Below are 57,212 nucleotides of genomic sequence, written 5' to 3' on the forward strand. Positions count from 1 at the left end.
CACCGCCATGCCGTGGGTGCTGTGTGCCCATGAGCAGGCTGCTCCCTCGGCGGTCAAAACCGCCGAGGCACTGGCCATCGACCTAGGGGCCACGGTGCACCGGATGAGCCCGCGCGAGCATGACGAATCGGTGGCGCTGATCAGCCACTTTCCACAGGCGGCCAGCTCGATGATCGCCTCCCGCCTGCTCAACGCCCCGGCGCATCAGCTGGCGCTGGCTGGCAACGGGTTGCGGGATACCACGCGCATCGCGGCCAGCGACGAAAAATTGTGGATTCAGATTTTCGCGCATAATGCCGAGGCACTGATTCCGATTCTCAGCGGGATGAAGCAGGATCTCGACCGGCTCATTGCCACGCTGAAGGATCCGCAGGGCCCCGGAGCCCTGCTGGATCTCTCCGAGCTAATGACCGAAGGCAACGCCGGTCACGCCCGTATCCCGGGCAAACACGGTGCGCCGCCGCAGGCCTTCGCACAGGTCACCGTCCTGGTCGACGACAAGCCGGGACAGATCGCGCGGCTGCTTGCCGAAATCGGTGAGGCCGGGATCAACCTCGAGGATCTGCGCATGGAACACTCGGCCGGTTATCAGGTCGGCCTAGTGGACATTTCGGTGCTTCCGGGCCGCCGGGAGGAACTGATCAGCGTGCTCAGCAGCAACGGATGGAAGGTAGCGCAATGAGCGAAAACACATTGGTAGTGGCCATCGACGGTCCCAGCGGGTCGGGGAAGTCGTCGGTCTCCAAGGCCGTCGCCCGACGCCTAGGCGCCGCCTACCTGGATACCGGGGCGATGTACCGCGCGGTGACCTTCGCGGTGCTTGCCGAGGGGACCGACCTGAATGACGCGCAGGCCGTTGCCGAGGCCGTCCAGCAGGCGGACCTGAAGATTTCGACCGACCCGGATCACGAGCAGGTGCTGATCGCCGGGCAGAACGTGACCGAGCAGATTCGCGAACCGCGCATCTCCGAGCAGGTTTCTGCGGTGGCCACCAACCTGCAGGCACGCGCCGAACTGGTGCGCCGCCAGCAGCAGATCATTGCCGAACACGAGCGGATCGTTGCCGAAGGCCGCGACATCACCACGGTGGTCGCCCCCGACGCTCAGGCCCGCATCCTGCTCACCGCCTCGGAAGAGGCCCGGCTGCGCCGCCGTGGCCTGCAGCTGGGTGGACAGCAGAGCCAGGAACAACTGGCCACGCAGGTGATCGAACGAGACAAGAAAGACTCGACCGTGGTGAACTTTACCGCCGCGGCCGACGGGGTCATCACGGTGGACTCCTCGGAGCTGGACTTCGAGCAGACCGTGCAGGCTGTGCTTGACGCCATCGGCGCGGCACAACAAAGCTAGAACTAAACCACCTAGGTGCCCATCCTCGGCGAGAGCCGACGAAGATCAACGCCGCTGGCCGAAACCGGCCACGGTCCGAAAGGGAAAATATGAGCGAGAACAATCCCGCCTACGACGAGGACTACATCCCCGCCGCCAGCGACGATATCGCCGAGCGCCTGGCCGAGCTGAGCGACGACGACGCGGCGATCCGTGCCCAGGCGCTGCTAAGCGGACTGGAAGACTACGAGCTGGACGAGGAGGACGCGGCCCTGCTGGCCGGGCTGGATGACACCTCCGCCGATGACGCAGACGTCGTCATCCCGCCGGTACTGGCCGTTATCGGCCGCCCCAACGTCGGTAAGTCCACGCTGGTCAACCGCATCCTCGGCCGCCGCGAAGCCGTGGTGGAGGACGTGCCGGGCGTGACCCGTGACCGCGTTTCCTATCAGGCCGAGTGGATGGGCCGTCCCTTTACCATCGTGGACACCGGTGGCTGGGAGCACGACGCCAAGGGCATCCACGCCTCGGTCGCCGAGCAGGCAGAAATTGCCGCCGATGTGGCCGACGCGATCGTGTTCGTGGTCGACTCCCATGTGGGGGCCACGGCCACCGATGAAGCCGTGGTGAAGATGCTGCGCCGCAAGAAGAAGCCGGTGTTCCTGGTGGCCAACAAGGTCGACGACTTCAACCAGGAAGCCGAGGCCGCGGTGCTGTGGGGCCTAGGCTTTGGTCAACCGTGGCCGGTTTCGGCCCTGCACGGCCGTGGTACCGCCGACTTGCTCGACGCGGTCATGGAGAAGCTACCCGAGCACTCGGCCTACGGGGGAGTGATCCCGCGCGGTGGCCCGCGCCGTATCGCCTTGATCGGCCGCCCGAATGTGGGCAAGTCCTCGTTGCTGAATAAGCTCGCCGGTGCCGAGCGTGTGGTCGTTGATAACTACGCCGGTACCACCCGTGACCCGGTGGATGAGCTCGTTGAGCTCGGCGGCCAGGTCTGGCGATTCGTGGACACTGCCGGTATCCGCCGTCGCCAGCACATGGCGGTAGGTTCGGATTACTACGCCTCGCTGCGTACCCAGGCGGCCCTGGAGAAGGCCGAGGTGGCCGTGGTGCTGCTGGCCGCCGATGAGGTCGTCTCCGAACAGGACGTGCGCATCATCCAGATGACCATCGAAGCCGGGCGCGCCCTAGTGTTGGCCATCAATAAGTGGGACACGATGGACGAGGATCGTCGCGTCTACCTGGAGCAGGAAATCGATCGTGACCTTTCACACATCGAGTGGGCGCCGCGCGTAAACATTTCGGCGCGTACCGGTTGGCACAAGGACAAGCTTGTCCCGGCGTTGGAGACGGCGCTGGAGTCCTGGGATAAGCGCATTCCGACCTCGAAGCTCAACGCCTTCCTTGGCGAGCTTGTTGCCGCCCATCCGCACCCAGTGCGCGGTGGTAAGCAGCCACGTATTCTCTTCGGCACCCAGGCTTCGGCGCGCCCGCCGCGCTTCGTCCTGTTCACCACCGGTTTCCTTGATCCGGGCTACCGTCGCTACATCACGCGCCGCCTGCGCGAGACTTTTGGCTTCGAAGGAACCCCGATTGAGGTCTCCATGCGCATCCGCGAGAAGCGTGGGCGTACAAGGTAGTCCGAATTATGGTGTAGGCTTGTCTAGGAGCTTTTCGCAGGCGGTACCCTTGATCTCACGTTAGGGGAGAACGGTTGCGAAGGCATCGGGCTATGGCGCAGCTTGGTAGCGCGCCTGACTGGGGGTCAGGAGGTCGCAGGTTCAAATCCTGTTAGCCCGACCACGAGGATCGTGTGAAAGCATGACCGGAAGAAGTAAATATTGGACCGTAAGGTCATCGAAAATCCCGTCAGCAATGGCGGGATTTTCTGTATGCAGTGGACTCGTGAGACGTTGGCTACCGGTTGGCCTTGCTGAGCGTTCTACGCATACGCGGTAGGTCGAAGAGTGCCGTGCGGGCGCTGCACGCATTTCAACAAAAGCCATAGTCCTGAGCTCCGCGAAGCAATGGCGACCGGGAACGTATGCCCAACTTTGATGCGGTTACGTGCCTCCTGGCAATGAATCCTTGGGCTCATCATGAGAAATGCCCACCGTACAACGTACGGTGGGCATCGAGTGCTAGTGGACTACTCTTCCTCGTCGTTCTCAGACTCGTCATCGTCGTGAGCGAAAGGAATCGGTGCGGACTGATCCTGCTCCCGATCCGGAACGCTGGGTTTGTTCTCGCTGGATTCGGGCGTCTTATCTGGTCCTACGCCTTGGTGTGCGTTCTTCTCTGCGTCACTCATGTCTTTTCCTTTCTAGGAAGAGCTGTGTACTGGGTGGCGATCCTCACGCTAACCGACGCGTCTCGCCGGTGCACCCATCTTCACCGACTACACAGAATCCATTCAGGGGACTTTCGTACAGCTAGCTCGACTTGATGACGCCAAACCGTAGCGACCTGCTCTCCGGCGCCACCGACTCGCCGCTGCTCAACTTCCCGAGACTGGAGCGAATAGGCCTTTCGTTTCTCACGGTGCGCCAGCGTCCGACAGATCGGGGCAGTGCGCCCACCGACCGTTAGCGGCCCACATCAGACGCTGCTCCGAGAGATGGGGGTAGACGGACCGTCCCGGCTGACCTAGCCTAGGTTCATGGGAACGTTGTACTACAGCTAGTGATGTGCGTTGCGTTGAGCCAAGGCTCCGCTGTTACCGCCGCCGCGTGTGCGGCGCACTAGCTATTGTTCCCAGCGCTACGGCGCCCTACTTTCTTCCGGTACTCGACGACTGGTGTCCTCGTTTGCCGGACGAGGAGATCCTCGTGACTACTTCCTCCCTTACAGCCCCAAACCAACCCGCGGTGAGTCTGGCAGGCGTCCACAAATCCTTCGCCGAGCATGATGTGTTGCGTGGCGTCGAGCTGACTGTGCAGCAACACAGCCGGATTGCTCTCGTGGGCGATAACGGCAGCGGAAAATCCACCCTGCTCGGCATCATCGCCGGGGTGCTGAGCGCCGAGGCCGGTACGCGTCAGATCGTCGCGCCCGGCGGCATTGCTTACGCCGCGCAGGACCCCGACTTTGCGACGCTCGACACCGTGAGCGCCGTCATCACATCCTTCCATCGAGAGGCACTCGAACTTGAAGAGCTCCGTCGCCAGATCGAACAGCGGCTGAGTCAGGCTACCGGGGCCCAGGCTCAGGGGCTCCTTGCCCAGTGGAACACCGTGAACGAGCTCTATCACAGTCATGGTGCCGATGGCTGGCGCCGCCGCACCCAGCGAGCCTTGGCTCAGCTGGGATTGGGGGAGTTCCGTTGGGAGTACTCCACCGCCGCCCTCTCGGGCGGTCAGCGCGCCCGGCTGGCGTTGGGCTGTGCGCTGAGTGCCGAGGCGGATCTCCTGCTGCTCGACGAGCCGACCAACGATCTCGACGAATCGGCCTTGCGGTGGCTCGTTGCTCGCATGCAGCAGTTTCGCGGAACCTTGCTGGTGGCCAGCCACGACCGCCACTTTCTGCGTGCGTTCACCGATGAAGTGCTCGAACTCGATGACGGTACGTTGCTTCATTACGGTGCTGGCTACGATGCCTACCTGAAGAGCAAACGCCGGGAACGACAAGTCGCAGCGGAGCGCTTTGAGCGATGGCAAGCTGAAGTTCAGGATGCACGCCGTCTGGTGGAGAAGAATGCGGCCAGGACGGCCGCCATCCCGCGTAAAGCGCCCAAGGCCGGATTCGGGCATGGGGAGTTCCGGCAACGAAACCGTGCCCATGGTTCGGGCAGCAAAGTGCGCCAGGCCAAGGCCCGAATCGCCATGTTGCAGGGTGACCCGGTGCAAGCACCGGCCCCAGTGCTCGCCTTTGCGCTCCCTAAGCACGCACCAGAATCATCCGTCACCGATGGCGGGGCTCTGGTTGAATTGCGTGATGCCGTGGTCGCGGCGCCGGCTCTAATCATCGGAGACCTGCGTATTGAGTACGGGCAGCGATGGCTGGTGTCGGGAGCAAATGGGGCCGGAAAAACCACGCTCCTTCGTGCGCTCGCCGGCGAAGCGCCGCTGAGCTCGGGAGGCTATACCCGTCGAACGTTGGTGGATCCCGCGTGGCTACGGCAAAGCAGCGAAGGCTACGAGGGGCGTACGGTGCTCAGCGCCTTCGCCCGGGCGCTGCAGCTTTATGCCGAAGATGCCGCGCGGGAACTCCTTCGCGTGGGGTTATTGGCTGGAGAACTGCTGCTGGAACCCGTGGCCAGTCTGTCGGTGGGGCAGCGGCGGCGCCTCGAGCTATCGATTGCGCTCTGTGCCCGGTCGCCGTTGTTATTACTCGATGAGCCAACCAATCATCTGGCGCCGGACGTGGTTGAACAACTTGAGCAGGCGTTGGTGCACTATCCGGGTGCCATCTGTAGTGTTTCGCATGATCCGCGGTGGCGTCAGCGATTCCTTGAGCATCCGGGAGGAGCAGGGGAGTTGCTTGTCGCCGACGGGATTGTGCGACGCGTGAGGTGATGAGTTTTCGCGGCATCTTGTGCGCCGGTTCACACCTGACCTATAGTAATTGTGCGATAAACGAATTAGTTGTTCGATTATAGAACTCGATGGTCGCCGACGTCGTCGGCCCGCTCATAGACTAAGGACATCACCGTGCAGTTTCACCACAATGGGTACGTCTCCGGAGACCCGCGCATTCAGCCGGCCGCCGGCGTGGGCATTGATCGCCCCGCCGACCTGCCCGACACGATGGACGTGCTGATCGTTGGTTCCGGGCCCGCGGGCATGATCACCGCCGCCCAGCTGGCACAGTTCCCCAGCGTGAATACCCGCATCATTGAGCGCCGACCGGGTCGGTTGGCCATCGGCCAGGCCGACGGTATTCAGGCGCGCAGCGTCGAAACGTTCCAGGCCTTCGGGTTCGCCGAGCGTATTACGGCCGAGGCCTACCGGATCACGGAAATGATCTTCTGGAAGCCCGACCCACAGGACCCCTCGAAGATCGTGCGCACCGCACGAGCCATGGACGACGAGCACGGTATTAGCGAGTTTCCGCACCTGATCGTCAATCAGGCCCGCGTGCTGGACTACTTTGCCGAATTCGCGCAGCACTCGCCGGCGCGCATCACCCCCGACTATGGTTGGGAGTTCAAGACCTTGAGCGTTGTTGAAGGCGATGAATATCCGGTCAAGGCCACCTTGGTACGCACCGACGGCCCCGACACCGGTACCGAACGCACGGTAGCGGCCAAGTATGTCGTAGGCTCCGACGGAGCACGCAGTGGTGTGCGCCAGTCCATTGGGTGCACCCTGTCTGGCGATCAGGCTAACCACGCGTGGGGCGTGATGGACACCCTGGCCGTGACCGATTTCCCCGATATTCGCACCAAGTGCGCAATTCAGTCCGAGGCAGGCAGTATCCTCCTCATTCCTCGCGAGGGCGGCAACCTCTTCCGCCTCTACGTCGACCTCGGCGAAGTACCCGACGGAGATCACGGCAAGGTGCGCCAGACCTCGTTGGAGGAAATCATCGACCACGCGCAAAAGATCCTGCATCCCTACACCCTCGATGTGCGCGACGTGCCGTGGCACAGTGTCTACGAGGTCGGGCACCGACTGACCGATCGATTCGACGATGTACTCACCGAGGAAGCCGGCCAGCGTCACCCACGCGTCTTTATCACCGGCGATGCCTGCCACACCCACTCCGCCAAGGCCGGGCAGGGGATGAACGTCTCCATGCAGGATGGTTTCAACCTCGCCTGGAAGCTCGGCTACGTCCTCTCGGGCCGCGCCCAACCGGAGCTGCTTGGCACCTACTCGGCCGAACGCCAGGTGATCGCGCAAAACCTGATCGACTTCGACAAGCAATGGTCCTCGCTGATGGCCGCTAAGCCCGAAGACTTCGAGGATCCAAGCTACCTGGAAGATTTCTACGTCCGCACCGCCGAATTCCCGGCGGGGTTCATGACCGAGTACCAGCCCTCGATCCTGACCGGCGACCGCAACTACCAAGAGCTGGCTGGCGGTTACCCGGTCGGCAAGCGCTTCAAATCCGCGCCGGTAACCCGGCTGGGGGATAACAACCCGGTCGAGTTGGGCCATCACCACCGCGCCGACGGACGCTACCGTATCTATGTCTTCGCCGACGCACCGGCCCCGGGCCACGATTCGAAGGTTGAGGCACTGGCGCAGTGGTTGGCCGAATCCGAGCAATCCCCGGTCAAACGCTTCACTCCGCGGGACTCCGACATTGACTCGGTCTTCGACATCAAGGTCATCTACCAACAGCCGTACACCGAATTTAACTTCACCGATGCGCCCAAGATCTTCCGGCCCAGCACCGGAAAATTTGGCCTCACGGACTATGAGAAGGTTTACGCGGCGCTCGAAGGCAACGACATCTTTGAGGCCCGCCAGGTAAGCCGTGATGGTGCGGTGGTTATCGTCCGTCCGGATCAGTATGTCGCGCATATTCTGCCGCTCGAGGCGACCGAGCAGTTGGCCACGGTCTTCGACGGGCTGCTGGTCGAACAGACCGCATAGGCGGCGCGGTGCAAAAACACCCGGCCTGACCAGAGCCATTGAGCGCTGATCGGGCCGGGTGTTGTACTTCGCGGCCGTCGCCGGGAATTTTTCGTCCGTCATCTCGTGTTGACCTAGATGCAGAACCGCGTGCTTACGAGAGGACCGCCATGAGCGATGGCTTTACCTTTAACCTACTGAGCGTCAGTGACTCGGCCGAGGGGTGCACGGCCGAGGGATGCGTCATTCCGGGTGGGAGCATGTCTGCCCCAGAGATTACTGAGCCAGCTGCTCACGCAGAAAGTCTCGAAGCACCATCGCGTGATTAGCTTGCTCATTGCGCGCCGCATAGAGCAACGTTACGCGCTCTTGCGTCTCCAATAGCTCAAGAAAGTCATCCAACGCGGCATTCTCGGCAAGCTCGTGGCGATACATTTGCGCGAACTCTTCAAAATGCGCCGCGTCGTGATTCCAGGATTTACGCAAGGCCGTGGAGGGGGCAATGCCCTTGGCCCACCGGTCGATGGCGACTTCGGCACGCGTCTTGCCGCGCGGCCACAGGCGGTCCACGAGGATTCGGTACCCATCGTCGGGGTCAACCGGAGCGTAGACGCGCTTAATCTTCAGCTCTGGTTTCATGGGAGCGTTGCTCTGCCTTCAGTTCCTTGATCTTCGTGCCGCGACGATGCCAAAGTGCCCAACCGGCTATACCGATGAGGAAGAGCACTGCGCCCAGTGCGGCCCCGAAGAGCGAGGCACCACCAAACCAGGTCGCTCCCATGGTCAGAATCTGCTGGGCCTTATCTGCCGAACCGGTTGGATTCACGAAGATTCCGAGCGTGAGCCAGTTGGGTGTTGCCGCAATGAGGGCAAGGATCAATATGACAATGCGCCACTTCCACGTCAATCGTTTGTAGTGCGCTTGGAAGGCAATGATCAGCGGCACCAACGTGAAGATAAGGCCAAGACTGAAACCGGCCATCCAGCCGCCGGTGGCCGAACCCGCATTTTGCGAAGCAATACGCTGTGCCCACCACACGGGGAGGAATACCGCGGCCACGAAGTAGAGCAGGGCGGCCACGAGGATGAGGGTAATCGTAAGGATTACCGTGCGCTTGCCCGAGCGGCGCGGCTGGTCATTATTCGGTTGGTCGATAGGACGGGAGTCATCGGTACGATCGCTCATAGCCGCATCATGCCATGAATCAGCCCAAGAGACAGCAAAAAATGTATTGAATTGTTATCAACTTCTGTTGAGTAGGATAATCTGGAGATAGCTTGGTGGTTTGCACCAAGTCCAGTTGAACCACCGGTTGCCAAGCGACTGCTTGTACGTACTTATTGGAGGACCCACATGTCTGCGCATGAACCCGCAAACGGACCCTTTGAATCGGCCTCCGAAACGACGAATATTGCTTTGCCCAGCCAGCAAGCGGTATCCGAGCCGTCGGTGACCTACAACCTCTCTGACGACGAACGCAAGGCCGTTGCCGCGTTGCCGGAGGGCTCCGCTCTGCTGATTGCCCACACTGGCCCGAATAAGGGAGCTCGCTTCCTGCTGGACACGGAGGAAAGCCTCGCCGGCCGTCACCCAGACGCGGATATCTTCCTTGACGACGTCACCGTCTCACGACGCCACGCCCGCTTCGAGCGTCAGGGAACGACCTACACCCTGCGCGACATTGGCTCGCTGAACGGCACCTACATCAACGGTGACCGCATCGATTCGGTGACCCTGTCTAACGGCATGCAGGTACAAATTGGCAAGTTCCGCCTGAATTTCTACCAGCGTGTACCTAACGCTTAAACTAGTGAAGTCCTAAAACTTCCGCTACCGGGCCTAGCCCGGTGCAAGACCTAAGCAGACCGAGGTGTTTGACCGTTGCCGATCTTTGATGCCGCACGCAGCCCACGATTCGAGGAGATTCGCCCTCAATCTGCTAGGGCTGCGGCACTCAATATCGGTGAGGTGCTCAGTGAGCTCAAAACCGAATTTCCACGGGTTACCGCCTCGAAGATTCGCTTCCTAGAGGACAAGGGGCTCATCAGCCCGCAGCGGACCTCGGCGGGTTATCGGAAGTACTCGCCGGCCGATGTCACGCGCCTGCGGTTTATCCTGGCCGTGCAGCGGGACCAGTACCTACCACTGAAGGTCATCAAGGACCATCTGGACTCGGTGGATCGCGGCGAAACGCCGGCGGCCCTTCCAGGTGGGACGCCCAAGGCCGTCACGCAGGACATGCTTGAGGAGCTGGACGGTCATGCCCGTCCGCTGACCCGGGCCCAGTTGCAGGGGATCACCGGCGCCAGTGAGTCCCTGATTCAAGATTTGATCGACTATGGGCTTATCTCCGCCGATAACGGACTCTTTGATGCGCACTGTGTCAAGGTGACCAAGGCGGCGGTCGAGCTGGCCCAGCATGGCGTCGAAGCCCGGCATCTGCGCCAGTTCAAAACCGCCGCAGATCGCGAGTATGCACTGCTCGAAACCATCGTCGGTGCCGAATTACGTCGGGAGGACGTAGCCGCGCGTGCACGGGCCGCCGAAGAGGCGCAGGAGATCTCCCGTCGCTGCCTCGAAATCCACGAGGCCCTTTTGCAGCGTGCTATTTCGCATATCGATCGCTAGGGTGGAAGCATAAACGTCCATCGGAGCAGGAGGGCATGATGCTGGAACTAGAGTTTGCCGGTATTCGCATCCAATTGCCATCCAACCAGCCGCTGCTATTGCTAAAGCGTTCCGGGACCGATATCTACCTTCCGGTGTGGATCGGTGCCCCCGAAGCGTCGGCAATCGCAATGACCGAGCAAGGCTTAACCCCGCCACGACCGATGACCCATGACTTGATCATGAGCATTCTCGAAACTCTCTCTGCCCGCTTGGAGCGTATTGAGATCGTTTCGGTCAACAACGCGGTCTTCACGGCCGACTTGGTGCTTAGTAACGGCTCCCGAGTTGACGCGCGCTCTTCCGACGCCGTGGCGCTGGCCTTACGGGCCGAGTGCCCGATTCTATGCACCGAAGAAGTACTCCAGAGCGCCGGGGTGGAGATCGACACGGAAGCTCAGAATGCCGAGAACCCAGAGGATGAGCTCAAGGAATTTCGTGACTTCCTCGAGCATATTGACCCCGAAGATTTCTCCTCCTAATTCTTGCTGACCTCGCCACGGGCGACACGGCTTAAACTAATACTTGAAGGTCTTTGACCCGGGGCCCTGTTGGCCGTACCGTCAACATATAGGGATTCCAGTCCGCATGCGGACCGTGGGTCATCATCACTCGCACTTTGTGCAACCCGCTGTCATCCCTGGACGAATGTTAGAGCACTCTATGCAAGGAGCAGTCGGATGGAGACGAACCAGAACGGTCCCCAGCCAGGGGCTATGGCTGGCGAGCGTAGTTCCGTCGGCCAAGGATTGCTTTTCACGGACGACCTTCCGCAGCTAGATGAGCATGCCGGGTACCGTGGGCCGATCGTATGTCGTGCCGCCGGCATCACCTACCGTCAATTGGATTACTGGGCCCGCACCGGCCTGGTAGAGCCGGCGGTCCGGGGTGCTCAAGGGTCCGGCAGCCAACGGCTCTATTCTTTCCGAGATATTTTGGTGCTCAAGGTCGTCAAGCGTTTGCTCGACACCGGCGTATCTTTACAGCAAATCCGCTCGGCCGTAATGCACCTGCGCGAACGTGGTGTGGATGATCTGGCCCAGATTACCCTCATGAGCGACGGGGCCTCGGTCTATGAGTGCACAAGCGCCGATGAGGTGATCGACCTGGTGCAGGGTGGACAGGGCGTCTTTGGCATCGCTGTGGGGCGCGTATGGCGTGAAGTCGAAGGCTCCTTGGCACAACTGCCGAGCGAATCATCGGAACAGCCAGCGGTCGACGAACTCGCCGCGCGGCGAGCTGCTAAGGCCGCCAAGCGTAACGTCGGCTAGCACCTGAACTTATCAATAGCTAAAACCGTGGCCCTCGAATCATCAGATTCGAGGGCCACGGTTTTACTCTTGCTCGGCGGGCGAAGAGTTATGAGTTTTTCGGCTTCTCCGCCGACGCCATAATTTCCTTGAGGAGCTCGTCGAACTGGCTGAGCATCTGTCCGGTGCTCTTCGAGGGCCACTGGTGGACGGAGTAGGCAGCACCCTGGATCTGCTGCCACTCGGGGTGTTCGGGAATTTCCGGCTTCACCATAGAGGTGCCGAACATCTGGCGCATTTCATTCAGTCGGAAGGTGTGCTCGGCCGAATCCTTGCGTACTCGGTTAGCCACCACGGTGACCGGTCCAAGGCTTGGGGCGAATTCGCGGCGGAACAGCTCGAGGGCTCGCTGCGTGCGTTCGGTGCCGGCCACCGAAAACAGGCTTGGCTCGGCAACGAGCAGCAGCTGATCCGAAGCGCTCCATGCCATACGAGTCAGGCCGTTCAGTGACGGCGGGCAATCGATGAGCACCAGCTGGTAGCCGCTAGTCCGCGAGAGCAATTGGCTCAGGCGGCGCAGATCACGGGTGCGCAGATCTGGGCGGTCGTAAATGCCGGTGAAGGCGTCGCCCACGGCAACGTCGAGCACGGGGATACGCGTGCGAGACTTCTTCTCGGCCGCCTTGGTCTGCCATGAGCTGGCCGCGACATTGTCTTGGATCCGGGCGCGCCGCGCATTTTTGAGCATCTGACCGATCGTCTGCACGCCGTTAGCGCGAACACCCAAGCCGGTGCTGGCATCTGCATGAGGATCGAGGTCGATAACAAGTGTTGGGATGCCGGCGGCCAGTGCTGCTGAGGCCAAGCCGAGTGTTACGGAGGTTTTACCCACGCCACCCTTGAGGCTGCTGATGCTCACTACGTGCACGGGCCAGACCACGCCTTTCGAAAATTGCCGGGAAACGGTATTACCGCTAACTAGTCTCTCCTTATCATAGTGCGCCGAAGCAATTAATCCCGACTCCGCAACATGGGATTTCCCGCACGAATCATCCTTGGCTCGCACCCACCGGGAATACCCTACATTTCTATGTGGTCAGACCATACGCGTAAATATTTGTACATGGTGGCAGGGGTCACTGTAGGGTATGGAAATAACGCGGTGCCGCGCACCGCAACCAGGGACCGAGCACCACTGGTTCAGCCCACTATGGCCATCGCCGGCCCGCCCGGTAGATGCACCGACTCGATCTAGGAACACAATGTTTGAAAAAATCTTGGTCGCCAATCGCGGTGAAATTGCGATTCGCGCATTCCGTGCAGGTTATGAACTCGGCGCGAAAACCGTCGCGGTCTATCCTCATGAGGATCGTAATTCTATTCACCGTCAGAAGGCCGCAGAGGCGTATCAGATTGGCGAAGAAGGCCATCCGGTACGCGCCTACCTCGATATCGATGAAATTATCCGAGTGGCCAAAGAGGCCGGGGCCGACGCTATTTACCCCGGTTATGGTTTCCTTTCCGAGAACCCGGAGCTGGCACGTGCCGCGGCGCGCGAAGGGATCAAGTTTATTGGCCCGAAGGCCGAAGTGCTTGAGCTGGCCGGTAATAAGGTCGCTGCGCTCAAGGCGGCCAAGGCAGCTGGTATTCCGGTACTAGCCTCCTCGGAGCCGAGTGACGATGTCGATACCCTGCTTGCCGAGGCAGACAAGATTGGTTTCCCGATCTTCGTCAAGGCCGTCGCTGGCGGTGGCGGTCGCGGTATGCGCCGTGTAGATAAGCGCGAAGATCTTCCCGAGGCCCTGGGTGCGGCGATGCGCGAAGCGGGCACCGCCTTCGGTGATCCGACCGTCTTCCTGGAGCAGGCCGTTCTGCGTCCGCGCCACATTGAAGTACAGATCCTGGCCGACGAGCACGGCAATATCGTTCACCTCTTTGAGCGCGATTGCTCCCTGCAGCGTCGTCACCAGAAGGTCGTCGAAATTGCCCCGGCGCCGAACTTGGACGACGAGATCCGTCAGGCGCTGTTCCGCGACGCGGTGAAGTTCGCTAAGGAGCTGGGCTACCAGAACGCCGGAACCGTGGAGTTCCTCGTCGACACCGTCGGCGAACGCGCCGGCCAGCACGTGTTCATCGAGATGAACCCGCGTATCCAGGTCGAGCACACCGTGACCGAAGAGATCACCGACGTGGACCTGGTGCAGGCGCAGATGCGCATTGCGGCCGGCGAGTCCCTCGAGGATCTGGGCATTAAGCAGGAGAACCTCGCGGTACGCGGTTGGGCCCTGCAGTCACGTATCACCACCGAGGATCCGGCCAACGGCTTCCGTCCGGATGTCGGAACCATCACCGTCTATCGTTCCGCCGGTGGCTCCGGTGTCCGCCTGGACGGCGGCACGATCTACACCGGTGCCGAGGTTTCGCCGCACTTCGACTCGATGCTGGTGAAGTTGACCTGTCGTGGTCGCGACTACGCCACGGCCGTGGCGCGAGCCCGCCGTGCGCTGGCCGAATTCCGTGTCCGCGGTGTGGCAACGAACATCCCGTTCATCCAGAACGTGCTTTCCGACCCGCAGTTCTTGGCCGGAGATGTCGCCACCGACTTCATCGATTCGCGTCCAGACCTGCTGACCGGAAACGAATCCCAGGACCGTGGTACCAAGGCGCTGACCTACCTGGCGCACGTCACCGTCAACCAGCCCCACGGCGAACGTGTGGAAGGGATTGACCCGCGCGCCAAGTTGCCACAGTTCCCGGGCGACAAGCACGACGAGCCGGAGCGTTCGCCGTTCGATGGCCCCTCGCCTCGCCGCGTCGTAGCCGATGGCTGGCGACAGAAGCTGCTTGAGCTGGGGCCCGAAGGTTTCGCACGTGCCCTGCGCGAGCAGCAGGCAGTGGGTATTACCGATACCACCTTCCGCGACGCGCACCAGTCGTTGCTGGCTACCCGCGTTCGTACCCGTGACCTGTTGGCCGCGGCGCCGGCCTACGCACACAACGTGCCGCAGCTGTTCTCTATGGAAGTTTGGGGCGGTGCAACCTACGACGTGTCCCTGCGCTTCCTGGGCGAGGACCCGTGGCGTCGCCTCGAACTGCTCCGCGCCGAGTTGCCGAACATTCCGCTGCAAATGCTGCTGCGTGGCCGCAACACCGTGGGGTACACCCCGTACCCGACGGAGGTAACCGACGCCTTCGTGCAGGAAGCCGCGGACGCGGGCATCGACATCTTCCGTATTTTCGATGCGCTGAACGATGTCTCGCAGATGGCCCCGGCCATCAAGGCAGTACGAGCCACCGGCACCGCCGTGGCCGAGGTGGCCCTGTGCTACACCGGTAACCTGCTCGACAGCAACGAGAAGCTGTACACGCTGGACTACTACCTGGATCTTGCCCAGCAGATCGTCGACGCCGGGGCGCACATCCTAGCCATTAAGGACATGGCAGGTCTGCTCCGTCCCGAGGCGGCTCGCCGTCTGGTGACCGCGCTGCGTGAACGCTTCGATTTGCCGGTTCACTTGCATACGCACGACACCTCGGGCGGTCAGCTGGCCACCTTGATGGCCGCGATCGATGCCGGTGTCGACGCCGTGGACGTGGCAAGTGCCGCCATGGCCGGTACCACCTCGCAGCCTTCGGCCTCGGCTCTGGTCGCGGCACTGGAGAACACCGAGCGCGATTCGGGGCTGTCGCTGGATGCGGTGGCGTCGCTGGAACCGTACTGGGAAGCGGTCCGCGCCATGTACAAGCCGTTCGAGTCCGGTCTGCCGGCTCCTACCGGCCGCGTCTACCAGCACGAGATCCCGGGCGGTCAGCTATCCAACCTGCGTCAGCAGGCCATTGCCCTGGGGCTGGGGGACCGCTTCGAGGACATCGAAGGCATGTATGCGTCGGTGAACGCGATGCTCGGCAACGTCGTGAAGGTAACCCCCTCGTCGAAGGTCGTGGGTGACTTGGCCCTGCAGCTGGTCGGTTCGGGCGTATCCGCTGCCGACTTCGAAGCCAATCCGCAGAACTACGATATTCCGGATTCGGTGATCCAGTTCCTCTCCGGCGAACTGGGCAACCCTCCAGGCGGTTGGCCCGAGCCGTTCCGCAGCAAGGCACTGCAAGGGCGTAACGTCCGTCCGCGTGTCGAAGACCTTGAGCCCGAGGATACTGCGGCCCTGCAGGCCGATTCGCAGACTCGCCGCTCTACGTTGAACCGACTGCTGTTCGCCGGTCCGACCCGTGACTTCGAAAAGTCCGTGGAGACCTACGGTGACCTGTCGGTGCTGCATACCCGCGACTACCTCTTCGGATTGTCCGCAGGCAACGAGCATGTCATCTCGCTGGGTACCGGTGTGCGTCTGCTGGTGAAGCTGATTTCGATCTCGGAGCCCGACGAAAAGGGTCAGCGCACCGTCGTGGTCAGCCTCAACGGCCAGCAGCGCCAGGTGCAGGTACGCGATGAGTCGGTCGAATCCACGGTGAAGACCGCGCCGAAGGCCGACCCGAACAACGCCGGCCATGTGGCCGCACCGTTCGCCGGGGCCGTGACCGTCAACGTTCAGGTCGGCGACCTTGTCGAAGCCGGCCAGTCGGTGGCAACCATCGAGGCGATGAAGATGGAAGCTGGAATTACCGCTGGAGTTTCCGGTGTGGTCACCCAGGTGACCTTGGATGACACCAGCCAGGTTCAGGGCGGTGACTTGCTCGTGGTGATTGCTCCACAGTAAGTGACGCGATAGTTTAGGCCGCGGGCCCATTGCCAAGGCGATGGGCCCGCGGTTTTCGCATGTATTTCGACAATTGGCCGCCAGGCCGATGACGCCCGGCCATACTCCAGGAGGACCCACGTGACCCGCAGCGCGAAATTTCGGTTCGTGCCCCAGGCCCTAGCCCGTCGCTTCCGCCGCGGGCCCGTGGCCGAGCCAGACCTGCCGGCGGCACAGGTTGAGATCGCCGAGGGCCTTCGGGCGCGCGGTCAGCGGGTGTCCGTGGTGTTCTTCGCGCTGGATGCCGAGGCCGACTACAGCGCATTGGGCGAGGCACTCGAGCACCGCGCCGAGCGGCTTGCCGTGCCGGTGGCCATCACCTTTGCCGGGCCGGCACGCGCCGAAGCGGTGCTGGCCGGGGCGCTGCCAAGCGATGGAATTCTCGTGGTGCTCGCCGGAGCGGTTGAGGATCCCGAAGATCGGCTGATGGACCTGGTGACGTGGCTGTTGGCCAACGGCCGCGAGTCGCTGGCCACGCATCTTATCTACGTGTCCTCACATGCCGGCGACGATTCGCAATCACTGACCGCCTTCCGCCGGGTGCGCCTCGACGCCGATTTCGGCGTGCCGGTTAACGCTGAAGGCTCCGCTGCCGCCGGGAGTAACCGGTCGGCAACGGAGCCCTTACTTGAAGCGATCTTTGATCAGGCGACGGGCTTGCCCGAGGCGTAGATCTCGTCAATTACCTCTGCGAAGTCCTTGACGACGACGGCTCGTTTGATCTTCATCGATGGCGTGAGGTGCCCGGATTCTTCGGTGAAGTCATTGGCGACCACACGGAACTGCTTGATGGCTTCGGCGCGGCTAACACTCTCATTGGCCTTGTTGATCACTCGCTGAATCTCCTGCTTCACCTCATCCAGTTCGATGACCTGCTCCATGCTCAGCGAGGTGTCCAAGTTATGCCGGGAGAGCCAACCTGGCACAGCCTCGGCATCGAGCGTCACTAGCGCGGAGATGAAGGGCCGTCCATCGCCGATCACCACACACTGGGAGACCAGTGCATCGGCACGGATCTGATCTTCGAGCTGTGCCGGGATCACATTCTTGCCCCCGGCGGTCACGATGATCTCCTTCTTGCGTCCCGTAATCGTCAGGAAGCCATCCTCATCCAATTCGCCGATATCCCCGGTGTGGAACCAGCCGTCGGTGAAGGCCTGTTCGGTGAGGTCTTCGCGGTTGTGATATCCCCGCATCACACAAACGCCCTTGCCCAGCACCTCGCCATCCTCGGCGATGCGGACGGAGTTACCGGGCAGTGGGCGTCCCACGGTACCGATCTTGATCCGTTCAAGAGTGTTCACGGTCAGCGGCGCGGTGGTCTCGGTCAACCCGTAGCCTTCGAGAATGGTCACCGAAATGCCGTTGAAGAAGTGCCCCAGCCGTTCGCCCAGCGGGGCGCCGCCGGAGACCGCATAGCGGATGTTGCCGCCCATGGCTTCGCGTAACTTCGAGTACAACACCGCGTCGAACAGCTTGTGCTTGAGTTTGAGCCCCAGCGGGATCTTGCCCTGCTGCTGTGCCTTGGAGTAGGCCACCGCAACATCGACGCCCGCATGGAAAATCTTGCCCTTGCCGCCGTCCTCGGCCTTGAGCATGGCCGAGTTGTACACCTTCTCAAAAACGCGGGGCACGGCCAAGATGAAGGTGGGCTTGAAGGATTGCAAGTCACCGAGGAGGTTCTTCACATCCGGGGTGTGCGCCACACGGCATGCGGCCGCCACCGCGAGGACGGAGATGAACCGAGCGAAAACGTGAGCCAGTGGCAAGAACATGATCGTCGAGGCACCGGGGTAGACCGCCTGCGGTAGAGCCAGCGCCGCGTTTTCGGAGAGCTCGACGAAATTTCCGTGGGTCAGTTCGCAACCCTTGGGACGCCCGGTGGTGCCGGAGGTGTAGATAACCGTGGCGACATCGCTCAATGAGGCGCTTCGGCGCCGCTGTTCAAGAACCTCGTCCGAGATATCGCGTCCTGCGGCCCGCAATTCATCGAGCCCACCTTCAAACTGCCAGACGTGTGACAGACCATCGAGACGTTCCTGATGGGCCGCCTGCCGCACAACATTCTCATGCTGTCCGCTTTCCACGATGACCGCACCGGCGGCCGAATCGCTGATAATCCACGCCACCTGGCTGGGAGAGGAGGTCTCGTAGATCGGTACCGTGACACACCCGGCGAACCAGATGGAGAAATCCACGAGCGACCATTCGTAGCGTGTGCGGGCCATCAGGCCCACCCGGTCGCCGACCTCTAGTCCTTTGGCGATGAGCCCCTTGGCGATCGCCGACACGTCGGCGGCAAACTGGCTGGCCGTGACGTCTTTCCACCCGTTGTCCGACGGAGTTGAGAAGAGCGCCGGGTTGGCTGCCGATCGGGCGTGACGCACCAGCAAGTCGGTGACATTCGATTCCTGCGGGACCTGGATGCGAGGGGGCGAAGTGAATTCGCGCATCGGTGGCTCAACTCCTGACGTAATTCTCTAAACCGTGGAAGCTGTGGCGTTAGGCGCGTCACAGTTTGTTACTCAAGAGTAACCCTCTGGTTGTGATCCAGCCAACTCGACTAGACCCTAGCTCCATCATCGCCCGGATCTCGATGTTTCGGAAGCCTATAGAGCAGATATCCGATCCCAAGCACGGTGATCAGCGCCAAAAGAATGAAGATGAGCCCCGGGGCCGAACGGAAAAACAGAACGCACAACAACAGCCCCAGTGGACCGCCGGTGGCGCCGGTCCACGCGAGGTTGATCTTCGGGTCGCCCGAACCAAGGGCGCTGGGTTCCTGAGGCACGAAGTCCTCGGCCTCTTCATCCTCGGCCGGCGAATAGTCGCGCGGGCCCGCTCCGGGACCGGTGCTAAAGAGCTCACGGAGCCGGCGGTCGTTCGCCTCCTTGGCGGCGGCCGCATCCCGCGGGCCTTCGGTGTGGTGCTCCGTTTCGGCGGCAGCCGAGTCACCGGTGGTGGTGCGGAAATTGCGCACCAGTTCATCCCACTGCGGGTCCGGGGTGCTCGACGGTTGGTTCTCGCCTGGGTTCATCGAGGACTACTCCTAGTCTTGCTGCTGGTCGCTGACGAGCCCCTCGCCGTCTGCAACCAGCTCCGTGAAAAACAGCGCCGAACGCTCAAAGATCAGCGAGGCATCATAATCAAGCGTGGCCACATGCCGTGAATCAGGCAACGACACTTGCTCACGCAAAATTCCCGGTCTTAATCCGGCCGTCAGCGCTCGCACCGACTCGTCGGAAACCACATGGTCCACACTGGAACGGAAGAGCTGTACCGGAGCGTCCACCAGCGGCAGCCGCGCGCGAACCTGAGCAAAGAGCGCATATAACTGCGCTACGGCGGCCACGGGCGTGCGCGGATAAGCTCGTTCATCGGCCCCCGGGCGAGCAATATCATTGGCAATGGGTTTGACGCTGCGCACGGCCAAACGCAGCCACTTGGTATACGGCGCCACTCGATTGTCGACGACGAGCCCAGGGTTGACCAGGCTTACCCCGGCGACATTTCGACGCGTCGCCAAATGCAGCGCAAGCGCCCCACCCATCGACAAACCCGCGACAAACACCCGCGCATGGCGAGCCTGTAAGTCATCGAAAGCCTGCTCGGTGGCAGCGATCCACTCACCGAAGGGTACCGAGAGCATGTCCTGCCAACGGGTCTCGTGTCCAGGCAGCACCGGGGTCGCGGTGGCGAAACCCTGCTGTTCAAAATGCTCAGCCCACGGCTTCATGGCCGCGGTGGAACCGGTAAATCCATGAATCAGCAACACCGCATCACTCCCCGCGGGGGCTGCCTGTTCAAAACTGTTCATCTTGTTCCCGTCGTTTCGTTCGTCACCTGATTCGAGCGTAGTGCACAATGTAAGGGCGCGCAGGCCCTCAGTTAGCGCGTCGTTGAGACCACCGGTCGACCCCAAGGAGTAGTGGTGCTGTACGACTTCCTCAAGCGCTTCGCGGTGCGACCGTTACTGCGGATCTTCTTCCGCGTGAAAATCAGCGGGGTTGAAAATATCCCGGTCGATTCCGCCGCGATTCTGGCCTCAAACCATCTCTCGGTCTGCGACTCGGTATTCCTACCCGCCAAACTCGACCGTACCGTGATCTTTCTGGCCAAGGAAGAGTACTTCACCGGCGCCGGACTCAAGGGGCGAATCACCGCATGGTTCTTTCGCAGCATTAACCAGATCCCGATGGACCGTTCCGGCGGGGAGGGCTCGGCCAAGTCACTGAAGAGCGCGCTGGATGCGTTGGCCAATGGACAGCTACTGGGCATCTATCCCGAAGGTACCCGCTCGCCCGACGGCAGGCTCTACCGTGCCAAACTCGGGGTTGCCAAGCTGGCGCTCGAAGCGGGCGTCCCGGTGATCCCCGTGGGCATGATCGGGACGAACAAGGTGCAACCCATCGGTCAACGACTGCCGCATCCGGGGAAAGTTGAAATCCGTATCGGTCAGCCCCTGCGTTTCGACCCGGAGCGCTACCCCCACCCATCGGACGACCCGAAGGTCCTGCGTGAGGTAGCCGACAGTATTCGTCGGGCGATCAACGAGCTCTCCGGACAGAGCTACGTCGATGTCTACGCCCCACGTAAAGCACCAGCCGGTTCAAAGCCGTAGCCCCAACGCCAGCGCGGGCTGTGTTACGCCACCGCGTTACATTCGGGGCAGACCTTTTCACCCGGTGGTCGTAGAATTTTCAGGGTGAGCGAAGCAAAACGAACCCCACTGGCCGGCTCCTCGGTAGCCGGACCCGCCACCGACCCGGAACTGGACGCGTGGCGCTCCCTGCCCATTGCCCAGCAGCCGACTTGGCGTGAACACCCCGACTATGCCGGGGCCATCCAGGAGCTAGGCTCGCGCCCGCCGCTGGTCTTTGCCGGCGAAGTCGACATCCTGCGCGAGCGCCTAGCCGCCGCGGCGCAGGGCAAGGCCTTCCTACTTCAGGGCGGCGACTGCGCCGAAACCTTCGACGGCGCCACCGCCGACAAGATCTCGGCCCGCGTGCGCACCATCTTGCAGATGGCCGTCGTGCTGACCTATGGCGCGTCCATGCCCGTCATCAAGATGGGCCGCATGGCCGGGCAGTTCGCTAAGCCACGCTCATCGAACGACGAAACCCGCGACGGCGTCACCCTGCCGGCCTTCCGCGGCGATATCGTCAACGGCTACGAATTCACCGAGGAATCGCGGGCCCACGATCCAAAGCGCATGGTGACCGCCTACAACACCTCCTCGGCCACCTTGAACTTGATCCGCGCCTTCACCCAGGGCGGCTTTGCCGATCTGCGTAGCGTGCACTCCTGGAATCAGGGCTTCATGGCGAACCCGGCCCACTCGGCCTACGAGCAGCTTGCCAGCGAAATTGACTCCGCCATCCGCTTCATGGATGCCTGCGGCGCAGATTTCGAGGCCCTGAAGCGCACCGAGTTCTTCGCCTCCCACGAAGCACTGTTGCTGGACTACGAGCGTGCGCTGACCCGTACCGACTCGCGCACCGGCGACCCATACGACACCTCGGGCCACTTCCTGTGGATCGGTGAACGCACCCGCCAGCTGGACCACGCCCACGTGGACTTCCTCTCCAAGGTCCGCAACCCGATCGGTGTGAAGCTTGGCCCGAACACCAGCCCCGAAGATGCGCTGGCCCTGGTCGAGAAGCTCGACCCGAACCGCGAACCGGGACGCCTGACCTTCATCACCCGCATGGGTGCAAAGAACATTCGGGAGAAACTGCCGAACCTGGTCGAAAAGGTCACCGCTTCCGGTGCTCAGGTGCTGTGGGTTACCGACCCGATGCACGGCAACACCGTCACCAGTGCCAATGGCTACAAGACCCGCAACTTCGACGACGTCATGGACGAAGTACGCGGCTTCTTCGAGGTGCACGACTCGCTGGGCACCTTCCCGGGCGGCCTGCACGTCGAGATGACCGGCGACGACGTGGCCGAATGCCTCGGCGGTGCCGACCCGATCCGCGAGGAAGACTTCGACAGCCTCTACGAGTCGCTCTGCGATCCGCGCCTGAACCACCGGCAGTCGCTGGAGATGGCCTTCTTGGTCTCCACCGCATTGCAAAAGCGCGGACGCCGCTAAGGTCGGTGCGCAAAGGTCCGGGTGGACTGGCCAAATGGCCGGTCCACCCGGACCTTTGCTATGCGTACTGCAATTCGTTCCGCGCCTTACAGGGTGTACAGCGTAATTTCACTACCCTTGATCGCGGTGGAACCCATCGGGGTTTGCATATGTACCTGGTGGCTCATGCCGCCAAGGACACTGCGCGTCTTGACCGTAAACCCGGCGTCTTCCAGGGTGCGTACCGCCTCGTCGACCTCCATGCCGGTCACTCGGGGCACCTGCACATACTCGGGGCCCTTGGACAGGTGCAGCGTCACGCTCTGTCCGCGGTCCAGTTCACCGGTGGCGGGGCTCTGCTCGGCCACCTGACCGGCGGGAACCTCCGAGGAATAGCGGTCCTCTCCACGCGTGGGCTCGAGGCCCTGCGCGGTGAGCTTCTCGCGGGCTTCCTGTTCACTGAGCCCGACCACCTCGGGAACCGGCACCGGTGGGGGACCGTCGGAGACCACCAGTGTGATTTCACGCTTGCGCGGGACCTGGGTCCCGGCTTCCGGCTGCGTGGAAATAATCTGCCCTGCCGGCACGGTCTCGGAATGCTCGCTACGTTCGGATAGCTGAGTCATGCCAAGCTCCTTGAGCTTGTCGCGGCCCGCATCCTGGGTCATTCCCTGTAGTTCGGGCACGGCGAAGAGCTCCGGACCCCGGGAGATCTCTAGCGCCACCCCCTGAAAGCGCATAATATTCTCGCCGCCATCGGGGGAGGTGGCAACTACGCGACCTACCGCCACGGAGTCGTCGTACACCTCCTGCACGCGCACCGGAATTCCGGCCTCGTCGAGCTGGGCGACGGCCTGTGTTTGCAGCATTCCGGTCAATGACGGAATGCGCAGCACGGTGCCCGGACCGCGACCGAAGAACCACGCCGCACCGGCGACCAGCGCGAGGCTAAGCACCAGCAATAGGCTGATCCACACCTTTCGGCCAGCCGAGGCCGGAGCCTGCAGTCGGTGCGTTGGAACCTGCGCGGACTTCTTCCAGGCTTTCGCCTCGCGCTTGGCTGCCGCCTTGCTTTGCCGCGCCGGGGATTCCGGCGTAGCCGACGAGGAGTTCGACTGTCCGTGTGCTTCGCGCGGCATTACGCTGGTGGACTCTGACGCGTTGGGTTCCTCGGAGGATGGAATCACCGTGGTGTGCTGTTGGTCGGCGCCGATAACCTCGGTGGCCGCGTCGTGGCTCCCATCCGAAAGCACGGTGGTGAGCGCGTCGGAGGAATCAGAATCCTCAGCCCCGGCGTCATCGGACTCGTTACCCGAGGCGGGATGCGGCTGCAACCACCACGGGTCACGCTGTTCCTCGCGGTACCGCTGCCACTCGTCCAGACGTTGTTGCACCGAGGTCGGCATCGAGGTGGCGTAGGGCGTCAGATCGGCAACGCTACCTAATTCATCGGCCCCGAGATCCAACTGCTCGTCGCTAAGCGTCGCGTTGATCTGCGCGATGTCATCGAGCAGGAACCCGGCATGCTGCGGACGGTTTTCCGGGTCCTTTTCGGTGCAGTAGCGCACCAGCTCATCGAGATCCGGCGCCAACTCCGGGACCAACTCCGAAGGGAGCGGCATCGGTGAATCTAGGTGGTGCTTCATCAGTGCGGCGGCCGAGGTATTCGCGTAGGGCAGGGCACCGGTAAGCATCTGGTAAATCATGATGCCGACGGCGTAGATGTCGCTACGCGCATCGGCGGGGGAGCCGGCGACCAGCTCGGGGGAGACATGCGACAAGGTCGCCACCAGAGTTGCCGACTGGGTGTGCGCACTGGCCTCGCGGGCCAGGCCGAAATCGATGAGCTTGACCTCGCCGGTATCGGCCAGCAAGACGTTGGCCGGCTTCATGTCGCGGTGGACGATGCCCTGCTCATGTGCGGCGGCTAGCCCGCGGCAGACCTTCTCGAGCACGCTCAGCGTCTGACGGGGTGTGAAGCGCCCGCGCTCGGCAATGACTTCGGCCAGATTCCGCCCGCGTACGTACTCCATCACCAGGTACACCATGGAGCCGGAAACCGCGTGGTCACGGATGGAGACCACGTTCGGATGCACAATATTGGCGGCAATGATCGCTTCGGATTCAAACCGCTGGCGCACGGTGGATTCGCTGGCGTAGTTGGTGTGCAGGACCTTAACCGCTACGGAGCGATGCAACCGCAGATCGATGCCGCGGTAAATGGACGACATGCCACCGGAGGCGATCTGCGTGTCGATGCGATAGCGCTCATCGAGAACGCGGCCAACGAGCGGGTCGGGGCGGGACTGACTCATCGGTGGCGCGCACCGGCGCCAAGGGCAGGATGGGGAGCGGCCAACGTCACCAATGGCTCCTTTCGAACAGGGGTACTAGTTAATACGATACCCAGCCGCGGACCGAAACTTCGGCTTTAAAGCACTATCCGCCAGAGATCACGCTCTGGCGGATAGTGAAAAGCGGCCGATGAGGCGCGATGCTGGCGACTAGGACGCGCGACGAGCGCGTGCGGCGCGACGCTTGAGTGCGCGACGCTCGTCCTCGCTCATGCCGCCCCATACACCGGCATCCTGACCGGACTCAATGGCCCACTGCAGGCAGGTCTCGGTAACTTCGCATCGACGGCAAACGCTCTTGGCTTCCTCGATCTGCAGCAATGCCGGACCGGTGTTGCCCACCGGGAAGAACAGTTCAGGGTCCTTGTCCAGACACGCTGCGCGGCTACGCCAATCCATGCTTAATGATGCTCCTTGAAATTCTGTACATTCTGGGCCGTCTGATCCGTTCCCACCCAGCACCCGGGGCATATCAACGGCCGAGCGCAGTGCGAAAAATGGGGGTATACGGGAAGGCCTCCGTAATGGCTGGCCGCCGACGGTGAACGCCCGGCTGAACCAACCTCATAAGGTTTTCATGTTACGTGGAAGTAAACAAGGGTGAATACGGCGAAAAATAGCCCATGGGCTGAGTGCTTTGTCACATCGGATACGGCGTACCAGCTCCCGCGACATTTGCCTAGTCCCCATCTAGTTTGAGTTTGTCACAGGGCCAAAAGTACTGTGAATCCCGTGACGAACACACAGACACCTGCCACCCGTCCCGCCACCGTAATGGTGGTGGCCGCACTGGTGCTCATCGAAGCTCTCGCCGTGCTTGGCTACGCCGTGTACTACCTTATGCATCTTGGCGATGCAGGACAGCTGAACTTTGGCGGCCGCATTTTCATGCTCGTCCTGTGCGTGGGTGCTGCCGCCTGGCAGTTGAGCGTAGCCGTGAACTTTTTCCGCGGCAGAGCGTGGACGCGGGCGGCCATTATTGTTTGGCAACTTTTCCAGGTCATTATGGCCGTCACCTACTTGCAGACCTCGATGTTCGTCATTGCGTTGGTGGCATTGTTGATCGCCGGTGGCGCCCTGATCCTGCTTTTTGCTCCGGCGACGACGGCCTATCTGGGGGACCGTCCACAGCGTTAGGCCCGTCGGCTATCGGTAGCCGAACCAAGCGCGGTTCCCTCTCGACGAGGGCCAGCGCGCGCACGGGGGTTCGGTCTGTGTGGCGCTCAGATGCAGACCGGGGCGAGAGCGGTGCCCAACTCAGCGGCTGGACATCCATGGAGTGCAACGGTTCGACCACCGCCACGGTCCGTTCGTCGAATCCGGCGCCGAGGCCAAGCTCATAGGGTAGGCGCACCCCCGGAGGCACAAAGAGAACCAGCCGAAGACCACATGCCAGCGCCTGTTGTATCGATGTAGCCACCGCAGCCGGAGCCGTCGAATCGAAGAGCACACCGTAGACCGACGAGTTTTGCATGTCGGTCTCGGGCGTGCACCGGGACGACAGTTCCGTTGCCCCGGTAAGCAAGTCGACACCCCATAGCCGGCACAACTCCTGGGCCACCCGAGCCCTCAGCGCTGAACGGGCAACCAGCACCACCGACAACGGTTCGGGTACCAAGGCGAGGGTGCGCGGTTGAAATCCACTGACCCCGAGGTCGAAGGCGCCACCGCCGAACACCGGCACGGGGTCCTGCCTGTGCGCAACGTCCGAGAGCTGATCGGCACGGCGTGGTTCGGGCGCGCAAAGTTGAAATTCTTCCTGCAGTCCGGCGCGTACCCGTATCCCGCGCCCTTCGCTCTCTCCGACCGGTGGTAGTTGCGGCCAGAGCATCCGGAGGGACTGTGGTGCATCGAGCGGGAAATACCACTGCTCGGCACACATTGAACAGGCTTTGAGGCACGACTGGTCACGATCGGCCATGATCACGACTTGCTTCTGGGTTCCCTGACTCGTACGCAACAGCATGCACAGGGTCTCGTCGAGCCGTTCGAACCGGCGTGGAGGCATGCGCTGCTGCAGGTCGGCGGGGTAGCGCACCAGCACGATGCTCTCCTGCTGATCCGGCGCATCACGCACCATTTCTAGAACGTCCTCGAAATGATACGGATCATCGCCGTCGGCATGGATCAGGCCGGGGGACGCCGGGAAGCCGGAGGGTAGCGCGCCGAACAGCACCACGTGGCGCTCCGAGGCGAGGAGCAACTGGCTGAGCATCGCGCCGCCGGCCTGGGGCAGGCCGCTGACCAGCAAGCTCGGGGTTCGTTGCCGGTCCAAGATCAATGCCCGAAGCGTGCCACCGGGAATGTCATCAACCAGGCCGAGCATGCCGGGGTCGGCCAGGCCCATGCGTTGGGCGACCTGATGCACCTCTTGGGCTTCCGGAAGGGGCGCGGCAAATGGGTTCGTGGGGAGGGTCGTGGCGTGTTGCGCGAGCTCGGCCACGCGTTCGGCGAGCGCCTCTTGCAGGGTGCGTTCGTCATCGAGGTGGCCCACCGGCCGGGCCGGTGCTAGGGCGAAACCCATGACCTGCCGCTCGGCCAGCCAGCCGTGGGCCGCACCGGGCACTGCTCGATGGAAGCAGAACTCGGTGACCGCCCCCGAGCCCCGCTTGATCACCGCTTGTCCCGGTTCGGTGAGTTCGGCGGCGCGTGCACTGCCAAGCAGTTCCATGGACTCGGCCGCCTGGGTGACACGCAGCGCGATGACCGTGGCGATATTCGCGCGGGCCTGACCGGTGAGCGTACCTCCGGGGCGCTGGGTGCTCAGTAGTAGCTGTACGCCCAACGCGCGACCCACGGTCGCGAGCCGTTCCACGCGAGCCGTGGCAGCTGGCAGCGACTCGATGAAAACGCGGAACTCGTCGATCACAACTAGCAGCCGCGGAACCGCTGGAGTCGCGCCCACCCGTTGATAGTCGGCGATATCGCTACACCCGGCTGCCGCGAAAAGCCGTTCGCGGCGCAGAACCTCCGCTTCAAGCTGCCCGAGTAGGCGCTGCGCCGCCGCTTCATCCAAATCCGAGCATGCCAATTGCACCTGCGGTAGCCCGGCCAGCGGACCCAGTCCGGCACCGCCCTTGAAATCTACGAGGATGAGTGCCAACTCTTCGGGCGAATGATTAGAACAGAGAGCTACTACGATCCGGCGTAGCGCCTCCGACTTGCCGGATCCCGTCGTGCCGCAGAGCAAGAAATGTGGGCCATCGGCCAGCAGATCCAATGTCACTTCGGCACCCTGCGGTGCGCTGCCGATCACACACTCCGCCGCGGAGGGCGCGGGATGCGCGGACGAGCCTGGCCGAGCAAGCGACCGTGGGCTATCGCGCAGCTCAAGTCGAAGATATTCGTCGACAAGGCGCGAGAGCCGCGTGGGACAAAGTCGTGCCAGAGTCTGCAAGTGGGCCCCGGCCTCGGCGAGGTTGGCGCCCGCCCCATGCACATCGACCCAGTACTCGGTGCGCACAGTTGGATCTCCCACGTAGAGCACGAGCGATGCCTCCGGGGCCGGCTGCAGTCGCGTGCCCACATAGACAGTGCGCACGGTATCCCCGGGTTGAGGCTTCTGAGCCGAAGCTGCGGGAATATAACCGGTGCTCACCCCTGGCAGTAATAAGAGGTTCGAGGGCAACATGCCCAGTGCCGGTTCGAGGACCAACCGTAGCCGGCCGCCGGTGAGTTCTGGCAGCATTCCGGCGATGAGGGCGGCGAGTAATTCGGCGCAGGGCTCATCGCGCTCGCCGACCAGTTGCCAGGTTCCCGGCCGCATCACCGTAAAGATGGGTGAGTCAATATCTAGCCGTAGGGCCCGTGCCTTTTCGCGACGTCGCCGGGCCGACGACGAGCTCTCATCGGCGGGTTCGGCCTGGTAGGGCGCAAAACGGCCGGTGCCCCAACGTAATACCGGAGCAGCACCACAGGAGAGACCGAGCCTGCGCCGTGCCAGCCCGGCGCGTGCCACCACGCCCACCGGCTCTGCTCGATGCTGCCGATGTACTTGCAAGGCGGTCAGGTAATGGCGTAGTTCGCGACGGAATTTTCGGCGCGCTTGTAGCAGCCCGAGGGCCGGGACGATCCCCATCAGCGCCGAGACACCGCAGAGCGCCAGAAAAATCAGCGATCCGGTGAGCGTGGCAAGCAGTAGACCACTGATCAGCGGAACTATTGCGGCCGCTAAATACGACAATGCCCGTTTACTGTCGGGTTTCGCCGGGGCCGCGCCCACCCGCGAACGCGCAGTGACCGCCGGGTCAGACAGCGCGATGGGATCGTCGACATGCAAGATGGTGTGGCCCAGTTTGAGCCGCATGCCGCGCCGCAACACCGCCTGCATGACAGGACGAAAGTCCCCGTCAGACTCGGCGACCTGTAGCTCACAACCGGGCCGGGCATTCACCCGGAGTTCCAGATGAGTGACGACGAGTTCCGCATGCTGCCGGGCCACCGTTGAGTCGCGTAGCCCCAGCGCGCCCGCGCGACCCAGAATATAGCGCCCGGGCCGCAAGGTGAGCGCCGCGCCGGCATCGATTCCGTCGGCCACAAAGAGCTCCAAGGTGCTTAACGGTTGAGAATCTGCCACCGGTTCGAGGCTAGGCACGTCGCTAAGGAGTAGCGGCCGCTGCGGGTCAAGGCGTTCCAATTGAGCTAAACGTTGCGCGCCGAGGTACCAGCGCACCGGTCCGTAGTGGCTTTCCAGCAGTCGTGCCAGCCCCGGCCCATCGAGCGCCTCGGTCACCGTGAGATTGAATTGGCGCACGCTGACAGAGCTTTTACTGTGGGCCAAAAGCAGTTCGTAACTAATCACCGTCGGCAGTCCTCCACGTCATATTTGCATGCGTCGTCCACCCCAGACTGGAGGGTATTCGTGCAGGTCAAGGGGCGCTCGGCGCCGTCTGTGGATAGCACTACGGGGTTATGCACAATCGCTTTTTCGCTCTTGTTTCCACCGGGGCGCCCCATTAGCATTCCGTTCAAGAACGAACCCGTCGCCCAACGCAGGGGCGAGAATGCTGGCCTTGGCCTGGCGGCCTTGGTAGATCCCGCCGAAGTCGGGAAACGCCGTAGTGTCCGGCTCAAGGACGAGATCATGGACCCACTGGGATCAATTGAAAGCGACGTACGCGAAATGGTGCGTCGGCGGGGGATCGACCCCGCGCAAGACACCACCGCGTTGTCGAAGCTGATCGACGAAGCGGTTGCCGATTACGACGAGCGGGCCGTGTTGGGTGCGGTGCCACCGTTGCCGTCGTTAGCCGCGGCGCGTAGACAAATTCACGACAATATTGCCGGATTCGGCCCGCTGCAGCCCTTGTTGAACGATCCATCCGTGGAGGAAATCTGGATCAACGCCCCGTCGCGATCTGGAAAACTACTCCCAAAGCAAATTTCAATTCGATTTGCGATGATAACTAGTCATTGCAGTAATGCATTTGGAGTAACCACGCCTGGGCCAGTGCTGAAAAGTTGCTAGGTAAGTGTTTCGAACGGGCCTCATAGCTGTTCGGCGGGGATCCTATCTGAAACCTACTCCATACTGGTTTTGCGACGAATCATTGTCGACGATTTCCGTCGCGGTTAACCTCTCAACACCTACCTGGAACATAAGTACCGACCACCCTTCAAGATGTAGAGTTCATCGCAGTCCTAGTTGGGCTATGCAGTTCGTGGGGATTCGTTGTGCGAGTCATGAGGGGTGGCAATCCGCGAGGCGATATGCGCCTGCGAAGGCTAGGGACGTCTACGTCAGTCGTGCGCTGGGCATCAACTGCGACGCATCGCGATGCGCTCGTATGCCCTGCGCAACCGCTTGAGGCACATACCGATCACGAGGAGAAAGTGCACAGTTGCGGCCACGGCCATGCCCGTCAGGACGGGTCCTATCTGGTAGTCCCCGATCCACTTCCCGGCATCACCGACGATGAGGAAGAGCGCCAGGGCGAGACCCCAGAGGATGGCCCACAGAGTGTTCGCCATGCACTCGTCGACGAGCACGTAATCGTCGTCTCCGAGCCTCTTGTCCGTGCCCAGGGTGACGCGCAGCTGGAACAGGAATACGGCCATGGCGAAGAGTAGCCCGGCCACGATCGAGATGCCCGAAACGGCAGCACCGACCTCGACCATCTTCGCCCCGAGCTTCCAGGCGGCCGCACCAGCACCGAGGGGAAGGAGTGCTTGCCAGGTGATGGCCCACCAGTCGGGACGCCCCGTGCGGTTGTCGTAGAGCGTGCGGAAGTGATCGGCAGGCACGTTCCACAGGGACGCTTTGCCCATCTCGTCAACTCCCTTGCTGTGGCGGCCGGCTCCATGCCGCGTCCCATTCGCCGCCAGTCCGTGCAAGCAGGTCGCGTACCTTCTCGGTGCACGTCTCCATCAGCTGGTCGACGTCAAGAGCCGCCTCGTTGGAGTCGTTGAGCACTTCGCGGATTGCGGGTGCTCCCTCTGAGCCCAGCTGGAACTTCTTTGCCCGTCCGTCCCGCACCATCGTAACGAAAACGTCGTGATCCTCGGGCAACTCTTCGACTGCGACTACCTCGGCCGCCACGCTTGCATGGTGCAGTTCTCCTAGGAGCTTGCCTGGGAAGAACCCGCGTCTCTCCGGCCGCGCGACGTGCGACACCCGCCCGACCTTGACCGTCAGGCCGTCCGCCACGTCCGCGCTCTTGCCGGTAACGCGCACCTCGACCTCTGTGAGTTTGGCTGCCTCTCGCCATGTCTCGCCCTCGGTGACCGGGGCAGTGACCATGGTGATCTGATCGGTGTATTGGCTAAAATACTTCTTGAACAGACTCAAGATTCTGCCGCCTGCCGAACCCCGCGAAGACTCCTCGGAGAGAAAGTGCGCTCGTTCCCCAAGCTCCGGCACGAACAGCATCGCCCGGTTCTCTCCGGTGGGTGCCTGGTGATCTTCGATCTGGCCGACAGGGTCGCCGGTACTGATATCAACGAGATCCCCGGGCTCTCCGTAGGCTCCCACCCGCAAGTCGAGCATGATCACGCGAGGTGCGTAACGCACCACTTCCGCAACGCTCACCCAGGTTTGCCGCTTCTCATTGTGTGTGTCAGCGGTTGTCAACCCCTCAGCCCACGACGCGAAGACATCCAGAAGGTCTTCACCGTCGAGGTCGGCGGGCGCGAAGCTAGCAGCGTTCCGCTTGAACTTCTGGTGGAACGTCAGCTCCGACACGGTTAGGACGCGACGGCCCATAGATTCCTCCTCGATGACGTGAGTGAGGGACGAACGCAAAGCACGCCCCCAGCACGACCATTGCGCGCTGAATAGCCCAGCATTACTTTGATCGACATCCACACACCTCCTACCCTGACACTCCGCCAGCGAACATTTCCGCTTGCTCCAGCACTAGCTCGATTGCCTTAGCCTCCGCATCAGGTGGGTAGTCGTACTTGGCGAGGATGCGACGGACCTTGGAGCGCATCGCAGCCAGCACAGATTCCTTCAGGTTCCAGTCGATCGTTGCTGATTGCCTGACAGACTTCACGAGCTCTTGAGCGATCGCCTTGAGTGTCTCGTCGCCCAGCTCCATCACCGCAGAGTCGTTCTGCACGACCGCGTCATAGAAAGCGACCTCGTCTTCGCGCAGTCCGAGCTCCTCGTGCCGCCTCTGAGCGTCGCGCATCTGCTTCGCGAGCTTCACCAGCTCGGCGATGATTTCAGCGGTCGTCAACGACCGGTTCGTGTAGCGATTCACGGCCTCATCGAGCATCTCCGAGTACTTGCGCCCCTGGACGACGTTCGTTCGCTGCACCGTACGGATCTGGTCGTTCAGGAGACGCCGCAGCAGCCCCATCTGAAGGTTTGGCTTGTCCTTCTCTGCAAGCGAATCGAGGAACTCATCGCTGAGGATCGAGATCTCAGGCGTCTCGATCCCGGCGAGCTTGTACACGTCCACGACCTGATCTGCAGTGACCGCCTCGTTGAGAAGCTGACCGAGCGCTGTATCGATCTCGACCGCGCCCGAACCGCCTCGGCCAGAGTCGGGGTTCTGGATCTTCAGGATCGCTGCTCGGACGTCCGTGAACAGCCGGACATCGTTCCGGATCGCGGCTGCCTCATCACGCGAGCCCGCCAGCGCGAACGCCTTCGCCAGAGCCAGCACCTGGTCATTGAACCGCGAGGTCCGGTCTGGGTCCGCCATGACAAAGTCGAGGACCTTCGCGTACTCGTTCAACCGCTTGGAGGCTGTCAGCTCCGGGGACGAGTTGAACTGGACTCCGTGGAGAAGTCCGCGCACGATGTCGTGCTTCTCCAGCATCACCTGGACCATCTCGTCGATTGGCACGCCAGCCTGGTCGCGATCGGACGGCGAGTATTCGCTCAGCGCGTTCTGGAGGTTCGCGAACACTCCGATGTAGTCGACGATCAGACCGCCGGGCTTGTCGCGGAACGTCCTGTTGACCCGAGCGATGGCCTGCATGAGTCCCGCGCCCTGCATGGTCTTGTCGACGTACATCGTGTGCATCGACGGGGCATCGAATCCGGTCAGCCACATATCGCGAACGATGACCAGTTCCAGCGGGTCGTCCGCGTTCTTCGCCCGCAGCTTGAGGTCCTTGCGCACGTCCTTCGAGTGGATGTGCGACTGGAAATCAGCAGGATCAGATGCTGACCCGGTCATGACGACCTTGATCTTGCCCTGCGCCGGGTCATCCGAGTGCCAGTCGGGCCGCAGTGCGACGATCTTCTCGTACAGCCGCACGGCGATCCGGCGACTCATGGTCACGATCATGCCCTTGCCGAACAGAGACTCCCGGCGCTTCTCCCAGTGCTCCACGATGTCGCGGGCAACGAGGTCAAGTCGTGCCTCCGCTCCGACGACCGCCTCAAGCCGCGACCAACGTGACTTCGCAGCTGTTGCTGTGTCTTCCTCGACGGACTCGGTGATCTCATCGGCAAGGTCGTCGAGGGCAGCGAGGTCAGCTTCCGACAGGTCGATCTTCGCCAACCTGGACTCGTAGAAGATCCGGACAGTCGCGCCATCCTCCACTGCCCTTGTGAGGTCGTACACGTCGAGGTAGTCGCCGAACACAGCCCGGGTGGACTTGTCGTTCGACTCGATCGGAGTGCCGGTGAAACCGAGGTACGTGGCACCAGGGAGCGCGTCGCGCATGTGCTTGGCCAGCCCGGACTTGAGTCGACCGTGGCGGTCGAGCGTCTCACTGAAGCCGTACTGACTCCTGTGCGCCTCGTCGGCGATCACGATGACATTCCGACGGTCAGTGAGCACGGGATTGGCGTCCCCGTCCTCGCCCGGCGCGAACTTCTGCAAGGTGGTGAACACAATCCCGCCCGAAGCGCGCTTCAGCTTCGCTCGCAGATCCGAGCGCGTTGCCGCCTGTACTGGCGTCTCCGGCAGGATGCGCGCGGGGGCGAAAGTCTCGCCGAAAAGCTGATCGTCAAGATCGTTGCGATCAGTGATGAACACCAGCGTCGGGTTAGCCATGCGCGGGTCTCGCATGATCTTCGCGGCGTAGAACACCATCTCGAAGCTTTTTCCGGAGCCCTGGGTGTGCCACACCACGCCGCCGCGACGGTCCCCGTCAGGACTTGACGCTTGCACCGTCGACTCGACTGCAGCGTTGACCGCCCAGTATTGGTGGTACTTCGCCACACGCTTCACTAGCGCCCGGGTCGGCTGCCCCGTCGACTTGTCGGTGACCGTCTCGTCACTGAACACGACAAAGTTCTTCAGCAGGTCCAGGAACCGCTTCGGCTCGAACACACCCTTGATGAGGACCTCAAGTGCTGGCCGATTGCCGACGACCTCACGACCCTCGATGGTCTTCCACGGCGCGTAGTGCTCGAATGCGCCCGAGTAGCTGCTCATCGCCGCCGAGGTTCCGTCGGAGATCACCGTCACCGCGTTCGGTACGAACACCGACGGAATGTCATGTCGGTACGTCTGCACCTGGTTCCACGCCGACTTCAGCGTTGCGTGCTCCGCAGCGGGGTTCTTCAGCTCCAGCAGAGCCAACGGGAGCCCATTGACCATCACGAGTACGTCGGGGCGGCGGTTCTTACCGTTCTCGACGATCGTGAACTGGTTGACAGCCACCCAGTCGTTGTTCTCCGGCTCGTCGAAGTCCACGAGCCACAAGCGCGTTGTGCGCAGCAGACCATCGTCGCCGCGATGCTCGACCGGCACACCCTCCGTGATGAGCTTGTGCAGGCGAGCGTTCTCGTCGATAGGGCTCTGTGACTCGGCACGCTGAACCGTCTTCACAGCCTCTGCGACAAGCGCGGCGTCCGCACCAGGATTAATCCGCCGAAGCGCGTCATGCAGCCGACCCCACAACATGACGTCCTCGTACGACTCCCGCTCAGCGCCAGACTCTCCCGGAGCGATCTCAGGGCCGTGCACACGTCGGTAGCCCAGCTCGGCGAAGTACTCCAGAGCGGCCAGTTCGACGACGTTCTCGTTGAAGGTGCTCATCCGGCACTCCTCACTGTGGCAGGCGACGTTGGTCCAGTGCGCTTCGCCAGATAGACTTCGACGAGGAAACTCGCGACAGTCTTCGCCGAGTTCACCGCCACTCGGGCATGTCGATCCTGTGGCTGCACATGACGCGCATGCCCGTCACTCGCCATGTTTCGGATCGCTGCCAGACCGTTGACGATCTGGACCAGGCCTCGTGCGATCTGCTTGAACCCTTCGTCGACCTGGTCGTCCTTGTCATCGATCCGAAGAATCTTCGCGACCGCCTTGTACTGACGTTGAAGGTCTCCGGCATAGTTCCCGCTCTGGCCCGTCAAACGAATCTCCAGCTGCTCCAGTACCGCCTCAACCAAGGTGCGCGACACCGTGATCGCCCCTTCGAGATCTGCGGCTGCGAGCCGGCGTTCCGCCTTATCGGACAGCTCACGGACATATGCCAGGGTGAGGATATTCGGGGCGACTGGCGCGGCGTTCAGTGGAACGGCTACGCCTTCCAGTCGCGAGACGATCCCGCGATACTTGTCGATCGAGGCACGTTGATCGTCTCCGTCTTGCTCGCCTCTGTATTCGAGAAGTGCATGGAGAACACGCGCACATTCTGCCGTTGACGCAGAACGGAGGAAAGCCCGTAAGCGCTTGGCTTTCGAGAGACCTGTCTCTTCCGGCTCAATCTCAACATCGAGATCAGCAAAGAACTCCGCGAAAGTACGGTTACTGAAGTCGAGTACGTAGCCACTACCCATATCGAGGACTTGCTCAACGATACGAAGATCCGTGGAACTCAAGATTGATCTACTCATGACGCCTCAGCTGGTGTACGTAGGCGACCGGAGAGCAATTCTGGCAACAGGGCGTCGCGCAGTCGCGAGAGCCGCTGGTTCTCTCGTTCGGCTAGGAGCAGGCGTTCCCAGAGCGGTGCGATTTCCTCGTCGAGGCGGGCGATCGCGGCGGTAGTCGGCAGTGAAGCCGTCGTTGATGTGAGATGCCCTCTCTGGATGTGTCCCATCGTCGTCGCCTTATCGGCGGCGAGCGCCCGGAACACCGGCATGACCGCCTCGAGTCGATCGAACACCAACCATGCTGGATACCCGTCAGGATCGACTTTGAAGATGTGCTGGTTGATGATCGCCTCATCCCTATACCAGCGGTACACCCCCAACGACCCGGACCATGCCATCAAAATATCGCCAGCCCGCGCGGTCTTGTTATCGGGGACTTCGATGTCGTTGTACACAGTTGAGCCGCCGGGGCCGGAGTTGAGCTCCGCAATCCGGATCACCATGCGGCCCGTCCCTGTTGCCCCCTTCGTGTACGCGCCGCCGTTGGTGAAGGTCGCGAGGTCTGAGACGGGTATCGTTACTGACTCGTCAGCGATAGCCACGTCAACGCGCGCACGAACGAGGCTCGGGATCAGCTCTATGAGCCTCCGGTTCGACTCGATCTTATCGTCAAGCGCGCCGAGCGTCGCGGCAATCGCGCGCTGCTCTCGGATCGGTGGCAAAGTGAACTCAAAATCTCCGATCTGACCGCCGCTGATATGGGGCACAGCAGAACCGGTCTGAACGCCGATCACATAGTTAGTGAAAGCCGCGCTACCGATGACCACGCCTAAGAATCCTTGGTCGAGAGAATCGCTCTTCGTCCGGAGGCGCGCAACCCGTTGGACGAGGAGCGAGGGGAGATCGTGTTTGCGGACAACCGCGTACTTCAACCCAGCACCAATCCAGGGACGATCCATCGCTATAACAACATCGCCAGGCGACAATAAGTATCGATCGACTTCATTGACTCGATCTAGGGGGAACCTCTTCGCTCCGGCCCACTTTAGATTCCCCTGCGCGACGTTATCGCCCCGTAAGAGACGGACATCGTCTGGTCCGTCAGCGAATTCTGCGCTCTTGAATGCGAAGCCGAAGGTCAGCTCGACGACATCAGCTATGCGCGTCACAGTTGCAACCCACTGAGCCGCCGGCGAACCTCATTCTCAAGCTCGCGCCCACGCTCGAACTCAGCGAACAGCTCTGTCGTGAGGCGTTCAATCTTTTCATCGATCGGTTCGTTGTCGATCTCCGCTTCCGCAGCGCCCACGTACCGTCCGGGTGTTAGCACGAAGTCATGCTTTTCGATCTCATCGATCTTCGCGGCCTTCGCAAACCCCGCCACGTTTTCGTACTCGCCGTCGTGGTTGCGCCACTGGTGGTATGTGCCTGCGATCTTCTCGACGTCGTCATCGTCGAGCACACGGAGCTTGCGTGACTCCATCCGGCCGAGCTTGCGCGCGTCGATGAACAGCACCTCGTCACGCCGCTCGCGGTGCCCGTTCCCAGCACGTCCCTTCGAGACGAACCACAGAGCGACCGGGATGCCGGTGTTGAAGAACAGCTTGTCTGGCATGGCGACGATGCAGTCGACCAACCCTGCCTCGACGAGCTTGCGACGGATCTCGCCTTCACCGCTGCTCTTCGAGGACAACGACCCGTTGGCGAGCACGAAGCCCGCCGTGCCGTTGGGGGCGAGATGGTGGATGAAGTGCTGGACCCACGCGAAGTTCGCGTTGCCTTTCGGCGGCGTCCCGTACTTCCATCGGGGATCGTCGGCGAGCTTCGCATCCCACCAGTCAGAGACGTTGAACGGCGGGTTCGCGATCACGTAGTCAGCGCGGAGATCCTGATGCAAATCCTCGGTGAACGAGTCCGCCGAGTGCGAGCCCATGTCAGCTTCGATGCCCCGCAGCGCGAGGTTCATCTTTGCGAGCTTCCACGTTGTGTCGGTGAACTCCTGGCCATACACGGAGATGTCGGTGCGCTTGCCGCCGTGGGCCTTCACGAACTCTGCCGACTGGACGAACATGCCGCCCGAGCCCGCGGCGGGGTCGTAGACGCGGCCCTTGTAGGGCTCCAACATCTCGACAAGTGTCTTGACTACGGAGCGCGGCGTGTAGAAGGCCCCGGCGTCCTTGCCGGTCTCTTTACCTGCGAACTGGCCAAGGAAGTACTCGTACACACGACCGAGCACGTCGTCTGCGCCGTGATCGTCGGTCTCGGTGAAGCCGATCGATCCGATGAGATCGACCAGCTCACCGAGGCGGCGTTTGTCGAGCCCGTCCCGGCCGTAGTTGCGTGGGAGGACACCACGCAGGGAGGGGTTCTCCTTCTCGATGAGGTCCATCGCCTGGTCGATCTGCTGGCCGATCTCCGGCTGCTTCGCCACCGACTGCACGTAGCCCCAGCGCGCGAGGGACGGTACCCAGAAGACGTTCTGGCTTGCGTACTCGTCCCGATCCTCCAGGAACGACTCGATCCTCTCGGGCTTGATGCCCTCGGCGGCCAGCTCATGGTTGAGCTGCTCGCGGCGCTCCTCGAACCGGTCGGAGACGTACTTGAGGAAAACCAGTCCCAGCACGACGTGCTTGTACTCGCTGGGCTCCTGGTTGCCGCGGAGCTTGTCTGCGGCATCCCACAGAGTCTGTTCGAGTGTCTTCGTTGGCTTCGCCTTTGCGGCCCGTCGCGCCATATTTCGTACTCCTTCGCGCGAGAAACGCGCCTCCGTCTGCAATTTTCAGCTCCATCTCAGGATAGCGAGCACAAGGGACATCTTAGTACTTCAAGGTAGAGGGCGCGCCGCAGGCAGACCGAAGGTGCGAAGCAAGGTCGGTTGACTGGGCTTAAGTTTGCCATGTCGTTAGTGCATGGCTGCTTGGGCGCTTGCTTGCCTCTCTTCGATCTAAGGCAAAGGTATCAGAGATACTAACTCGTCGGAGGCCATGCCGTGAGTGAGGGTCGATGAGTCTGAGAGCCACTTCAAACGGGCGTTGGACACCAGAAACCACGGATTGAACAGGAACCAGTGGTGAACCAGTAGTGCTACCGTTTTCCATCCGGGGCTTACCACCACTGACGGCGCGTGCGATACACGATCCTTTCAGGAATCTCAGAAGGTGACAGTGGGCGATCTGGACGTGGTCGCACGTTGTACGGGGTGATGCGCTCTTTATTATTGTTAATTCGAAGTAGGTCGACTTCTAGCTGAGGCATGTGCTGTTCGAGTCGTTTGAACGTCTCTTCCAGCAGCAATTCGAGTCGATGGGTTTCTGCTTCGGCAGCCTTCATTCGTTCGTGGGACGTTATCGCTCGGTACCCGCACCACTGGCGCAGAAGTTCATGCCGTGGGCGGTCGTACTTCAGGTACCAGTCGTATTCTTCTTCTGGCGATCGCCGTCCGTCGTCAATGTCGAGGATCGGCGTCTTCTGGCTTCCGTACTTGCACTTGAGCCACGATTCTTCTTCTTCCTTGAACACCATGTCGAGTATCGCCGTTGGATTGGTTCCGCAGAGGCGCTCGGCGATGGCTGCCGAAGCCTGTGGGGACAGGACGAATGCACCGTCGACATGAACTGAGGAGTAGTGCTCAGCGTACTTGCCGAGATCCAGGCCCAGCATGGTGCTGAATATTTCCTGGTCTTTAACATTCGTTGTGTCATTGATTGGCCGCCAGCCAAGTTCTGCTACTTCCGTTGGGACAAGCAGATCGAAGACCTGATTGATGCAGTCGCGTTCCACGTCATCCAGTGAATCCTCCCGACGGATCCTAGACCATGCTTCTTGGAGGCGATCATAGGCATCAACGTCGGACCACGGGACGCGGATCCGGTTGCCTGGGACCGTTTCCTGGCGTCCATCATTGAATGTCACCAGCATCTTGGGTTTTGACTTCGTGTAGTCGACGGAATTGATCAGGATCCGTTCGGAGGGGCTCGCATCGCGATGGCGATACACCCAGTATTCGCCGGGTTTGGCAGTAGTCCCTTGTGATGTCATGCACCGAATATACCGGGCTTGCTGCCTTCCCTTCCCGCCGGTCGACGTTTATTTCCAGGTGCGGTCAGTCGAGCGTGGACAGCAGTTCGGCAGGCTTGACGCCCAGGCCATGTGCGAGCTTGACGATAACGTCAAGGGTCGGATTCCGCACGCCGCGCTCGACGCCGCTGACGTAGGTCCTGTCCAGGTCAATGTGGTGCGCGAAGGCTTCCTGGGAGGTCCAGCCCTTCTCTTTTCGCAGCTGCTTGACCCGCTCGCCGAACGCGCGGCGATGCTCGGGAATATCCATACGTCCACGTTTTCGCTACGATGACAATAGATCCACGGACTATGAGTCACATCGTTGAACCATTGGATGGGAGTGCGATGATTTCGATCACGAATGCGTACCGAGGGCTGAAGGAATTCGAGCAGTCCTGCGGCACGGCGTTCCCGCAGTCATGGGAACAAGCGCCGCGTCCACGGACTACGGGAGGAGCGCGACCATGAGGCAGTTGCCCAGCGATGTCTTCGCACAGCGCCTGCGCGAGGTGCGGCGGCGAGCCGGCGTTTCGAGAACGGATCTGTCGCGCAGGATCACGCTGTTCCTCGGCGGCCCCATAGAGCCGACGCTGGTGCAGCGATTCGAGGAGGGGACGCGCGCTCCGCGCCTCGACGAAGCCGTCGCCGCAGCCGATGCCCTGGACATCTCGCTCCTAGATCTGATCGAGATGGGCGACAGGTCGCGGACCAGCGAATCACAAGGTGTCGAGGGGGAATCATGAACGAGCCTAAAGACGGCCAGGATGCTTCTTCCGCCGGCACTTTGCTGACGCGCGTCCCGGGTCGTGCGCGTCCTCGTGCGCAGGTGATGGCGGATTTCGAGGAATCCGTGGCGGAACTGAAGCGAAGGTACCATTCGGCGCTGTGGCCCGTCATCTTGCCGAAGACCGAGGAAATGCACCGTTGGCGCATCCAGCTCGAGTGCGGCTGCACCCGCGAGGTGCTGACCAACGGGAAGGACGATTTTCCGGACAGCAGGTCCTGGCACGACGTGCTCTCGGGCCGCCCCCTGCCGCTCGGCGAGTGCTGGTGCTCGAACGACCACGGCGACGTCGAGGAAATGTACCGGGACATCGTCGAATGGATCGACAGCAGTGTCAAAGAGTTCCCGGCCGACCCCGAGGAATGTCCTGACGATGAGGATCCGGAGTACTGGGCCATTGCCAGACGCCCGGAGCCCCATTCCTCGGCCTTCTGGCGTGTCCGCTTGGCCTGCGGGCACTTCGACGAACATGTCCCGACTAGCGTCGAATGGAAGCCCGAGAAGGGGCCCACGCTGGTCTCCGAGCAGCGGGCGTCGGAGATGCGCGGCGAGTTCGAGGCGCTCTGGTCGGTCCTGGGCGACGAAGCCTGGCCGGAGGAAGGACCTGAGCGCGACCACACGCTCAGGATGCTCGACCAGCGCTGGCCCAAGCCCGAGCCCGAGAGGCGGTGCCTCGTGTGCCGGTACGCTCAGCGCATCACCGGTTACCAGCGAATCGGGTGGCTGGTGCCGAGGACGGACGTGAAGAAGGCAGCAGATAAACGGGCCACCGCCGCCCGCGAAAAGGCAGAGCGGCGGCTGGCCATGATCGAGGAGGAAGCAGCGCAGCTACGCGAGCAGCTTGGTCGCGCATCACGCCAGTGACGTTTGCCAGGCTCGCTGAATGCTTGCAACCATCTTTGACCGTTTCAGCTGTGTTTCGTAGACTGTACGGTGTAACGCCCCGGTGACTATTCGGGCCATTCGTGGCCAGGACTCCCGGGGCTATAGCTTTGTCCCGGATAATTGTGGCTTGTTTTCAGACAGGCCGGCCACCAAGTGTGCGGCTATGCACGGGGCCGACGCGTGCGGCATGCACCTCCAACGCATCTGGAGCCACTTGTTCGGGATCACCATCGCCACCGTGCAACGAGCGAGTGCCGCATCGCTCTTGCGTTGGGACGCGGATATTCAGCCTGCCGAGCCCAGAAGCGTTCGTGGGCCAGATGCGTTATATTGCTGTCGACTGAGCTGCTCTTGCTTCTGGACTATGGCCATTGGAAGAGGTTGATCTGCGTAGGACTGCAGTCGTTGGTTCTCTTTGCGAGTCCGGTAGAGTCCTGGAATCGGGGTGATTAGTGCTCACGGATAATAGAGCCATGGAAAGACTGATCGATTTCGCGCGCGACCGAAATATGCTCTGCAATAGTTGTCGGAACCAGTTCCTCGCCAGCCTTGACTGGATCGACCGCTGGGTGCAAAGCGACGAGCGGTGCCCTGGCTGCGGCCTGACTTGTGAGCATGAAGACGCACCCCGTGTGTCCATCGATCCGCGAGACTTCGCACTAGTCGACGACAAGGTGGCTAAGTTCAACTGGTACCACACCAGCACTCAGCCGGATTGGCCGGCCACCGATTACGACCCGACAATTGGCTTGACGGCGGATACCCGCGCCAGGATGGGTGGCGATGAGCGAGTCGCTGCGTGGGCAGAGCGACAGCGTGCCAAGGCTCTCCACGTCGGAACCTACGAGGCTGCGGTTCACAACATGCTGCGACGGATGCGCGACCAGGGAGACAGGGGTAGTCAATTCTACTTGTATCGCGTGCACCTGAAACCGTCGGTAACCGTACGAGAAGACTGGCTCATTGACCCCAGCAATTTGGTCGGCGACGTCGTCCTCGAAGAGGTGTGCCCGCCAGGTGTTGACGTTGCCCGCTATCTGAACTACCACGAGGATCCGGGCGGGTTGTCTCTCGCATTGGGGCGAGGAGCAATCGCAGGAGTCCAGCGCTTGGTCGTACCTCTTCCAGATGCGTGCCAGGCCGACGATTGGGCGAACGAAGCAGTCGTCGCACTTGAGAATGCTTCCGACGTGCTCGTTCCAGCTTCCGGGAAGTTTGGTCGTTTTATGCGCCCGTCGTCCCAAAGAGCGTCCGTCGCCCGTAGCCTCGGTGCGGCACTGGCCGCCAGTTTGCCAATTAATCTTCGGCGTCTGTTCGAGTCGACCGTGACTTTCGACGAAGGAGATTCACCTGCGCAATGGGCTTGCCGGACAATCGGCTTATTCGACCTGATTGCGAATCCGTCGCGCGCGCTTACAGAGCTTGATCAACAAGGGCACCGTACTGTCTGAAGCGCGCATCGTTGTTCGTCTCGACCTGTCCGCGCGGGGAGAATCAATTCTCGAAATGTGCTTGAGCGCCTGTGATCGTCAACGCCTTGAGCTGCGCGACTCTATCTGTGACCATCTGGAAACCTTTCGCCGGCCCACATGATCATCGCCCTTCGCCCGACGTCATCTGGACCTCGCCCACAGATGGTTCAATACGGAACTTTGACAATCTACGGACCTGTCACCATAGGGTTGATCTGGGCGGCTACTTCGGCGGTCCGAACAGCAGACGGAGAGAAGAATGAGCGACAGCCTCGACCTGAAGGCCCAAGGGCCCTACAACAGCCAGCGTTCAGGACAGCAGATCGACGCGAGCGTCCTGATCAGTGAAGCCCTCGACCACATGACTGCGGAACAGATCGCCGCGATGTCGAGTGACGAGCTCGACGACGCTGCCATGTCCTGGATCGAGTCGGGGGCTGCCGAGGGGTTCCTGCCCGAAATCCCCTGGAACATCACGGACGACCGGTTCAGCCATGCGCGCGCGGTCGTCGACGTCGTCATAGATGCCATCCAGTTCGATGAAGCTCATGGCAGCCACATTGAGCTCACCGTCGACCTCCACGAGACCGAGGAAGGATTCCAGAGGCGCTTGGACGCTGAGTCAGCGTCTGCTGGAAGCCTCCGTAGCGCAGAATAATCGCGTTAGGGACCTCCGCATCACAGCACCGCTTTCGCGCTTACTTGGGACCAGTGTTGGGCCAATACTCGCTGGCGCTGAAGTACTGCTTTTCGGAAGCGGGTCCAGTCAGAATTCGAGAGGTCTTGGTCGCTTCGGTCCTTGCTGGCGCATGTTCCGCCTCTACCAGCCGATTTCCGTACCCCGCCAGGAGTTCGGCGAAGGGACGGTTCTGCAATGGTCGCGCCGACTGGCGTGCGGATTTCCGCGGCGACCGGGCTCGTGCGCTCATGACAGCCATCTCATCGGCTTTGTGGCCGATCGCCCACAGCTTTCGAATCGCTGGGCAATCGTAGGGCTGCAACCTTCGCAGGTCGCTACTGGAGCGACGGCACAGGTTCAGGCAGGCATGCCACTCGGTGCTCCGCTCGACGCTGATCTTTGCTTTGGCGATACTGATTATCATCAGGGCGGCGAGGCGGTGCACTTCAACACGGGTGCCCGTACCTTGGCTGGATGCGCGGGCCAGTTCCTGCCCTTCAATGATCAATTCATCGGCGTCTACCGAACCGCCGTTGATGAGAGTGTGCGCGTCGTCGATGGCGACGATGAGACGATCTGCGAAATCTGAAGCATCCATGGGATTCCTCCTTAGCTGGTTTTGGGCACAAAAAAAGAGAGCCTAAGCTCTCTTAACGCAAAAACGGCACACCTCTGCCACTGGGTAGAAGCGTGCTTAAATAAAAAATGAACCCGTGCTTGTCTGGGTTCTATTCTGTAGGGACTTTATCTGACGTAACCATCATCACTTAAAAAATGTACCGTTTGCAAGAGCTGGAGAATACGAGTTTCTGTGGCATGTGATTCGTTGCATAATCTAGTCTGTGGATGCGTTGAAATCCTTGTCGAAAGGATGAGTTGGCCGATGCCTGAACTCAGCTCTATGGCCGTTCGACGGGAGCGGCTTCCTTGAGCCACTCAACCGGTGAGCTGCCCAGCCCGTCGGCCAGGGCCGCCGCGGTCTCGCGCCACGAGATGAGCTCAGCGTTCGCGAGTCCGGGGTCGCCGTGAGCCGATGCCGCCGCGGCCGCATCGGCGATATCCTTCGCGCAGGCCTCCCGAAGGGCTGCTGGCAAGTCCTGCATCCAGGGGAGCGCTGCGCTCATCTTCTCGACGTCCGTGGGTCCAATCCTATGCCAGCACCCTGGCGTGGGGAACTGGTAAGAGGCAGGGCCAAGCCCAGGGAGCCCAGCCTGCCTCATTCCTCGGAGTACGCTCCGTCCCCGTTCAGCGCGGTGTACAGGGTCTGCCGGCTGACGCCGAGCTCCCGGGCCACCGCCGCCTTGGGGACGCTGCGGGCAATGAGCTCCCGTGCGGTGAACAGTTGCCCGTCGGTGAGCTTCGGCTCGCGCTCGTACACGCCCCTGGCCTTGGCGATGGCGATGCCCTCGGCCTGGCGTTCCCGGATCGTCGCGCGCTCCAACTGGGCGACCGCGGCGAGGATCGTGAGCATGAACTCGCCCTGCGGCGTATTCGTGTTCAGCGCCGGGTTGTCCACGAACTCGACGGCGACGCCCTTGGCCGCCAGCTGCTCGACCAGGCCGAGCAGGTCCCGGGTCGAACGCGCCAGCCGGTCGGGCGACTTCACCCGGACGACGTCGCCGTCGCGCACGTAGGCGATCATCTCCTGGAGCCTCTCCCGGTCGCCGGCGCTCTTCCCGGAGGCCTTCTCTGCGAACAGCCGATCGACCTCTCCGATGGCTTCGAGCTGCCGTGCGTCGTTCTGGTCGGCAGCGCTGACGCGCACGTACCCGACCACCTGTCCCTTGTGTCCAACCATCTTTAGAACTCCTCTTCACTTGTGTCGAATGCGTGCAGAACCGACCTCGTTGGACGTTGCTGCGGTCTATCTGCGTTGTGTCCTTCGGGGTATACCCAATTGGACGATCGTTCATTGGGCCGGCCCCGCTGGCGCAGGTCCGTTTCGTCTACCCGGCCCGGTCGGCCTCGATCGCGGCGAAGGCCGCCATGAGCATGAGCTTGGGCAGCCACTGATCATTCAAGGAGTCCTGGTCGGCCTCGATCGAACGGATCCTCACGCCGCGTTCCAGCAGGTCTCCCACCACCGAGGCGACGTCCTTCAGCGACCGGCCGAGGCAGTCGAGGCTCACGACGACGACCTCGTCGCCCTCGACCAGCCGGGCGTCCAGCTCCGACCAGCCGGGACGGTCCTTGATCCTGCTGCCGCCAGGGGAGTGGTCGGAGCGGATGCACCGCTCGTCCACGCCGTCGTCGACCAGCGCCTGGCGCTGGAGGGCATCGTGCTGTCCGTCGTTCTCATTCGTCCTGGTGTATCCGTAGCGCATGGTGCTTCCTTTCTTCGGGAGCCGTCCCGCTTCTGCGAGGCGTGCAAGGGACGGTGGGATGTTCGGGTCTGGGATGTGCTTCAGCCGACGGCGAAGTTGGCCACGGTCTCGCCGGCGTCCGAGCACAGCGCGGTGAACTCGTCCTTGGCTGCCGCGACGTCGGTGTCCGCGGTCTCGGTGAAGCCGACGCGGATCGTCGACTCCGTCTTCTTCATGGAGCTGGTCTCGCTGTCGGCGTCTCCGATCCAGGGGTCGACGCCGTCCCAGAGGACCTGCTCGTCGCCCAGCTGGCCGCTCGCTTCGGTGACGACCTGCCCGGTGCAGAGGACTTCCTGGTAGGTGATCTTCTCGCCGTCGATGTGCCAGTAGGTCAGCCAGGGGCCGACGACCTTGGGCGGCGAGAGCAGTCCGCCGCTGCGGTTGGCGACGACGTAGACGGTGCCGGTCTCCGGTGCCAGGTCGACGATCTCGGCCTTCGGAGAAGCGCTCTCGGCGAGCTCGGTGCTCCCGGAGTCCTCGGCACCGCTGGAGGCGCTGCCGTTCCGTGGCTCCGGGGCGCTGGTCACGGGGGACGGCGGCGGGGCTTCGTCCATCGGCGCGGCCTCGACGACGACGCAGCCGGTCAGGGCGAGCGCCGCCAGGGCGAGGCCTGCAGCCGTGCCGATGGTCTTGTTCGTGGTCATGATGGGGGATTCCTTTCCGTGGAGGGGATTCAGCGCGATGGCCAGGTCGGCGACCGGGGAGCTGCACGAGTAGCCCGTCAGTTCTCTGCGGCGTCGGCCGGGGAAGCCTGGGTCCTCACCTGGACGCCGCTCTTCGACTTCAGCTTCGCGGCCAGTCCGCCGAAGAGGTTGGGGGCCACGATCAGCGAGGCGACCAGCGCGGCGGCCGCCCCGGCGATCCACACGTTGTCGAACACGCCCAGCACCACGCTCAGTCCCCAGCGGGCGACCATGAAGGCGACCGTGTAGGCCAGGGCCATGGCGGCCAGCCGCCAGATCGGGCTCTTGGCCTGGAACTCCTGGAACTCGCGCAGGAAGGTCTTGATGTTCCCCGAGGTGGCGGCGAAGTCGCCGCCCTTCTTCTCCGGCAGGACGATGAGCCCGACCTTCGCCATCAGCTGCACCATCTGGAAGAAGAAGACGGTCAGGCCCGTCGCGGCCAAGTCCAGCATCCCGGCGTTGGAGATCGCCCAGGCCGCCATGCCGACGGCCCCGCAGGCGAGCAGGGTGCCGAGGACGGTCCACGCGTGGTTGTCGGGACCCCGGTCGATCTTGATGTTGACGTTCTGTTCACTCATCGGACTGCGCTCCTTCGCTGTTCTCGATTCGTCTCGGTGCGGATCGGCTCGGAGGCCTCCCCGTCGTCTCGTCCCGGCTGGTGCTGCGCCGGCCGGGTCCTCTGCGGCCTTCGCCCATTCAACGGCTGGTACCTCCCTCGCCATCGAAGACGATGAAGTCGTCCTCGTTCTCGAAGACCGGTTCTTCCTCGGTGGGCTCAGGTGGCATCGGTGGATCCTCGCGTTCGGGCGCTGCCGCCTGGACGACGCTTCCTTCGCCAGGAGCGGGCGCGTTCTTAGGCTCGCTCCGGTGGCCGGCGAACGGCGCGAGGACGACCAGGTCCTCGTCCGCGACCTTCGCGAACGAACCGTCGGCGTTCTTCTTCGCACCGGCCTTGCCGATGCCGGACCGCGGCTTCACCGCAGCCCATCCGGACTCGCGGACCAGCATCCCGGCCAGGAGCAGCCCCAGGCCGGCCTGGACCCACAGCCAGGTTGGAACGAGGATGGGAAGGTGCACGTGCAGCGCCGGCGGCCAGGCCACGAACCACGCGCCGGGCCCGAGCCCGGACAGCTCGCGGACGGCGGCCCCGCTTCCCAGCAGGAGCAGGCCCGCGGCGAACCACGGCCACGCCCACAGCCGGCCGAGCCTCGGCGCGCTGCGCCAGAGCAGGTAGTAGACGCCGGCCGCGAGCATTGCTGCGGGCCACAGGGCGAACCAGGCGAGGGCGAACAGCAGGGGCACTGCGATGAGGCGCAGCAGCTGTTCTCCCGAGCCCTCGTCGGTCGCGAGCATGCGCCGGAACAGCGGCGGGGTGATGTCCTCGTGCCGCGACGAGTCGGCGACGCCGGTGCGGGCCAGTCGCGCGGCGCGGGCCGCCCGCCGCTGCAGCAGCTCGGAGCGCCGACGCCGCGAGGTCCCGGGCCGGGAGCGCGCCAGCAGCCAGGCGCTGCGCTCCTTCTCCCACCGCTGGGCGTTCACGGCCGCTCACCTGCGGCGCAGGGCTCCAGCTCGACGATGGACTGCGCGGGTAGGCAGGCCTCGAACTGGTCGACGGCCATGCCGCTGCCGAACGAGCCGCCGGCGACGAAGCCGAAGAGGTAGATGCCCGCGACGGCGACGAGCAGCGCGGCGAGCTTGAATCCGATCTTGCCCATGGGACGCCTGCCTTCCAGGTCAGAGGTGCCCGGACAGCACGAAACGCCGGACACCCGTAGTCGGGGTCGATCGACCAGTGTCGATCAGGCGGCTCGTCTCCGCCTCAGCGTGCTTCTATTCTAGACTGCCGCCTTGAATTAAATCAAGCCTTCCGGGATGATTGATCCATGAGGATCGAGATCGACGACGAGCACGCCGCCCGGCTGGCCAGGCTCGCCGACGGCGCGGGGATGTCAAGCGCGCGCTGGGTGCGCGGCGCGGTCCTCGCGGCCGAGGCCGATCCGCTGCTGGCGGCGAAGATCGCCGAGATGGCCCCGGCCAGCGCCCACGGCGGAACGCGCCGAGGCGCTGGCAGGCCCAGAAGACCCGAAGGCGGCGACGCCGCCGATCCCCGGCAAGGGGCGTAGGACGCCACGAGACGGCGGTAGAACGAGGCCCAGGGACCCCTGGCACACCTCGACGAACGGAGGAGATGCGGGAGGGGCAGCCATGAGAGCTCCCACCGGAAAGAATGCAGCGCAGCACCGGGGCGACACCCCGTACGCGGGCCTGGTCCTGGTCGACCAGCCCGCCGACGACGGCAGCGGGATCGAGCCCAACGCGGGGCAGAAGGCCGGGCAGATCGCCGCCACGGCTCCGCACCTGGCGGTAATCGGCAAGACGGGCTCGGGCAAGACGAGGTCCTGCCTCGGGCCCAACGTGGTGCTCTGGGGCGACCGCCCGGTCGTCGCGATGTCCTCGAAGGGCGACCTCGCCGAGCTCACGATCAGGCAGCGGGCCCGGAGCGGCCCGGTGTACCTGCTCGACCTGTCCGGGGAAGTGCGCGAGTCCGAGCTGCACGGCATCGACGTCCAGCGGGTCGTGGCCGACCCGTGCGCCCTGGTGTCGAACGACGACGAGGCCGTGAACATGTCCAGCCTGCTGCACGCGGTCGGCACCCTGGGCGCTGGCGGCACCGGCGGCTCCAGCGACGAGTCGGCGCAGTGGAAGGCGCTCGCGACCAGGCCCCTGGCGAACTTCCTGCGCGCCGGCGGCTGGCTGCCGGACCCCGAGGACCCGACGGGGGAGCCGCTCTGGGGCGGAGGCATCGCCTGGGCCCTGGCAGCGGCCGAGGACATCGGCGGCGACGAGGACCAGCCGGACCCCGACGCCCCGGTCGACTACGCGACGCCGAACTGGGACACGGCGTACCTGCGCTCGAAGGCGCTGCTGCGCTCCCGTCACGCGCAGTCGCTGCTGGCGGCGAAGCGGCGGGACCCGAGGCAGCGGGACAGCGTGGCGATCAACTGCCTGATGGCGCTGACCCCGTGGACGCTGGAGTCCGTGGCCGGCGACGGCACGGGCATCCCGTTCCATCCCTCGATGCTCGAGGAGCGCGGCGCGACGCTGTACATCGTGTCGCCCTTCGACGGCAGCGCCGCCCCGGCGGCGACGGCGGTGATCATGCAGTGCATCAACCACTGGCGCAAGCGCGTCGGGCGGCTCGACCCGCTGCTGATGGTGCTCGACGAGCTGGCGAACGGCGCGCCGCTGCCCGCGCTGCCGCAGATCGTCGGCGAGGCCCGCGGCCTGGGGATCCGCATGGTCGTGGGCCTGCAGTCCTCCAGCCAGTTCGAGCCGCGCTGGGGGAGCGCCGGGCTGAAGATCCTGCGCGACACCTTCCCGGCGGTGCTGGTGTACCCGGGGACCGGGGCCGCGGAGAAAGACTTCTTGGAAGACGCGGCCTGGGCAGCCGGGGAAGAGGAGCGCACGACCTCGTCGACCGATGCCACTAACCGCGCGTCCAGGTCCCGGGACCGCGTCGAGGCGCAGAGCGCGGCGGAGCTGCTGCCGCGGCGCAGGGGCCAGGCACGGCTGCTGGTCGGCGGCGGGCCCGGCCTGCTCGTCTCCGTCCCCGACATCGACTCGACCAGCCTGCGCGCGGGCTGACCCCGGGGCAGCGAGGAGGGCCGGGACCAAGCGGTCCCGGCCCTCCTCGCTGCCCTCCTTCCGTCGAGCCGCTACCTGCTCATGCCGTGGCTGCGCTCCTTCTCGATCTCCTTCGCGGCCCGGTTCGCGGCGCTGGTCTCCGCGCGGGCGGCCCGCAGCTCGTCCTGGATCCGTTCGCGCCCGCGGTCCGCGCTGTCCGGCTCGTGCTCGTCGGCCTGGTGCTGGCCGCGGTCCTGCTCGCGCTGCTCAAGCCGCGACTGCTCGGCCTGTTCCTGATCGGTGCGCTCCTGCTCCTGCTGCCGGCGCTGCGCTTCTTCCAGCTTGGCCCGGTCCTGTTCGCGGGCCTCGGCCTCGGCTTCCCTGCACTGCTGCTCCTGCGCTTCCTGGCGGCGCTCCTGCTCCAGAGCCGCCTGGCGGCGGGACTCCGCCCAGACCTCCTGGCCGCGCCGCTGGCGCTGAGCCTCCTGCTGCCTGGCCTGCTGGAACTCCTCGGAGCCCAGCGCCTGCTCGCCGAACCGGCGCTGCACGGCCCGCTGGCCCTGCGTCGCGAGCAGGCGCTGCATGCGCGCCGCCTGCCGCTGGTCGATGTTCTGGTTCTGTGCCATCGTTCTTCCTTTCCCTGTGGTTCTACTGCGCCGTGCTCCGGCGCAGCTGCCGTGCCTCCTGGCGGTACCCTCGGGCCCGTGCCCTGGTCTCCTCGACGGCGTCGAGGTCCTGGTAGTGCGACCGGCTCGGACGTCCTCCGGCCATCCAGCTGCCGTGCGAGAACGCCTCGGCCTCGTCGGCCTGCCGTTCCAGCGCCCGGGCCATGGCATCCAGCCGGTCCGCGCGGTCCTTGCTGCTGATGATCATTGCTTCACCTCCCTTCACATCCCGTGTCCGTGGTCCTGGTCCGCCTGCCTGCTGCGGTCGTTGGCTTCCCGGCTCTCGGAGCGGGCCGCGTCGAGCCGGCGCTGCAGCGGGGTCCTCTCGGCCTGCGCCCCGGGCGTGTCCTTCTCCAGGGTCCCGGAGCCGAGGTCCTGCTCCAGCCGGCGGTGGCGGTCCCGGTGGTAGGCGCGTTCGTGCCGCAGCTCGTCGCGGACGTCGCGCTGCCCGACGGGGCGGCCGTAGGGGTGCTGCTTCTCGTCCTGGCGGATCGCCTTCTCCAGCCGCTGGTCCTCCCTGTAGGACTGGTCCTTGAGCTCGGTCTTGTCCACGTACAGCTCGAGCTGCTCGCGCAGGCCCGGTTCGAGCCGGGAGGAGATCTTCTCGAGCGTCGAGCGTCCTAGCCCGCCGCAGGAGCGGATCCGTGCCACGAAGGCGGGGTCGGGCTGGTACCCGGCATCGCGGTAGTCCTCTTCGAGCGCCGCCAGTCCGTCCAAGCGCCGCTGCATGCTCTCCGAAAGTCTGCTGCGCCCGATCTCGCGCAGCCGCGACCGGAACGCTGGCGGCGCGGCTGCTTCGGACTCATCCTGGATCGAAGGTTCCTGCGGCGGGTTCTCGGGCGATCCAGCGATTGCCGTCCGGCTCCCGTCCCAGGCGTCGTCGTGCCCTGCCCGTTCCTGCCTTGCCAGCTCCTGCTCGTGCCGCAGCCGTTCGAACTCGGCCTCGTACTCTCTGCTGCTCAGCCAGTCCTGCAGGTCCTGGACCGGGTCCTTCGTCTCCTGCTGTGCCAGCGTGGCGCGCTGGAGCTCGGCGTTGCGCTCCATGGCTGCTTCCACGTCGGCAACGCGGAACCCGTCGCCGAGGCGCTGGCCGCGGCGGGTGTGGGCGCGGGAGGGCTCCGCGAGGGTGCCGTCGGGCTGCCTCAGCATCATGCCGTAGCCGATGTCCTGCCCGCGACGGGCCACCGTCACGCCGTGCTCGCGGCCGATCGCCGTCGCGTCGTCCCAGGACTGCAGGCGCGGGTCGGCGAGCGTGCGGCGGATCCGCGCTTCGAGCTCGATCTCCGAGAACCGCTCCTTCGGGGGAGCGGTGCCGATCCCGGCGGCGACCTCCCGGTCGCGCTCATTGAGCCGGTACCGGTCGAACTCGCGCAGGCGGCGCTCCTGCCGCGCCTGCGAGGCCGGTGGCCCTTTCTGGTGCTGAAGGCGCACGGACCCTTCGGCTGCACTCAGCCTGCGCCGCAGCATGCTCGGCGAGAGGTCCTTGCTGGCGGGGTCGGCGAGCACGGCGGAGCGGGCCTCGTCCATCGCCTGCTGCGCTGCGGCGGAACTGGCCTTCATGTCGGCGCGCTGCTCGAAGCCCTGCTCGGCGAGCACGCGGTCGTGGGCGAGCGCGAGGCGGGCATGGGTGACGAGGTTGCTGTCGATGCTCTTGCCGGTCTGCGGGTGGACCGCGCCGATGATGAGATGGTTGTGCACGCATCCGGAACGCCCGGAGACCTCGGTGGCGATGAGCACGGGATGGCCGGGGAAGCGGTCCTCGGCCAGCGCCCGGCCCAGGCGCTGGGCGGTGTCCCACGAGGCGGGGTCGTCCGGGTCGAGCTCGTCGTGGCCGAAGCTCTCGACCAGCGAGTAGGCCTCGACGTATTTCGACTCATAGAGCGTCCGGCCTTTGGCGTCCTTCAATGGCACCGGCCGGCCCTTGGCGTCGCGCACTGTCTTCCCGTTCTCGTCGACCGCGCAGCGCGGCTGCATCCCGTCCTTGCCGTGCAGGGCGCGGATCTCGGCGAGGCGCTGCTCGAACATGGGCACGGCGGCGTTGAGCGCGGAGATTGCGACCGCGCCCTTCTTGGCGTAGCTCTGCGCGCGCCCGCTGGTCCGCGTCGACTGAGAAGAAATGATCGCCATCGTCAGCCCCGACCGTCGCCGGCTTCCGCGTCCGCTCCAGCCGGGTCTGCGCTGGCGAACGCCACGAGCGCCGCCTCCATGCGAGCTATCGCATCCTTGGACTCCTGGACTGCGAGGAAGGCATCGCGGAGCTCAGCAGGGGAGACGCTCTGGTCGAAGTTGAGCTTGCGAGAGATGTTGTAGAGCGAGCCCTGCGAATGGGAGAGCCTGTTCCGACACTCACTCAGACCGTCCCAGAGTTCCAACGGGAGCTCGACGGTGCGCGAAGAGGTCCATGTCTCGGGCTGGCCGGCCATGACTCGGGCGGCCTTCTCGCTGCCGACCAGGAGCAGGCGCAACGCGTCGGAGAATTTGACGTCGTCCGCGTCGACGCCGCGCGTCTTGGCGAGGGAGGAACGCATCGAGGCGACGGCGGCTTCCTCGGCGGGACCGAGGCGCAGGGCGCGACGAGTGGCGTAGTTGACCGGCTTCGGCCGACGATGCTTGCGTGAATCGGGGAGAGCGGACATGGGCAGAATCCTTCGATGGATCCCATGCGTCCGGCGTCCGGGAGAACTGAGGTCGCGCCACCCAGAATGAGTTGGATGTGGACGGTGGTGATGATGCGACCTGCTGTAACCCCAGTCTAGGACCGACCCGTACACCCTGGCAACAAAGGCGAGGACCAGTTTGAAAAGTCAGACAGATGGCCTCGCAAGCTCGGCCATCTGCTGTCTTTTCCTGGTCCATCGCGCTGCGCGCTCTCCGAGGAATCCGGCTCCGCTCGGCCCCACCCAGCTCGTTGCTCCGCGCCTCGCTGGGTCCCTGTGGGCCGGCTCCGCCAAGCTGCTGTGCGCTGCGCGCCTGGCGGCGACGAGAGTGCAGAACAGCGAGCATTTGAGCAAGTGCTGGCAATCGCGGAACGATTCCGGTGCCAGAGTTGGACTTGTCGAGGTCTGCAGCTGGTCCCGGAACAGCCCGCATGGAGACCGGAGGAAAACCAGAATCAGGCCATGCAACGGACACTAATCGTGCGTCGCCCCGGTATGGTCCGTTGACGGTCTCGCCGAGGTCTCTAAAAGGGCCGCAGGCGGGCTTTCGATGGTCTCGTTCGGGGCGCGGTGGGACCCGAATGAGGCCAGGCCTCTCTCGGGTCTTGTCGCGGTCTGATGATGGGCGGCTGCCGGTCGCATCCTGGTCGCATCGGGACCTGAAGCAGACCCGCAAAAGACCCGGACGAAGCGCGGTTCATGCCACGTGCGACGAGTGGCCTTTTCCGGGACGGAGATGGGCCAGAGCTGGCCACTACGAGACCAGCGAGAGACCATCATGAGACCAGGCAGCTCCGTCAGATGATTTTGCCCGAAGACTTTCGCAACCCATTTCCCAGTCGCGCCAGACGACCAACGTTCGCACGGGCCACTGTGCTCCGCAAAGCTTGGCCCGAGTTTCTGCCAGGCACCGGCGAACAGCGTAGGCCAGCCTTTCAACGGGGACTGATGTCATCGGTAAGCTCCCCGGCCTTGGCCAGCACCGAGTCTTGGCTAGACGTAGAATTGGTCGTATTTCTCGTCATGAATAACGCGGCCGGCGGTCTCATCGGTGATCCAGGATACGCCGTTGAGCGTTCAATCATAATGAAGCGGAGGTTCCAGCCCCCCGCCAGACCTGCCGAGCCTTTTACCTCTATACCGTCCGGGCTTGATGGGCCGTGAGCGGTCAATGTGACTACTTACTCATGCTAGAGCGCTTCATCGATCTATTAATTTATTGGCCGCGTGCGTGGCCTTGGTGCCGCGGATCTGGCCCGGGAATAAAGCACCAGAGACTTTTATTCGGAGTCAGCGTCCAGGCTAGGTGGGACCCAGCGTGTCGCTCAGAGCAGTGCGACCAATAGTGTGGGACGCGCCAGAACGAGCCCGATGAAGCGACTGCCGTGTACTGGACCGAGAGTACTTGAACGCTAAAGATGTCGAGGGGGAACAAGTGCATTCAGGCGTCGGGCCCGCCTTACACCGTAGGCCACATAGTCTGGTAGGGCGTCCGGGATCTCGAGGGTGCATCCTCTACGCCAGCTGTCGGAATCGAGGCCGGGAGAACACCAATCCTCACCGGCGATGGCCTGGGTAACGACTATCGTCCAGGTGGCAAGTTCGTCTTTGCTGTGGATAACATGTCCTTGAAGCGCATCGGGGTACTCAGCACTGACATCGGATACATTTGCGGCCAGATTTCCTTCGTAATAGAGGAAACCCAACGAAATGTCGTGATTGATTTGTGTGGTCGTCTCGTAGAACGGCGTAAACGATAGGCGTCCCACGAACGTATAACCATAGAAGTATTGCTCGCCGTTGATCGTTACTTGACCGCAGATGACTCGAGCGTCACCGCCTGGCCGACGGTTATCCATCCAAGCCCGCGCTTGAGCAATGTTCGCCCGAGGTTCCTCCGGGTGTAAGGGATCAGAGATCCCCGGTTGGTTCATAAGAGGAAAACCAGTCCACTCGTCGTGTTGGTCGCGATGAACGATGGTTGGGGCAATCTCAGCGTAGAAGCGCAATACGGCCATCATGGTACTCATCAGCTCTTTGCCTTCGAGATTGGACTCATAAGCAGGCTTGAGTGCTTGCGTGCCAGAACGCAACTTTCCATGAATTTCGTCGGGAATAGCTTCCCACTCGGCATAGGCTCGTAATCCAAATATTCCGCCGATCAGCGAAACAGTGTCGCTCGGCTTGACCACATGAAGCACATGCTGCGAGACGTTTCGCACGTACTTCATGGCATCAATAATGTCTACGCCTGCATGACGCGGAGTTTCATAGAGGGCCTTATATGACGCAGCATCGACGATAGCATTTGAAAACCAGTCGTTGAGAACCTGGCAATTGGCGATGAACGCACGAACCGTCGAACCGAGCTCAGAACCAGAGGCTGTCTGCGCGTAATACCTAGCAGCGCCTGTTTGCAAGTCACGCATGACGGTACGTAGCGGGTCTAGCTCGTTCTGCTCAATCTTTACAATCATGTGTAGATCACAGCGTCTTTCGTGAGATCAGAAGTAAATTGGCGTCCAGAGAATGTATATGAGTTTACAGTTTTTCAACAATTAAACCGAGTTGAAATCTATTCGGCCAGGCGAATTCGATCCATTGGTGCCATTTGAGTAAGGTCGCGGTTCAACAGAGCTTTTAGGTCCGACGGGTTCATCGTTTGACAAGCAGGGAACTGTCCGTAGGCAACATCAAAAATAGTCAGCCGTAAGATTCGGGTTTTCAGGGGTTCGCAGCGACCATCGCAGCGGCCCTGTCGAGCAGGAACGGTCGGCCGTTGCGACGCTCCGTGTGCTTGGACCGGCTCGGGAGCGCAACCAGAGCTGCCTTGTAGAGCAGCCAGGCCTGTTCTCCAGCGGAGTACCTAGTGAAGTTCCGGAATCCGACGACGACCAAGTGACGGCGCATCTCCTTGTATAGCGTTCCGAGGATCGAGAACTCCCAACGCGAATGGTCACCGCCAAAGTCGTCGAGGCGCTTCAGACGCTGACGAGATCCGTCCAGCGTCCTTTGAATGATCAGCTCGCCGCCCTTGATGCTGGGAGCCTCGTCATCGGTGCCGATAGCCGTCGCGCAGGCGTTCGGTGACGGCTTCGCCTTCGAAGCCAGGGAGGCGTAGAGCTCCTCGATCGAGGCGAATGGAGCTGTCACGAGGTC

Annotated in this window: 53 protein-coding genes and 1 tRNA gene (2 of these 54 only partly in view); 22 read left to right on the top strand and 32 right to left on the bottom strand. The window is 62.9% G+C overall.

Annotated features, from left to right (window positions below; all coding sequences use genetic code 11):
- From ACYU0X_RS06110 to ACYU0X_RS06125, 4 genes are all read left to right on the top strand, one after another.
- Positions 1-682 carry the 3' portion of a prephenate dehydrogenase gene (locus tag ACYU0X_RS06110; RefSeq protein WP_309407920.1) on the top strand. Its footprint begins 422 nt before the window's first position, so the window shows 682 of its 1,104 coding nt (coding positions 423-1,104); its start codon lies beyond the left edge, outside the window; the stop codon is at positions 680-682.
- Entirely contained in the window at positions 679-1,350 is a 672-nt protein-coding gene (gene cmk, locus ACYU0X_RS06115; RefSeq protein ID WP_418908884.1) for a (d)CMP kinase, read from the top strand. Before ACYU0X_RS06110 ends, cmk begins: the two co-directional genes overlap by 4 nt.
- A gap of 89 nt (positions 1,351-1,439) precedes the next feature.
- Positions 1,440-2,972, top strand: coding sequence for a ribosome biogenesis GTPase Der (gene der / locus ACYU0X_RS06120; protein ID WP_418908885.1), 1,533 nt, complete (start codon positions 1,440-1,442; stop codon positions 2,970-2,972).
- A gap of 86 nt (positions 2,973-3,058) precedes the next feature.
- A tRNA-Pro gene (locus ACYU0X_RS06125) sits at positions 3,059-3,135 on the top strand.
- A gap of 346 nt (positions 3,136-3,481) precedes the next feature.
- On the opposite strand, the gene ACYU0X_RS06130 is transcribed toward ACYU0X_RS06125, so the two are convergent.
- Positions 3,482-3,643: a hypothetical protein gene (locus ACYU0X_RS06130; RefSeq protein WP_418908886.1), complete on the bottom strand. Its 162-nt coding sequence runs from the start codon at positions 3,641-3,643 to the stop codon at positions 3,482-3,484.
- Between the two features lie 517 nt (positions 3,644-4,160).
- Here ACYU0X_RS06130 and ACYU0X_RS06135 point away from each other — a divergent pair.
- Together ACYU0X_RS06135 and ACYU0X_RS06140 are read left to right on the top strand one after the other, a co-directional pair.
- Positions 4,161-5,846: an ABC-F family ATP-binding cassette domain-containing protein gene (locus tag ACYU0X_RS06135; RefSeq protein WP_461902442.1), complete on the top strand. Its 1,686-nt coding sequence runs from the start codon at positions 4,161-4,163 to the stop codon at positions 5,844-5,846.
- A gap of 135 nt (positions 5,847-5,981) precedes the next feature.
- Entirely contained in the window at positions 5,982-7,874 is a 1,893-nt protein-coding gene (locus ACYU0X_RS06140; protein WP_461902443.1) for an FAD-binding monooxygenase, read from the top strand.
- 255 nt (positions 7,875-8,129) lie between these two features.
- On the opposite strand, the gene ACYU0X_RS06145 is transcribed toward ACYU0X_RS06140, so the two are convergent.
- On the bottom strand, positions 8,130-8,492 hold the full coding sequence (locus ACYU0X_RS06145) for a DUF488 domain-containing protein (protein ID WP_418908889.1): 363 nt from the start codon (positions 8,490-8,492) through the stop codon (positions 8,130-8,132).
- Positions 8,470-9,039: a hypothetical protein gene (locus tag ACYU0X_RS06150; protein WP_418908890.1), complete on the bottom strand. Its 570-nt coding sequence runs from the start codon at positions 9,037-9,039 to the stop codon at positions 8,470-8,472. Before ACYU0X_RS06150 ends, ACYU0X_RS06145 begins: the two co-directional genes overlap by 23 nt.
- A 168-nt stretch (positions 9,040-9,207) precedes the next feature.
- Here ACYU0X_RS06150 and ACYU0X_RS06155 point away from each other — a divergent pair, with 168 nt between their 5' ends.
- The 4 genes from ACYU0X_RS06155 to ACYU0X_RS06170 all read left to right on the top strand — a co-directional run bounded on the left by ACYU0X_RS06155 (position 9,208) and on the right by ACYU0X_RS06170 (position 11,792).
- Positions 9,208-9,660, top strand: a complete 453-nt coding sequence (locus ACYU0X_RS06155; protein ID WP_309407910.1) for an FHA domain-containing protein — start codon at positions 9,208-9,210, stop codon at positions 9,658-9,660.
- A gap of 75 nt (positions 9,661-9,735) precedes the next feature.
- Positions 9,736-10,482, top strand: coding sequence for a transcriptional regulator FtsR (gene ftsR / locus ACYU0X_RS06160; RefSeq protein WP_396275238.1), 747 nt, complete (start codon positions 9,736-9,738; stop codon positions 10,480-10,482).
- A 35-nt stretch (positions 10,483-10,517) separates the two neighbouring features.
- On the top strand, positions 10,518-11,003 hold the full coding sequence (locus ACYU0X_RS06165) for a bifunctional nuclease family protein (RefSeq protein ID WP_309407909.1): 486 nt from the start codon (positions 10,518-10,520) through the stop codon (positions 11,001-11,003).
- Positions 11,004-11,237: 234 nt separating this feature from the next.
- On the top strand, positions 11,238-11,792 hold the full coding sequence (locus tag ACYU0X_RS06170; protein ID WP_309410453.1) for a MerR family transcriptional regulator: 555 nt from the start codon (positions 11,238-11,240) through the stop codon (positions 11,790-11,792).
- Positions 11,793-11,880: 88 nt separating this feature from the next.
- Here ACYU0X_RS06170 and ACYU0X_RS06175 read toward each other — a convergent pair whose 3' ends face one another.
- Positions 11,881-12,699: a ParA family protein gene (locus ACYU0X_RS06175; protein ID WP_309407907.1), complete on the bottom strand. Its 819-nt coding sequence runs from the start codon at positions 12,697-12,699 to the stop codon at positions 11,881-11,883.
- 334 nt (positions 12,700-13,033) lie between these two features.
- On the opposite strand from ACYU0X_RS06175, the gene ACYU0X_RS06180 reads away from it, so the two are divergent.
- Together ACYU0X_RS06180 and ACYU0X_RS06185 are read left to right on the top strand one after the other, a co-directional pair.
- Complete coding sequence (locus ACYU0X_RS06180; RefSeq protein WP_461902444.1) at positions 13,034-16,486, top strand: pyruvate carboxylase; 3,453 nt, start codon at positions 13,034-13,036, stop codon at positions 16,484-16,486.
- A gap of 120 nt (positions 16,487-16,606) precedes the next feature.
- Positions 16,607-17,197: a hypothetical protein gene (locus ACYU0X_RS06185; protein WP_461902445.1), complete on the top strand. Its 591-nt coding sequence runs from the start codon at positions 16,607-16,609 to the stop codon at positions 17,195-17,197.
- Here the strand turns inward: ACYU0X_RS06185 and ACYU0X_RS06190 are convergent.
- From ACYU0X_RS06190 to ACYU0X_RS06200, 3 genes are all read right to left on the bottom strand, one after another.
- A complete protein-coding gene (locus tag ACYU0X_RS06190; RefSeq protein WP_461902446.1) occupies positions 17,170-18,978 on the bottom strand; it encodes an AMP-dependent synthetase/ligase in 1,809 nt (602 codons plus the stop codon). The genes ACYU0X_RS06185 and ACYU0X_RS06190 overlap by 28 nt on opposite strands.
- Positions 18,979-19,088: 110 nt before the next feature.
- Positions 19,089-19,562, bottom strand: a complete 474-nt coding sequence (locus tag ACYU0X_RS06195; protein WP_461902447.1) for a hypothetical protein — start codon at positions 19,560-19,562, stop codon at positions 19,089-19,091.
- 12 nt (positions 19,563-19,574) lie between these two features.
- A complete protein-coding gene (locus ACYU0X_RS06200) occupies positions 19,575-20,342 on the bottom strand; it encodes an alpha/beta hydrolase (protein WP_461902448.1) in 768 nt (255 codons plus the stop codon).
- 114 nt (positions 20,343-20,456) lie between these two features.
- On the opposite strand from ACYU0X_RS06200, the gene ACYU0X_RS06205 reads away from it, so the two are divergent.
- A complete protein-coding gene (locus ACYU0X_RS06205; protein WP_461902449.1) occupies positions 20,457-21,146 on the top strand; it encodes a lysophospholipid acyltransferase family protein in 690 nt (229 codons plus the stop codon).
- An 84-nt stretch (positions 21,147-21,230) separates the two neighbouring features.
- Positions 21,231-22,622 carry a class II 3-deoxy-7-phosphoheptulonate synthase gene (locus tag ACYU0X_RS06210; protein WP_418908897.1) on the top strand — a complete coding sequence of 464 codons (1,392 nt, stop codon included), beginning with the start codon at positions 21,231-21,233 and terminating at the stop codon, positions 22,620-22,622.
- 86 nt (positions 22,623-22,708) lie between these two features.
- Here the strand turns inward: ACYU0X_RS06210 and ACYU0X_RS06215 are convergent, their stop codons facing one another.
- Positions 22,709-24,916, bottom strand: a complete 2,208-nt coding sequence (locus tag ACYU0X_RS06215; protein ID WP_461902450.1) for a Stk1 family PASTA domain-containing Ser/Thr kinase — start codon at positions 24,914-24,916, stop codon at positions 22,709-22,711.
- A gap of 189 nt (positions 24,917-25,105) precedes the next feature.
- Complete coding sequence (locus tag ACYU0X_RS06220; protein ID WP_047118688.1) at positions 25,106-25,354, bottom strand: WhiB family transcriptional regulator; 249 nt, start codon at positions 25,352-25,354, stop codon at positions 25,106-25,108.
- A 333-nt stretch (positions 25,355-25,687) separates the two neighbouring features.
- Here ACYU0X_RS06220 and ACYU0X_RS06225 point away from each other — a divergent pair, with 333 nt between their 5' ends.
- Positions 25,688-26,092 carry a hypothetical protein gene (locus ACYU0X_RS06225; RefSeq protein ID WP_418908899.1) on the top strand — a complete coding sequence of 135 codons (405 nt, stop codon included), beginning with the start codon at positions 25,688-25,690 and terminating at the stop codon, positions 26,090-26,092.
- On the opposite strand, the gene ACYU0X_RS06230 is transcribed toward ACYU0X_RS06225, so the two are convergent.
- Positions 25,995-29,708, bottom strand: coding sequence for an FtsK/SpoIIIE domain-containing protein (locus ACYU0X_RS06230; RefSeq protein WP_461902451.1), 3,714 nt, complete (start codon positions 29,706-29,708; stop codon positions 25,995-25,997). The genes ACYU0X_RS06225 and ACYU0X_RS06230 overlap by 98 nt on opposite strands.
- Positions 29,709-30,038: 330 nt before the next feature.
- On the opposite strand from ACYU0X_RS06230, the gene ACYU0X_RS06235 reads away from it, so the two are divergent.
- Positions 30,039-30,422: a hypothetical protein gene (locus ACYU0X_RS06235; protein WP_418908901.1), complete on the top strand. Its 384-nt coding sequence runs from the start codon at positions 30,039-30,041 to the stop codon at positions 30,420-30,422.
- Positions 30,423-30,712: 290 nt separating this feature from the next.
- Here ACYU0X_RS06235 and ACYU0X_RS06240 read toward each other — a convergent pair whose 3' ends face one another.
- The 8 genes from ACYU0X_RS06240 to ACYU0X_RS06275 all read right to left on the bottom strand — a co-directional run bounded on the left by ACYU0X_RS06240 (position 30,713) and on the right by ACYU0X_RS06275 (position 40,509).
- A complete protein-coding gene (locus tag ACYU0X_RS06240) occupies positions 30,713-31,222 on the bottom strand; it encodes a hypothetical protein (protein ID WP_400290654.1) in 510 nt (169 codons plus the stop codon).
- A 4-nt stretch (positions 31,223-31,226) separates the two neighbouring features.
- Positions 31,227-32,156 (bottom strand): hypothetical protein, encoded by a 930-nt coding sequence (locus ACYU0X_RS06245; protein WP_400290656.1) that lies wholly within the window; start codon positions 32,154-32,156, stop codon positions 31,227-31,229.
- 109 nt (positions 32,157-32,265) lie between these two features.
- Positions 32,266-35,400 (bottom strand): type I restriction endonuclease subunit R, encoded by a 3,135-nt coding sequence (locus tag ACYU0X_RS06250; protein ID WP_461902452.1) that lies wholly within the window; start codon positions 35,398-35,400, stop codon positions 32,266-32,268.
- Entirely contained in the window at positions 35,397-36,188 is a 792-nt protein-coding gene (locus tag ACYU0X_RS06255) for an abortive infection family protein (RefSeq protein ID WP_418908905.1), read from the bottom strand. Before ACYU0X_RS06255 ends, ACYU0X_RS06250 begins: the two co-directional genes overlap by 4 nt.
- An 11-nt stretch (positions 36,189-36,199) precedes the next feature.
- Positions 36,200-37,351, bottom strand: a complete 1,152-nt coding sequence (locus ACYU0X_RS06260; RefSeq protein ID WP_400290662.1) for a restriction endonuclease subunit S — start codon at positions 37,349-37,351, stop codon at positions 36,200-36,202.
- Entirely contained in the window at positions 37,348-38,916 is a 1,569-nt protein-coding gene (locus tag ACYU0X_RS06265) for a class I SAM-dependent DNA methyltransferase (RefSeq protein ID WP_461902453.1), read from the bottom strand. Before ACYU0X_RS06265 ends, ACYU0X_RS06260 begins: the two co-directional genes overlap by 4 nt.
- Positions 38,917-39,287: 371 nt before the next feature.
- A complete protein-coding gene (locus ACYU0X_RS06270) occupies positions 39,288-40,220 on the bottom strand; it encodes a hypothetical protein (protein WP_461902454.1) in 933 nt (310 codons plus the stop codon).
- A gap of 64 nt (positions 40,221-40,284) precedes the next feature.
- Positions 40,285-40,509 (bottom strand): helix-turn-helix domain-containing protein, encoded by a 225-nt coding sequence (locus ACYU0X_RS06275; RefSeq protein WP_418908907.1) that lies wholly within the window; start codon positions 40,507-40,509, stop codon positions 40,285-40,287.
- Between the two features lie 196 nt (positions 40,510-40,705).
- Between ACYU0X_RS06275 and ACYU0X_RS06280 the strand changes: the two genes are divergently transcribed.
- From ACYU0X_RS06280 to ACYU0X_RS06295, 4 genes are all read left to right on the top strand, one after another.
- Positions 40,706-40,984: a helix-turn-helix domain-containing protein gene (locus ACYU0X_RS06280; RefSeq protein WP_418908908.1), complete on the top strand. Its 279-nt coding sequence runs from the start codon at positions 40,706-40,708 to the stop codon at positions 40,982-40,984.
- Entirely contained in the window at positions 40,981-41,889 is a 909-nt protein-coding gene (locus ACYU0X_RS06285) for a hypothetical protein (RefSeq protein ID WP_418908909.1), read from the top strand. Before ACYU0X_RS06280 ends, ACYU0X_RS06285 begins: the two co-directional genes overlap by 4 nt.
- Before the next feature lie 494 nt (positions 41,890-42,383).
- Positions 42,384-43,361 carry a hypothetical protein gene (locus ACYU0X_RS06290; protein WP_418908910.1) on the top strand — a complete coding sequence of 326 codons (978 nt, stop codon included), beginning with the start codon at positions 42,384-42,386 and terminating at the stop codon, positions 43,359-43,361.
- A gap of 280 nt (positions 43,362-43,641) precedes the next feature.
- Positions 43,642-44,040, top strand: a complete 399-nt coding sequence (locus ACYU0X_RS06295; protein ID WP_418908911.1) for a hypothetical protein — start codon at positions 43,642-43,644, stop codon at positions 44,038-44,040.
- Positions 44,041-44,080: 40 nt separating this feature from the next.
- Here the strand turns inward: ACYU0X_RS06295 and ACYU0X_RS06300 are convergent, their stop codons facing one another.
- The 8 genes from ACYU0X_RS06300 to ACYU0X_RS06335 all read right to left on the bottom strand — a co-directional run bounded on the left by ACYU0X_RS06300 (position 44,081) and on the right by ACYU0X_RS06335 (position 48,822).
- Positions 44,081-44,659, bottom strand: coding sequence for a hypothetical protein (locus ACYU0X_RS06300; RefSeq protein WP_418908912.1), 579 nt, complete (start codon positions 44,657-44,659; stop codon positions 44,081-44,083).
- Between the two features lie 301 nt (positions 44,660-44,960).
- Positions 44,961-45,155: a hypothetical protein gene (locus tag ACYU0X_RS06305; RefSeq protein ID WP_418908913.1), complete on the bottom strand. Its 195-nt coding sequence runs from the start codon at positions 45,153-45,155 to the stop codon at positions 44,961-44,963.
- Positions 45,156-45,277: 122 nt separating this feature from the next.
- Positions 45,278-45,859, bottom strand: coding sequence for a recombinase family protein (locus ACYU0X_RS06310; protein ID WP_461902455.1), 582 nt, complete (start codon positions 45,857-45,859; stop codon positions 45,278-45,280).
- Between the two features lie 148 nt (positions 45,860-46,007).
- The gene (locus tag ACYU0X_RS06315; protein ID WP_418908915.1) at positions 46,008-46,385 is read right to left on the bottom strand and encodes a recombinase family protein; all 378 of its coding nucleotides are present in this window, start codon (positions 46,383-46,385) and stop codon (positions 46,008-46,010) included.
- An 80-nt stretch (positions 46,386-46,465) separates the two neighbouring features.
- On the bottom strand, positions 46,466-47,068 hold the full coding sequence (locus ACYU0X_RS06320; protein WP_418908916.1) for a hypothetical protein: 603 nt from the start codon (positions 47,066-47,068) through the stop codon (positions 46,466-46,468).
- A 77-nt stretch (positions 47,069-47,145) separates the two neighbouring features.
- On the bottom strand, positions 47,146-47,685 hold the full coding sequence (locus ACYU0X_RS06325; RefSeq protein WP_418908917.1) for a hypothetical protein: 540 nt from the start codon (positions 47,683-47,685) through the stop codon (positions 47,146-47,148).
- Positions 47,686-47,803: 118 nt separating this feature from the next.
- Positions 47,804-48,646, bottom strand: coding sequence for a hypothetical protein (locus ACYU0X_RS06330; protein WP_418908918.1), 843 nt, complete (start codon positions 48,644-48,646; stop codon positions 47,804-47,806).
- Positions 48,643-48,822, bottom strand: coding sequence for a hypothetical protein (locus tag ACYU0X_RS06335; protein ID WP_418908919.1), 180 nt, complete (start codon positions 48,820-48,822; stop codon positions 48,643-48,645). The genes ACYU0X_RS06330 and ACYU0X_RS06335 overlap by 4 nt, the downstream gene beginning before the upstream one ends.
- A 168-nt stretch (positions 48,823-48,990) precedes the next feature.
- On the opposite strand from ACYU0X_RS06335, the gene ACYU0X_RS06340 reads away from it, so the two are divergent.
- Both ACYU0X_RS06340 and ACYU0X_RS06345 read left to right on the top strand, forming a co-directional pair.
- Complete coding sequence (locus ACYU0X_RS06340) at positions 48,991-49,230, top strand: hypothetical protein (RefSeq protein ID WP_418908920.1); 240 nt, start codon at positions 48,991-48,993, stop codon at positions 49,228-49,230.
- A gap of 82 nt (positions 49,231-49,312) precedes the next feature.
- The gene (locus ACYU0X_RS06345) at positions 49,313-50,752 is read left to right on the top strand and encodes a type IV secretory system conjugative DNA transfer family protein (protein WP_418908921.1); all 1,440 of its coding nucleotides are present in this window, start codon (positions 49,313-49,315) and stop codon (positions 50,750-50,752) included.
- 71 nt (positions 50,753-50,823) lie between these two features.
- Here the strand turns inward: ACYU0X_RS06345 and ACYU0X_RS06350 are convergent, their stop codons facing one another.
- The 6 genes from ACYU0X_RS06350 to ACYU0X_RS06375 form a co-directional block, all read right to left on the bottom strand.
- Positions 50,824-51,357, bottom strand: coding sequence for a hypothetical protein (locus ACYU0X_RS06350; RefSeq protein WP_461902456.1), 534 nt, complete (start codon positions 51,355-51,357; stop codon positions 50,824-50,826).
- A 22-nt stretch (positions 51,358-51,379) separates the two neighbouring features.
- Positions 51,380-51,622 carry a hypothetical protein gene (locus ACYU0X_RS06355; protein ID WP_418908923.1) on the bottom strand — a complete coding sequence of 81 codons (243 nt, stop codon included), beginning with the start codon at positions 51,620-51,622 and terminating at the stop codon, positions 51,380-51,382.
- A complete protein-coding gene (locus tag ACYU0X_RS06360; RefSeq protein ID WP_461902457.1) occupies positions 51,619-53,523 on the bottom strand; it encodes a relaxase/mobilization nuclease domain-containing protein in 1,905 nt (634 codons plus the stop codon). The genes ACYU0X_RS06355 and ACYU0X_RS06360 overlap by 4 nt, the downstream gene beginning before the upstream one ends.
- A gap of 2 nt (positions 53,524-53,525) precedes the next feature.
- Positions 53,526-54,032 (bottom strand): hypothetical protein, encoded by a 507-nt coding sequence (locus tag ACYU0X_RS06365; protein ID WP_461902458.1) that lies wholly within the window; start codon positions 54,030-54,032, stop codon positions 53,526-53,528.
- A gap of 1,433 nt (positions 54,033-55,465) precedes the next feature.
- Entirely contained in the window at positions 55,466-56,530 is a 1,065-nt protein-coding gene (locus tag ACYU0X_RS06370) for a hypothetical protein (protein WP_418908926.1), read from the bottom strand.
- Between the two features lie 247 nt (positions 56,531-56,777).
- Positions 56,778-57,212, bottom strand: partial view of a hypothetical protein gene (locus ACYU0X_RS06375; protein WP_418908927.1) — the final stretch only. It continues 558 nt past the right edge of the window; only the last 435 of its 993 coding nucleotides appear in the window; its start codon lies off the right edge, out of view; its stop codon occupies positions 56,778-56,780.

The organism is Glutamicibacter sp. X7 (assembly GCF_054889245.1).

What these genes read in the sequence shown, in the direction of transcription:
- ACYU0X_RS06220 (WP_047118688.1), bottom strand. Translation starts at nt 25,354, where the DNA reads ATGGATTGGCGTAGCCGCGCAGCGTGTCTGGACAAGGACCCTGAACTG.
- ACYU0X_RS06360 (WP_461902457.1), bottom strand. Translation starts at nt 53,523, where the DNA reads ATGGCGATCATTTCTTCTCAGTCGACGCGGACCAGCGGGCGCGCGCAG.
- ACYU0X_RS06180 (WP_461902444.1), top strand. Translation starts at nt 13,034, where the DNA reads ATGTTTGAAAAAATCTTGGTCGCCAATCGCGGTGAAATTGCGATTCGC.
- ACYU0X_RS06310 (WP_461902455.1), bottom strand. Translation starts at nt 45,859, where the DNA reads ATGGTTGGACACAAGGGACAGGTGGTCGGGTACGTGCGCGTCAGCGCT.
- ACYU0X_RS06370 (WP_418908926.1), bottom strand. Translation starts at nt 56,530, where the DNA reads ATGATTGTAAAGATTGAGCAGAACGAGCTAGACCCGCTACGTACCGTC.
- ACYU0X_RS06215 (WP_461902450.1), bottom strand. Translation starts at nt 24,916, where the DNA reads ATGAGTCAGTCCCGCCCCGACCCGCTCGTTGGCCGCGTTCTCGATGAG.
- cmk (WP_418908884.1), top strand. Translation starts at nt 679, where the DNA reads ATGAGCGAAAACACATTGGTAGTGGCCATCGACGGTCCCAGCGGGTCG.
- ACYU0X_RS06345 (WP_418908921.1), top strand. Translation starts at nt 49,313, where the DNA reads ATGAGAGCTCCCACCGGAAAGAATGCAGCGCAGCACCGGGGCGACACC.
- ACYU0X_RS06340 (WP_418908920.1), top strand. Translation starts at nt 48,991, where the DNA reads ATGAGGATCGAGATCGACGACGAGCACGCCGCCCGGCTGGCCAGGCTC.
- ACYU0X_RS06335 (WP_418908919.1), bottom strand. Translation starts at nt 48,822, where the DNA reads ATGGGCAAGATCGGATTCAAGCTCGCCGCGCTGCTCGTCGCCGTCGCG.
- ACYU0X_RS06285 (WP_418908909.1), top strand. Translation starts at nt 40,981, where the DNA reads ATGAACGAGCCTAAAGACGGCCAGGATGCTTCTTCCGCCGGCACTTTG.
- ACYU0X_RS06320 (WP_418908916.1), bottom strand. Translation starts at nt 47,068, where the DNA reads ATGACCACGAACAAGACCATCGGCACGGCTGCAGGCCTCGCCCTGGCG.
- ACYU0X_RS06250 (WP_461902452.1), bottom strand. Translation starts at nt 35,400, where the DNA reads ATGAGCACCTTCAACGAGAACGTCGTCGAACTGGCCGCTCTGGAGTAC.
- ACYU0X_RS06130 (WP_418908886.1), bottom strand. Translation starts at nt 3,643, where the DNA reads ATGAGTGACGCAGAGAAGAACGCACACCAAGGCGTAGGACCAGATAAG.
- ACYU0X_RS06270 (WP_461902454.1), bottom strand. Translation starts at nt 40,220, where the DNA reads ATGACATCACAAGGGACTACTGCCAAACCCGGCGAATACTGGGTGTAT.
- ACYU0X_RS06170 (WP_309410453.1), top strand. Translation starts at nt 11,238, where the DNA reads ATGGCTGGCGAGCGTAGTTCCGTCGGCCAAGGATTGCTTTTCACGGAC.
- ACYU0X_RS06245 (WP_400290656.1), bottom strand. Translation starts at nt 32,156, where the DNA reads ATGGGCCGTCGCGTCCTAACCGTGTCGGAGCTGACGTTCCACCAGAAG.
- ACYU0X_RS06150 (WP_418908890.1), bottom strand. Translation starts at nt 9,039, where the DNA reads ATGAGCGATCGTACCGATGACTCCCGTCCTATCGACCAACCGAATAAT.
- ACYU0X_RS06325 (WP_418908917.1), bottom strand. Translation starts at nt 47,685, where the DNA reads ATGAGTGAACAGAACGTCAACATCAAGATCGACCGGGGTCCCGACAAC.
- ACYU0X_RS06290 (WP_418908910.1), top strand. Translation starts at nt 42,384, where the DNA reads ATGGAAAGACTGATCGATTTCGCGCGCGACCGAAATATGCTCTGCAAT.
- ACYU0X_RS06240 (WP_400290654.1), bottom strand. Translation starts at nt 31,222, where the DNA reads ATGGGCAAAGCGTCCCTGTGGAACGTGCCTGCCGATCACTTCCGCACG.
- ACYU0X_RS06235 (WP_418908901.1), top strand. Translation starts at nt 30,039, where the DNA reads ATGGACCCACTGGGATCAATTGAAAGCGACGTACGCGAAATGGTGCGT.
- ACYU0X_RS06275 (WP_418908907.1), bottom strand. Translation starts at nt 40,509, where the DNA reads ATGGATATTCCCGAGCATCGCCGCGCGTTCGGCGAGCGGGTCAAGCAG.
- ACYU0X_RS06145 (WP_418908889.1), bottom strand. Translation starts at nt 8,492, where the DNA reads ATGAAACCAGAGCTGAAGATTAAGCGCGTCTACGCTCCGGTTGACCCC.
- ACYU0X_RS06300 (WP_418908912.1), bottom strand. Translation starts at nt 44,659, where the DNA reads ATGGATGCTTCAGATTTCGCAGATCGTCTCATCGTCGCCATCGACGAC.
- ACYU0X_RS06155 (WP_309407910.1), top strand. Translation starts at nt 9,208, where the DNA reads ATGTCTGCGCATGAACCCGCAAACGGACCCTTTGAATCGGCCTCCGAA.
- ACYU0X_RS06165 (WP_309407909.1), top strand. Translation starts at nt 10,518, where the DNA reads ATGATGCTGGAACTAGAGTTTGCCGGTATTCGCATCCAATTGCCATCC.
- ACYU0X_RS06280 (WP_418908908.1), top strand. Translation starts at nt 40,706, where the DNA reads ATGAGGCAGTTGCCCAGCGATGTCTTCGCACAGCGCCTGCGCGAGGTG.
- ACYU0X_RS06350 (WP_461902456.1), bottom strand. Translation starts at nt 51,357, where the DNA reads ATGGCACAGAACCAGAACATCGACCAGCGGCAGGCGGCGCGCATGCAG.
- ACYU0X_RS06200 (WP_461902448.1), bottom strand. Translation starts at nt 20,342, where the DNA reads ATGAACAGTTTTGAACAGGCAGCCCCCGCGGGGAGTGATGCGGTGTTG.
- ACYU0X_RS06315 (WP_418908915.1), bottom strand. Translation starts at nt 46,385, where the DNA reads ATGCGCTACGGATACACCAGGACGAATGAGAACGACGGACAGCACGAT.
- ACYU0X_RS06365 (WP_461902458.1), bottom strand. Translation starts at nt 54,032, where the DNA reads ATGTCCGCTCTCCCCGATTCACGCAAGCATCGTCGGCCGAAGCCGGTC.
- ACYU0X_RS06190 (WP_461902446.1), bottom strand. Translation starts at nt 18,978, where the DNA reads ATGCGCGAATTCACTTCGCCCCCTCGCATCCAGGTCCCGCAGGAATCG.
- ACYU0X_RS06295 (WP_418908911.1), top strand. Translation starts at nt 43,642, where the DNA reads ATGAGCGACAGCCTCGACCTGAAGGCCCAAGGGCCCTACAACAGCCAG.
- ACYU0X_RS06195 (WP_461902447.1), bottom strand. Translation starts at nt 19,562, where the DNA reads ATGAACCCAGGCGAGAACCAACCGTCGAGCACCCCGGACCCGCAGTGG.
- ACYU0X_RS06265 (WP_461902453.1), bottom strand. Translation starts at nt 38,916, where the DNA reads ATGGCGCGACGGGCCGCAAAGGCGAAGCCAACGAAGACACTCGAACAG.
- der (WP_418908885.1), top strand. Translation starts at nt 1,440, where the DNA reads ATGAGCGAGAACAATCCCGCCTACGACGAGGACTACATCCCCGCCGCC.